Here is a 50,790-nt window from a genome sequence, read left to right on the forward strand (position 1 = left end):
GTTCGGCGAAGTTCGGGCCGGTGACCGCCCCGATGGTGGTGGCCCAGACCACCAGCGACAGGTGCCGGGCCGAGTGTCCCGGCGGGGACAGGTCGGTCGCGGAGTAGCGGGAGGACAGGTTGGCCGCGCTGGCCGCGCCGAACAGCACCAGCCCCGCCAGCAGCAGGAGCCAGGAGTGCACGGTCACCGCGAGCAGCGAGACCAGGCAGCCGGCCAGGGCGCACCCGTAGGCCAGGGTGAGCCCGGCCCGCCGTCCCCCGCGCCCGGACGACCTGGCGGTGGGCAGCGCCAGCAGCGCGGCGCCCAGCACGGTCGCGGTGCCGGCCAGCCCGCTCAGCGCCGTGGAGCCGGAGAGCCGCTCCACGGTCACCGAGCTGAACGTGGCCCCCACGGCGACGCCGATGCCGCCGCTGATCTGGCCGACGGACAGCACCGTGAGCGTCCGCCGCTGCACGGAGGCGACCCGCGCCCTGTCGCCGGGGGATATGTCGGTGTCTGCGTCATTTGTGATCACGAGTGAAGTCTGTCATCACCCGCGACCACGTCACGAGGGCTTTTCGGACGGTCAGCCGGCCGGGGTGAAGGTGGCGAAGAACGTCTCCAGGGACCCCGCGCTCTTCTCCCAGTCCAGGTCCTGCGTCCTGAACGTGATCTGGTAGGCGGTCCGGCCGTCCACGGTGACGTGGCGGGTCAGCCCGTGCATGGGGACCCCGTCGGGCCGGACGTAGGTGTACTCCCAGTCCGCGGCCTTCCAGCCGCGGTAGTCGACCGCCGCCACGCCGACCTCGGTGTACTCGTCGAGGTCCTTCCTGCTGGCCCGGCCGAGCGCGGTCACCGGGTCGGCGACCGGCACCTCGACGACGGTGATGCTCCGGCCGCCGCGCCTGGGCCCGGAGAAGACGGCCGCTCCGTCGCCGCCCGTCCTGACCGTCCAGCCCTCGGGCACCGCCCCGGAGACGCCGCCCGCGCTCAGCCGCTCGAACCCGCCGGGGACCTCCGCGGCCGCCCGCAGGGGCGAGGGCGCGGCCGGGACCGAGGCGGACGTGACGGCCCCCGTGCCGGTGGCGTCGGAGTCGTTCCCGGTGAGGAAGACGAGCAGCCCGGCGACCACGATGGCCAGCACGCCGCCCACGCCGAGCATGAGCAGGCGCAGGTCGGGGCCGCCCGGGGAGCGGGCGTCGCCCCCCGGTGACCGTCCGCCGGCCCGGGTGCCGCCGCGGAACGGTGAGGTGGACCGGGAGTCCTGGGCGGACCGTGCCGCCCGGCCGCCCTCCGGCACGCCGGGGGCGGACCGCCGCGACCCCTCGCGAGCGGGCGCGGCCGGGCCGGGTCCGTCCGCGGGACCGCGCGGTGAGGTGGTGGACGGGCGGCCGTGCAGGTCGCCGGGGAACACGGGCGACGCGGTGAACGGGTCGACCGGGAACGGGGACGACGTGGCGAACGGGTCGTCCGGGAACGCCCGCGGCGCGGACGGGCCCTCGTCCGGCACGGTCGCCGGGGCGCGCAGCGCGTCGTAGCCGCGCAGGTGGCCGCCGGACAGGCTGACGAACCCGGTGTCACCCGCCCGCGGGACGGCGGGCGGGTCGGCGGAGGGCGTCCCGAAGGAGACGGCGCCCTGCTCGTAGGGCACCCGGATCGGGCCGGAGGGCGTCTCGATGATCCTGGACGGCATCGGCCCCGGCGGCACGTCCAGCGGGGGCATCAGGTGCATCGGCATGGAGTCGCCGGGGAGCGGCATCGACGAGGGCGCCGACGAGGGCACCGGGCTGGGCGTGAGCGTGGTGGTGGAACCGTGGCTGCGCAGCACCCGCTCCAGCAGCTCCGCGACCTGCGCGGCGGTCATCCGCTCGGCGGGGTCCTTGCGCAGCAGGCCCTCGATGACGGTGATCAGGGCACCGGCCCGCTGGGGGCGGCCGGGCTCCTGGGTGAGGATCGCGCCGAGCACCGCCATCGCGTCCGGCCCCTCGTAGGGGGGCCGGCCCTCGACGGCCGCGTAGAGCGTGGCGCCGAAGGACCACAGGTCGGAGGCCTGCGTGATCGGCCGGCCCGACAGCCGCTCCGGCGGGACGTAGGCGGGCGAGCCCATCATCAGGCCGGTCTGGGTGATGGCGACGTCGCCCTCGATCGCGGCGATGCCGAAGTCGGTGAGCACCACCCGGTCGGAGGTCAGCAGCACGTTGCCCGGCTTGACGTCGCGGTGCATGATCCCGGCGGCGTGGGCGTGCCGGAGCGCGTCGAGCACCCGCACGCCGATCTCGGCGGCCTGGATCACCGGCAGCGGCCCGCTCTGCCGTACGGCCTGCTCCAGCGACCAGGCGCGGACCAGCTCCATCACGATCCAGGGGCGGCCGTCCTCCTCGACGACGTCGTGCACGGTGACGATGCCGGGGTGGCTGAGCCGCGCCGCCGAGCGGGCCTCGCGGAGCATCCGCCGGTGCGCGCCCTGCTTGCCCGCGTGGTCCAGCCCGAAGGGGAGGATCAGTTCCTTGACCGCGACGTCCCGATCGAGCAGCACGTCGTGCGCGTGCCACACCACGCCCATCCCGCCCCGGCCCACCGGCGACACCAGGCGGTAGCGCCTGCCCACCAGCCTGCCCTGGCCCTCGGACGCCGCTCCGGGGGAGCCGCCGCCCTCGGGTCCGTTGGGGGATCTCCCGAGCAAGCGATCGGTCATAGTACCCCGTTCCCCATAACCAGCCTTTTCGTGAGGGTGGACACGATAGCGGGATGTCATTCCGTTATGGAAGTTTGACATGACGAATGGCATGAAGTGATGTATGTCGGTTATCCGTGTCCTGTGGATCACCGACCGTGAGCCCGCCTCGACGTCGCCGCATGCTATCGGCGGGCGCCCGCCTTGTCAGCCGCGCCTTTCGCGCCCTTGACCCGGCTCGCCCGATCAGCCCGTCCTGCCCGATCCGTCCGGCCCGCCTGGCTGTGGGGAGTTCCTGGACCCGCCCGTCCCCGCGCTCCTAGCCCTGCCCGTCCCCGGGCTCGGCCGCGGGGTCCCGGACCTGCCCGTCCCCGGGTTCGGCGGCGCGGGCCAGCGCGTACAGCGCGGCGGTGAAGGCCGAGGCGGGCGGGCTGACCAGCCCCGCGCCGACCTGGCCGGTCCCCGCCACCCGCCCGGCGATACCGGTGTTCACGGTGGGCAGCAGCCCGGTCCTGGCGACCAGCGTGACGTCCACGCCGACCGGCGTGCCCCGGAAGCCCAGCCCGGGGATCTGGTACGCCGGATGCTCGGCCAGGGTGATCTCGTACATGGACCGGGTGGCCGCGGTCGCGTCCGACACGTCGCCGCCGACGAACCTGACGATCGCCGGGGCCGCGGCCATCGCGAAACCGCCCAGGCCCGCCGTCTCGGTGATCGTGGAGTCGCCGATGTCGGGGTTGGCGTCGTCCGGCCCGTACGCGCCGAGGTAGAGACCGTCCGGCACGCCCGCGGGGCCGGTGAACCAGCGGTCCCCCAGCCCGGAGACCTGGACCCCGAAGTCGGTGCCGTTGCGGGCCATCGCGACGACCATCGTGGAGCCGGGGACGTCCCTGGCGGCGTCGGCGGCGACCTTGCACGCGGCCATGCCCGGGTTGAGGAAGAAGTGGTCGTTGCCGTTGATGAACCGCAGCACCTCGGCGGCGCGGCCGGGGGCGGCCTCCACCACCTCGGGGGCCAGCTCGCGCACCAGCAGCGAGGTGGCGGCGCGGTTGCGGTTGTGCAGCTCGTCGCCCATCTGCAGGGCCTGCGCGGCCAGCGACCGCAGGTCCAGCGGGCCACTGCGCTCCAGGGTCGCCTGGAGCACCGGGCCGAGCACCTCGGCCATCCAGCGCAACCGCTCCAGCACCTCGGGGCCGTACGCGCCGTAGCGCAGCACCTTGCCCAGCCCCTCGTTGAGCGAGCAGTAGGCGGTGCCTCCGTGCTCGGCGTCCCGTACCTCGAACATCCACATCGACGGGGTGACCACGCCCGCCATCGGGCCGACGGCCCGGTGGTGGTGGCAGGAGTCCAGCCGGGCCCGGCCCGCGGCCAGCCGTTCCCCGGCCTCCTCGGCGTCGGCGGCCAGCCCCTCCAGCAGCATGGCCCCGATCAGCGCGCCGCGCAGCGGGCCCGAGGCGCGCTCCCACTCGATCGGCGGCCCGGCGTGCAGGAACGTGCCCTCGGGCAGGTCGAGCACCTCGCGGGCGGGCCGCACGCCGACGAGCTGCGGCCGTGCCGAGACCAGGCGGCCCACGGCCGTCGCGTTGGCGCGCTCCCTGCGCGGGTCGGCCAGCACCCGGGCCAGGTCGGCCTCGGTGCCGGGCATCGGCGGGCGCCAGTCCACCCGGGTGCGGGGGACGGCCTGCGCGTCGAGCGCCTCGCCGAGCAGGTCGGTCCCGACCGTGATCACTTCCGGCTCGCCGGAGAGCATGGGCAGCGTCATGGGCGGCCTCCTGAACGGGTGACGGCGGCGGTGCCGGTGCTGTCTGTGTCTGTGTCGGTGGCGGTGGCGGCGCCCGCGAGTTCCGCGGCGTGCCGGGCGGCCCGGGCGTTGGAGGTGAACACCGCCGCGCCCGCCGCGTTCAGCGCCTCGGCCTGGGCGTTGAGCCCCTGCGGGTCGCCCTCGGAGCCGACCAGCGCGACGACCACCGCGACGCCCCGGGCGACGGCCCCGGCGATCGCGGGCGCCAGCCGGGCCGAGGGGTCGGGGTCGGCGCCGTGGCCGAGGACCACGTCGAGCAGGGCCACGCCACCGGCCGGCACCGCGGCCAGAGCCTCCAGCCGGAGCGCCGGGTCGATCATCGGGTGCGCGCGGCCGACCGTGTAGGCGTCGTCGCCGAAGTCGGTGAACTCCCCGCTCCCCGCGATCAGCCGGGCCTCCACGCAGAGCGTCCCGCCCGAGTAGATCCCCCGCGGCCCGCCCGCGCCCTCCGCGCCGCCTCCGGACGGGCCCGCGGTCCCCGGGGCGCCGTCACCGGGCCCGCCCGCGCCTTCCGCGCGGCCGCCGGACGGGCCCGCGATCTCCGGGGCGCCGTCACCGGACGGACCCTCGGACGGGAAGGACGGGTCCACGGGCCGGAAAGGGAAGGGCGCGGGCCAGTACGGCCAGTCGGGGACCGGGACGCCGAGGGCGCGCAGCGCGGCCTCGGCCGCCGAGGTCAGGTCGGCCCGGCCCGCCTCCACGGGACCGAGCAGGGCGTTCACCACGGGCGTGCGGAGCCCGGCGACGGCCTCGCCGACGACCCGCGCCACCTCCGGAGCCGGAGGCTTGGAGATCAGCACGATCAGCTCGGTCGCGGGGTCGGCGTCCAGCGCCTCCAGGGCGCGCAGCGTGGACAGGGCCCCCACCTCCGCCGACAGGTCGCGTCCGCCCACGCCCAGCACGTGCGAGACGCCCACGCCCGCGATGTCGAGCAGGCAGGTCACCTGCTGGGCGCCCGTCCCCGAGGCCGCCACCACCCCGACCGGGCCGGGCCGCAGCACGTTCGCGAAGCCGAGACCGGCGCCGCCGATCACCGCGGTGCCGCAGTCGGGACCCATGACCAGCACGCCGCGCTCGGCGGCCCGCCGCTTGAGCAGCACCTCCTGGCCGACCGGCACGTTGTCACTGAAGATCATCACGGACAGGCCCGCCTCGATCGCGTCCAGCGCCTCGGCGAACGCGTGCGGGCCGGGCACCGAGACCAGCGCCAGGGTGGCGGCGCGCCCGCGGGCCGCGGCGCGGACGGTGCGCGGCGGGTGCTCCACGGCGGCTCCACCGGCGGCGGGCGCGGAGAGCCCGTCCAGCAGCCCGTCCAGCGCGGCGACGGCGCCCTCCAGGGCGTCCGCCTCGCCGCGCAGCGCGATCAGCAGGTCACCCGGACCGGCCGGGCCCGACGGGCCGGGCGGCGGCGGGGCGAACCCCAGGTCGGCGGCGATGCCCAGGTTGAGCCCGGTGGCCATGGCGACCACCGCCACCTCCACCCCCGGCAGGTCCGCCGCCGCCCGGCTGACCCGCATCAGGCTCACCGAGTCGTGATAGACGCCCGTCCGTATCCGGACCACATCGGTGCTCAACTGACCCCGCCTTCCAGATCGATCACCGCCGCGAGCCCGATGCGCAGCCCCCACGCCAGGTCCGCGCCGGAGGTGTGCCCCAGCCGGAGCAGCCGGTGCAGGGCCGGCTCCAGGGACTGCCGTCCCGCCAGTCCCCGCAGCACGGCCAGCACCTCGCCGCTGGCCTCACCCCGCGCGGCGCACTGCAGCAGCGACGCCGAGATGGGGGTGGTCCTGCCGCGCACGTCGAAGGTGACCGCCGCGGCCAGCCAGTCGGCCAGCCACACGGCCCGTCCCGCCCCCGCCGCCCCGCCCAGGTGGCGCAGCGCGACCAGCAGCCCGGCGAGCACGTCGTCCCCGCTCGGGGTGAGGCCGGGTCCCAGGCCGACCAGCTGCTCGGCGGCCGTCACGCTCTTCAGCAGCGAGCCCTCGGCGCACCCCTGGGCCAGCAGAGCGGCCGCGCCGTTGCCCTCCAGGCCGGGGCGCCGCGCCGACCGCTCGCACAGCCCGGTGAGCGCGGGCAGCGAGCGGGCCAGCCGCTCCACCGGCACCGGGCCGAGCGGCGGGGCCGGATCCCACCAGCGGTGGGCCCTCAGGCTGAGCCGTCCCAGATCGATCGAGCCGTCGCCGACGCACGCCTCGTCGCCCACCGCGACCCCCGGCATCGGCCCGGTGATCACCATGGCGTTGGGCAGGCGGGTGGCCTGCCCGGTCACCACCGCGATGACCTGCGGCTCCAGCTCCGTCCGTACCTCAAGGTAGACGCCGGCGGGGAAGGCCGCCAGCACCCGCGCCGGGCTGCGGGGCGCCTCCAGCATCCGGCGCAGCGTCGTGCTGGCCGCGCCGGTCGCGTGCGTGCGGACGTGCACGCGCTGCGCCCGGGGACGCGTTCCAACGGTCATGAGCGCTCCTTCGCCGGCCCCGTGAGTATGGATGGGCGTGCATGGGTACGGAGGTGCTCGCGGCTGTTCGCCCCGTCACGGATCTCCCCCGTCCATTGAAGCCGACCGTAGGGCCGGTGCAGGGGAGGCCGTACGGAGAAAGATGCCAACAGTCCGCCCAAAGGTTGGCTCTTCCTGACAGACGGGTCCATAAGTCACAATCACCTCATGGAACCTCCCGTGCGGCCGGCGAGTACCGGAACGATCATTCACGGCGTCGCCGTCGGCGAGGTCCTCGGAGTGTCGACGCTGGCCGGTGCACGGCTGATCGCGGGGGAGCGGGGGCTGGACCGCGTCGTGCAGCGGCTCAACGTGATGGAGGTGCCCGACGTCCTGGCCTGGGTCAAGCCGCACGAGCTGCTGCTGACCACCGGCTACCCGCTGCGCAACACCCCGCAGTCGCTGGGCCGGCTGGTGGCCGACCTGGACGAGCGGGGCCTGGCCGCGCTGGCCGTCAAGCTCGGCCGCTACCTCGACGAGCTTCCCGAGGAGATGGTCGAGCAGGCCGACCGGCTGGGATTCCCGCTGATCCAGCTCCCCGACGACGTCGGCTTCGACGACATCCTCAACCAGGTCCTCACCGACATCCTCAACCGCCAGGCCGCCGCCCTGGCCAGGGCCGAGGAGGCGCACCGGGCACTGGTCCAGGTGGTGCTCGCCGGGGGCGGGCTGCGCGAGGTCACCGCCGAGGTGGCCGGGCTGCTGGACGTGGGCGTGGCCGTCCTGGACGGGACCGGCCACGTGCTGGCCGCCGCCGGGCCCGCCGAGCACGTGACAGTGCTGCGCGCCGTCCCCGAGGGACGCCACACCTCCGTACCGGTCGTGGCGGGCGGGCACCACCACGGCAGGATCGTCGCCTGCGGCCCGGTCGGGTCCATCGCCGAGAGCGACGTCGGCATTCTGGAACGTGCCGCCACGGTCGCCGCCCTGGTGGTGACCCGGCAGGAGGCGGTCAACGCCGTCGAGAGCAAGTACCGCGCCGACTTCCTGCGCGACGTGCTCACCGGCAGGGCGGGCGGCTCCGACCGGGTGGCCTCCCGGGCGCGGGCCTTCGGCTGGGACCTGCAGCGCCCGGTCACCGTGCTGGTGGCCGAGCTCGACCCCGAGGGCGACGAGCGCGTCGCCCAGGACCGCCTGGTCACCTGCTGGACCGGGGCGATGCGCCGCCACGACGCGCGCGGCGCGGTGGCGGGCTTCTCGCACGAGGTGGTCACCATCGTGGACGCGGGCGTCGACGCCGGACGCCTGGCCAAGGACGCCGCAGCCGCCTTCGCCGAGTCCCTGCCCGCCACCTTCTCCACCGGCGCCAGCCGCACCGCCGTCGGGGCCGAGGCGCTGCCGGAGGCGTACGGGCAGGCGCTCAAGGCGGCGCGGGTGGGCCGCCAGCTGCACGGCCACGGCGCGGTCGCCCACTTCGACCAGCTCGGCGTCTACCGGCTGCTCTCCCTGGTCAGCGACACCGCTGAGCTGCACGCCTTCGTCCGGGAGACCCTGGGCCCGCTCGCCTCCGACGACGACGCCGAGAACTCCGACCTGCGCCGCACGTTGCAGGTGCTGCTGGAGACCAACCTCAACGTGGCCGAGACCGCGCGCAGGCTGCACTTCCACTACAACACGCTGCGCTACCGGATCGGCAAGCTGGAACGCATGCTCGGCGGGTTCACCGAGGACGCCCACCTGCGGCTGAACCTGACCCTGGCGTTGCACGTCCTGCGGATGCGCGGGATCTGACGGGATCTAAGCTGTTCGGCGTGAACGAGACCTTCGCCCTGGAGACCGAGTACATCCCGCTGTGCGACCTGCTGAAGTACTGCGGCGTCACCGAGACCGGCGGTCAGGCCAAGCACTTCATCGCCGACGGCAACGTGCTGGTGGACGGTGAGGTGGAGCTCCGCAAGACCTGCAAGATCCGCGGCGGCCAGGTGGTGAGCGGCGACGGCTTCGAGATCCGGGTGGTGGGTGCGGGGGGCTGAACCCGTCCCTCACCGGCCCCGGCGGCCGGTGTGCGCGAGCCGTCCACTGGTCGGCCGCTCAGATTTGGCAGATCATGACGGTGTACGGGTATGACGTCGGTCCTAATGTGCCCGCAACGGTTGTGAGGGAATCGCCGGAGGATGCCCGCGGGGGCGGTCGCCGACCGACGGCCCGGTGAAAGGTGAGGCTCGATGGTTGTTCCACGTTGGACCAGGCACGGCGACGGCAGGACGCTGGCCCCCGGAGAGGTGGTCGGTCCCTCCGAGCGGCTGTCGTGGCCGCGGATGGTGGGCTTCGGGGCGCAGCACGTCGTCGCGATGTTCGGTGCCACGTTCGTCTTCCCCCTGGTGATGGGGCTCGACCCCAACGTCGCCATCATGTTCTCCGGCATCGGAACGATCATGTTCCTGCTCATCGTGAAGGGGAAGGTCCCCAGCTACCTGGGCACCAGCGCCTCCTTCGTGGGCGGCGTGCTCGCCATCCGGGGGCTCTTCGGCGGTGACACCCCCGCCTCCGACGCGATCGTCACCGGCGCCATCCTGGTCGCCGGCCTGGTCCTCGCGCTGGTGGGCCTGGCCGTGCACTTCCTGGGCGTACAGGTGATCAACCGGGTCTTCCCGCCGGTCGTCACCGGCGCCGTCGTCATGCTGATCGGCTTCGGCCTGGCGTACGTGGTCGCCGACGTGTACTGGCCGCAGGACCAGTGGATCGCGCTGATCACGATGGTGGTGACGTTCGTCCTCATCGTGGCCTTCAGGGGCTTCATCGGCCGGATCGGCATCCTGCTCGGCCTGATCGCCGGCTTCCTGCTCTCCTGGGTGGCCGACCGGCTCTTCGGGAACATCACCGCCTTCAACGCGGGCACCGGCGCGGTCGACACCCACCCGCGGGTGAACTTCGACGCGGTGGCCTCGGCCGACTGGATCGGCCTGCCGAACATGCACTTCCCCGACGTCAGGTTCTCCGCCGTGCTGCTGGTGCTGCCGGCCGTGATCGCGCTGGTCGCCGAGAACGTCGGCCACGTCAAGGCCGTCGGCGAGATGACCGGCACCGACGTCGACCCGTACATGGGCCGGGCGATCATCGCCGACGGCGCCGCCACCGCGGTCGCCAGCGGCTTCGGCGGCTCGCCGACCACCACCTACGCCGAGAACATCGGCGTCATGGCCGCCACCCGCGTGTACTCCACGGCCGCGTACTACATCGCCGCGGTCATCGCGATCCTGTTCGGCCTCTGCCCCAAGTTCGGCGCGCTGGTCGCGGCCACCCCCGGCGGCGTGCTCGGCGGCATCACCGTCATCCTGTACGGCATGATCGGCCTGCTCGGCGCCAGGATCTGGATCGAGAACCGGGTCGACTTCTCCGACCCGGTCAACCTCGTCCCGGTCGGGGCGGGCATCATCCTCGCCATCGGCCCGGTCAAGCACATGATCGGCTCGAACTTCACGCTGGAGGGCATCGCCCTCGGCACCATCGTGGTGGTGGCCGGCTACCACCTGCTCCGGGTCATCGCGGGCCGCGGCACGGGTGCCGGAGGCACCGCCGGCCCGGGCGCGTCCGAGCCGCGACGAGAGGCCACCGGGTGAAACCAGCCCCCTTCGAGTACCACGCCCCCCGCTCCCTCGACGAGGCGCTGCAGACCCTCGCCGACGCCGGAGAGGGGGGCAAGGTGCTCGCCGGAGGACAGAGCCTCATCCCGCTGCTGAACATGCGGCTGGCCGCCCCGGCGCACCTGGTCGACATCAACCGGCTGGACGCCCTGGCGGCCGTCGACGTCGAGGCCGGCGGCGTCCGGGTCGGCGCCCTGGCCCGGCACGCCCAGGTGGAGCGCTCCGCCCCGGTCGCCGCCGCCCAGCCCCTGCTGCGCCGGGCACTGCGCCTGGTGGCCCACCCGGTGATCCGCAACCGGGGCACCGTGGTCGGCAGCCTGGCCCACGCCGACCCCGCCGCCGAGCTGCCCGCCGTGCTCACGCTGCTGGGCGGGTCGGTACGCCTGGCCCGGACCGGCGCCGTCCGGGACGTGCCCGCCGCCACCTTCTTCACCGGCCCCCTGGAGTCGGCGATCCAGCCGGGCGAGCTGGCCGTCTCCGCGTTCTTCCCGGCACCGCCCCCGCGCTCGGGCACCGCGTTCCACGAGCTCGCCCGCAGGCACGGCGACTACGCGCTGGCCGGCATCGCGGCCCTGGTCGTCCTGGACGACGAGGGCCGGATCGCCTCGGCCACGGTCGCGGGCGTGAGCCTGGGCCCGGTCCCCGTCCTGCTCGACGTCACAGAGGCCCTCGGCGGGAAGCCCGCCGACTCCGCGGACTGGGCCTCGGCGGCCCGCGCCGTACGGGACGGCATCGACCCGGAGGCCGACATCCACGCGACCGCCGACTACCGGCGCCACCTCGCCGGGGTCCTCGCCGAGCGGGCACTGCGAGACGCCGCCAGGGAGGCCGCGGATGCATGAGATCACGCTGACCGTCAACGGGACCGTCCGGCAGGCCAGGGTCCCGGCCCGGCGGCTGCTGTCGGACTGCCTGCGCCACGACCTGGGCCTGACCGGCACCCACGTCGGCTGCGAGCACGGCGTCTGCGGCTGCTGCACGGTACTGCTGGACGGCGAACCCGTCCGCTCCTGCCTGACGTTCGCGGTCACCGTGGACGGCCATGAGATCACCACCGTGGAGGGCCTCGCCGCGCCGGACGGCACGCTCTCGCCGGTGCAGCGGGCCTTCGCCGAGTGCCACGGCCTGCAGTGCGGGTTCTGCACCCCCGGGTTCCTGTGCACGGTGACCGCGCTGCTGCGGGAGAACCCGGCGCCCACCCGGCAGGAGGTGGTGGAGGGCGTCTCCGGCAACCTCTGCCGGTGCACGGGCTACCAGAACATCGTCGCCTCCGTCCACCGGGCCGCCGAGATCATGGCCGAGGAGTCCTCGACGTCCGAGCGGATCGAGCGGATCGAGCGGACCGGGGAGAACGAGGGGCGGGTGCGGCGGTCGTGACCACGAAACTGTTCGGCGAGCCGGTCAGGCGGCGCGAGGACCCCCGGCTGCTGACCGGCCAGGGCCGCTACGTCGACGACCTGGGCGCGGGATCGCTGGAGGCGGCCTTCGTCCGCTCCCCGTACGCGCACGCCCGGATCCGCGACATCGACGTCTCGGCCGCCGTCGAGATCGAAGGGCTGGTGGCGATCTACACCTGGGAGGACCTGCCCGGCGCGCTCGCCCAGCCGCTCCCGCTGCTCATCCCGCATCCGGCGCTGACCCACGGCCGCACCGCGTACCCGCTGGCCCGGGAGATCGTCAGGCACGTCGGCGAGCCCGTCGTGATGGTCGTCGCCCGCGACCGCTACCTCGCCGAGGACGCCTGCGCGCTCATCGAGGTCGACTACGAGGTCCTCGCGCCGGTGGTCGGCGTGGAGGAGGCGATCCGCTCCGACCTGCTCGTCCACGCCGACGTGCCCGGCAACGTCGGCGCCCACCTGGTGCAGGAGGTGCCCTCGGCGGACGGCCTGGGCGCGCGCCAGGCGATCGACGCCGCCCCGCACACGCTCTCCTTCCGGCTCGACATCGAGCGCAGCGCCTCCATGCCGCTGGAGGGACGCGGCGTGCACGCCCGCTGGGACGCCGACGACCGCTCGCTGCGCGTCCACTCCAGCACCCAGACCTCCACCAGCGTCCGGATGGCCATCGCCGCCAAGCTCGGCCTGCCGCTGCCCAAGGTCGAGGTCGTCGCCCCCGACGTGGGCGGCGGCTTCGGCGTGAAGATCATGCACCCCTGGCCCGAGGAGGTCCTCGTGCCGTGGGCGGCGATCACCCTCGGCCACGAGGTCAAGTGGACCGAGGACCGGCGCGAGCACTTCGTCTCCTCGGCCCACGAACGCGCCCAGGTGCAGACCGTCCGGGTCGGCTTCGACGACCAGGGACGCGTCCTGGGCCTGGACGTGGAGATCCTGCACGACCACGGCGCCTACACGCCGTACGGGATCATCGTGCCGATCATCACCGCCACCCAGCTCCTGGGCCCCTACCGGATCGGCGCCTACCGGGTCGAGTTCTCCTCGGTCTACACCAACACCGTGCAGGTCACCCCGTACCGGGGGGCGGGCCGCCCGCAGGCGGTCTTCTGCATGGAGCGGACCATGGACCACATCGCCGAGTACCTGGGCGCCGACCGCACCGCGGTGCGCGCCGCCAACTTCATCCAGCCCGACGAGTTCCCCTACGACCAGGGCCTGATCTTCCAGGACGGCCGCCCGCTCATCTACGACAGCGGCGACTACCCCGAGTCGCTGCGGATGCTCAAGGAACTGATCGGCTGGGACGCCTTCGGCGAGCTCAAGGCCCGCGCCGCCGCCGAGGGCCGCACCATCGGGATCGGCATCGGCTGCTACGTCGAGGGCACCGGCGTCGGTCCGTACGAGGGCGGCCACGTCCAGATCACCTCCGACGGCCGGGTGCACGTCTCCACCGGCCTGACCTCCCAGGGCCAGGGCCACGAGACCGTGTTCGCGCAGATCGCCGCCACCGAGCTGGGCGTGCCGATGGAACGCGTCTCGGTCGTCACCGGCGACACCCGCAGGTTCGGGTACGCGGTCGGCACGTTCGCCTCCCGGGCCGCGGTGATGAGCGGCAACGCGATCGCGCTGGCCTGCCGCAAGGTCAGGGAGAAGGCGCTGCGGATCGCCGCCGACGCGCTGGAGGCCGACCCCCGCGACCTGGAGATCGTCGACGGCGAGGTGCGGGTGGCCGGGTCCCCGGGCGCGGCGATCCCGCTGTCGACCGTGGCGGTGCTGTCGAACCCGCTGCGCTACGCCTTCGACGAGGAGGCCGCCAGGGCCACCCAGTTCGCGGGCGCGTCGTCGTTCGACCGGCCGCCGGTGGCCGAGGGGGAGGAGCCGGGGCTGGAGGGCCGCGACTACTACTCGCCGATCCGCTCCACGTTCGCCTCCGGCATGCACGCGGCCGTCGTGGAGACCGACCCGCTGACCGCGGAGATCCGCATCCTGCGCTACGCGGTCGTGCACGACTGCGGCAACCTGATCAACCCGATGATCGTCGAGGGCCAGATCCACGGCGGCGTCGCCCAGGGGGTCGGCGGCGCCCTGTACGAGAAGATGGTCTACGACGGCCACGGCCAGCTGCTGAACGCCTCCTTCATGGACTTCCTGATGCCCTACGCCACCGAGGTGCCCGTCGTCGAGACCGCGCACCTGGAGACCCCGTCGCCGCTCAACCCCCTGGGCATCAAGGGCGCGGGGGAGGCCGGGGTCATCCCGGTCTCCGCGGTGATCGCCTCGGCGATCGAGGACGCGGAGGGGATCAGGATCGACCGGATGCCGATCTCCCCGTCGGACCTGTTCGCCCTGCGCGGTACCGCTTCCGGCTGATCCGCGAACCCGGCCGGGGCAGGGACGCACCGGGCCTCCACTCCCGGGTGATGTCCCGCATGGGGGGACGTTCGTCTCTCTTTTGTGGTTCGGCACAATCGCCGGTATGAATCCGCGTCTTGACGACACGAGGCACCGCGCCCGATGGCCCGGTTACGCCGCCGCCGTGTGGGGTTTCGTGTTCGCCGTCCCGAGCTTCTACTGGGCCATGGGCGGTACGGCCGGTGTCGAGTCCACCATCTCGCCACAGCTGGTCGAACTGGCGCGGCGGCAGGACCCCGGCATGCTCGCGGTGCTGTGGGTGACCGGCGTGCTCAAGGTCGTCGGCGGCATGCTGGGCCTGGCGCTGGCACGCCGCCGCCCGTGGGGGCCCGGAATGAACCGCCTCCTGCAGCTGATGGCGTGGGGTGCGGGGGTGCTGCTGGCCTGGCACGGAGCGCAGTTCATCGTGCAGGGACTGCTCGTCCAGGCCGGCCTCGTCGAGATCCCCCCGGCGGCGCTGCCCATCCTCCGCTGGTACACCTACCTGTGGGGACCGTGGTTCGTGGCCGGCGGGGTCGCCTTCATGCTCGCCGCGCGCGCCCACCTGCGGACGGTGGCCGACCGCCGGTACCCCCAGATGGCGGGGGTGGCCGGCGGGCTCGGCGCGCTGGTCCTCTCCGTGGTGGCGCTGATGGCGGGAATCGGGTGAACCGCTCGGGACCGCCGCCGGTCCGCCCTTCGCCGACCACGGACGGCGACCCCGGGTGCCGAAGGGGCTCACCCCAGGAGGAGGGCCGTCAGCTCGGCCGGATCGCCGACCGTCACCCCGGGAGGGCCCAAGGACGGCCGCCCAGCGCGGCGAGCGCGCCGGGCACCTCCTGGTAGGTCCGCAGCCGCTCCCACCGCGCCTGCATGTACGTCTCGTACACCTCCCGGGCAAGCCCCGCGTCGGAGATCCCGCACTCGGCGACGGCCCGCCGGAAGGAGGCGAGGCGGATGCTCTCCATGGTCCGCCCCCGGAACTCCTCCCGCCCGGAGACGTGGTCGCGGACCTCGCGGAGCCAGCCGGCGGTCACCGGCCCGCCGGGACGGAAGGCGCCCGCCTCGCGGAGGAGGCGGGCCGCGTCCTCCAGGGCCTGCCGCATCGCGGAGTCGAAGTCCCACGGCGTGCCGTCACCGTCGAACGAGAGAGCGCCGTAGGAACGCCGCACCCCGGCTCTTGACGTCATGGGGCGACTCCATCACGGAAAAGGAGGCGCGTGCCGGGAACCTCCGGGCGCGTGTCGTCCGCAGCCGTCCGTGACGCGCTCTCCGGGGCGGTTCCCCGTGCGGAGGGTCGCCGATCGTCACCGGCGGTGATGTGACACGGTGGGATACGTCTCATGGAACGCCCGCGCCCGCCTGGTGGCGAGGGCGCCGCGCAGAACAGGAGAGACCATGTCGAAGCCGCCGCTTCCCGAGGAAGCAGTCGCCATGCTCAAGAAGCCGAACCCCGCCGTCATCACGACGCTGCGTTCCGACGGCCAGCCCGTGTCCACGGCCACCTGGTACCTCTGGGACGACGGCCGGATCCTGGTCAACATGGACGGGGCCCGCAAGCGGCTGGACCACATCCGCAACGACCCCCGGGTCACCCTGACCGTGCTCGCGGAGGGGGACTGGTACACGCACGTCAGCATCATCGGGCACGTCGCCGAGACGCGTGACGACGAGGGGCTGACCGACATCGACCGGCTGGCCCGGCACTACCTCGGGGACGCCTACCCGCGCCGGGACCGCGAGCGGGTCAGCGCCTGGATCGAGATCGACCGCTGGCACGGCTGGGGCAGCCTCAAGGACAACGACCAGGTCGGCTGACGTCCGTACCCCCCTCGGTGGACGGGAGACCCGGGCGGGTGCCGGGCGAGAAGGGAATCTACATTGTAAAGGGGCCGGGTCGGTACGATGAATGACAATCGCAACCGCGCTCGTTCTCCCCTCACCGGAAATCGTGAAACCGTCTCCACCGGACGTGGGACCGTCTCTGCGGAAAGCGAAAAAGGAGGCCGCGGAAAGGCCGGAATCAGGGTGGGGGAATGGCGTCGAAGGCGCCGTTGACAGCCTGCCGGCATCTCACGATCATGGAAGGATCGTTCGAGGCTCCGCGCCGGGTGCCTTTCTCCTTTTCCCAGAGGACGTGAGATCTCGTGGACGACGAAAAGGCGCCCGCCGCCTCCCTCGACCCGGCGGTGCTGGGCATCGACCCGGACGTTCCCAGCGTCGCCCGGATCTACGACTACTACCTCGGAGGCAGGGAGAACTTTCCCAGCGACCGTGCGAAGGCGGAGGAGATGATACGTCTGGCTCCCGGCGCGGTGGAGGCCGCACGGGAGAATCGCGCCTTTCTGGGCCGGGTCGTGCACACTTTGGCCGCGGAGGGCGTACGGCAGTTCATCGACATCGGAGCCGGTCTGCCCACCCAGGAGAACGTGCACCAGATCGTCCAGCGGATCGACCCCGACAGCCGCACCGTCTACGTCGACTTCGATCCCGCCGTTCTGGTCCACGCCCGGGCGCTTCTGACGGAGGCGGACAACGCCGTCGTCGTCGAGGGGGACGCGCGGCACCCGGCGGCCGTCTTCGGCGATCCGGCACTGAGGGCGCACATCGACCTGACGCGGCCGGTCGCGGTGTTGCTGATCGCCCTGACGCATTTCCTGTCCGACGAGCACGCCGACGCCCTCGTCGGCCACGTGCGCCGAGCGGTGCCCTCCGGCAGCTACCTGGCGATCACCCAGATGTTCCCCGGCGACCATCCTCCCGAGTACGTCAAGGAGGCCGCGGCCGTCTACTCCGGCACCAACACCGGAGGCGTGGTGGGGCGCGGCCGCGCGCACATCGCGTCCTGGTTCGACGGCATGGAGCTGCTGGAGCCGGGGGTCGCCCGGGTCGAGTCCTGGCGTCCTCCGGCGCGGGAGGGCGGGCCGGCCGGGGAGGCCGACGAGGGGGCGCCGGGCATCCTCGGAGCCGTCGGACGGATCCCCTGACCCGTCCCCGCGGAAGCGGCCGGGCACCTCGCACGGCCCCCTGCAGAGACCCGGCCTTTCTGCAAAGACCCGGGCCCCCTGCAAAGACCCGGACCCCCTACCAAAGAGACGCCCGCCGTATCCGTCGGACGATGTGAGGACGCCCGCCGGTGATCCAGGGTGGGCGTCATGTCACGGCCGGACTCGGCCGCCCACCCGGGCGGCACCTGGAGAACCCCCGCCCTCGTCCACCACAACGCCTGGTTCCCGGGGCGGCTCGTCGGGGGAGCGGCGCTCGTCCTGGCGCCCCCGGTGTGGTCCGCCGGGCTGCTCCTGCGCCACCTGGCGCCGGAGTCGGCGGGCTTCACGCCCGCGCAGGTGGAGGAGTTCGGCAGGCGGCCGTTCGCCGCGCCCGCGCAGCTGGCCGCGTACGCGGAGAGTCCCGCGGTGGTCACGGCCGGGTACGCGTGTTTCCTCCTGGGCGTCATCCTGCTCTGTCCCGCCGTCGTCACGCTCGCCCGGATCGTCGCCGCGAGGTCCCCGCGATCCGCCATGGTGGGCGGCACGCTGATGGTCGGCGGTCTCCTCGCGCGCGTGTACTGGGCGGGGGTCGACCAGACCGCCTTCCGGCTCGCCGGCCGGCTGGGCCTCGAACCGGTGACCGCGGCCGTGATGGACACCTACGTGGACATCTCCTACGGGCCGTGGGCGATCGTCGCCGCGGCGGCCCTGGGCCTGTACGCCGGGACGCTCGTGCTGGCCGTCGGGGCCTTCCGGTCGGGCACGTTCGGCACGGGGCGTCTCCTGCTGTTCCTGTGGCCGGGGACCTTGTGGACCGGCGTGCTCAAGGAGAGCTCGTTCCCCGACGCCGTCGCGGCGGGCGCGCTGTGCCTGGTGCTGGTGCCGCTCGGGGTCCGGGTGCTGCGCGACGCCGTCCCCGAGCTGCGGGCCGAGCCGCTGCCCGACCCCGGCCGCAGGCCGCTGCGGCCGTTGAGCTGGTGAGCCGGTGGGCCGCGCGTACCGGCCACCGCTGTCTAGGCTGACCGGGTGAGAGCCGAGGGGGTACGCGATCGCCTGACGGCGGCGGCGCTTCCCGTCGCCGCCTTCTGCGCAGCCTTCGTGCCGGACCCGAGGCCGTACGCCTTCTTCGACCTCGCGTCGGTGCCCGCGTACCTTCAGGGCGTGGTGGTCGGCCTGGTGGCCGCCGCCACGGCGTGGGCGTCACCGCGACGGCACGGGCCGCTGCTGCTCGTGGTGGCCGTCGACTCGGTGGTGCGCTCGCCGGGGTTCCTGCTGTCGGTGGCGTCCTACGTCGTGGCGACCACGTGGCGGCGTCCCTCGCACCTGGCGTTCTTCGCGGTGGCCGCGAGCCTCCTGGCGGCGCTGCCCAGGCCCGGCGCCGACCTCCTCTCCTCCCTGGGCGGCGCGCCGCTGTTCGTCTGGTTCCCGCTGGCGATCGGGCTGTGGACGGGGGCGCGCCGCCAGGTGGTGGCCGGGCTGCGTGAGCGGGCCGAACGGCTGGAGCGGGAGCAGGCCGCCCGCGCGGCACGGGCCCGCGCGCAGGAACGCGCCCGTATCGCGCGGGACATGCACGACGTGGTGGCGCACCGGGTGTCGCTCATGGTCCTGCGGGCGGGAGCGCTGGAGATCGGCGCCGCGGACGCGAGGACGGCGGCGGAGGCGGAACTCATCCGGGTCACGGGCAAGGAGGCCCTCGAACAGCTGCGGGCGGTGCTCGGCGTCCTCACCGACGTTCCCCGGTGCCGGGCGGAGAGCGGTGAGGAGGTCCTCGGGCCCCGGCCGACGCCGGCCGACCTCGACCGGTTGCTCGACCTGTCGAGATCCGCCGGAGTCCCGGTGGAACGGCGCGACGAGGGGACGGTACGGGAGGTGCCCGTCATCGTGCAGCACGCGGTCCACCGGGTGGTGCAGGAGGCACTCACCAACGTCCACAAGCACGCGGGCACGGCCGCCACCCGGGTCGTGCTGCGCTACCTGCCCTCGGCGCTGGAGGTCACCGTCGCGAACTCCGCGCCGGTGGACGGCGCGCGGGCCATGCCGGGCAGCGGGCTCGGCCTGATCGGCCTGCGGGAGCGCGTCGAACTGCTCGGCGGCGGGTTCACCGCCGGGCGGGAGGCGGACGGGGGATTCCGCGTGTCCGCGAGGTTGCCGACGTGATCCGGGTGCTCGTCGCCGACGACGAGGCCCTGGTACGGACCGGGCTGCGCATGATCCTGGAGGTCGCCGGCGACATCGAGGTGGTCGCCGAGGCGCAGGACGGGACCGAGGCGGTGGCCGCGGTCGCGCGCCACCGGCCGGACGTCGTGCTCATGGACGTGCGGATGCCCGGCATGGACGGGGTGGCCGCGCTCAGGGAGATCAACCGGTCTCCCGGCCCGCCGAGGGTGGTGATGCTCACCACCTTCGACCACGACGAGTACGTCCACGCCGCCCTGCGCGCCAGGGCCGCGGGGTTCCTGCTGAAGGACACCGCGCCGCGCGACCTGATCGCCGCCGTCCGTGCGGTGGCCGGTGGCGGCGCCATGCTCGCGCCCACGGTGACCAGGCGGATGATCGACGCCTTCGCCGGGCGGCGGGCACCGGACGTCCACGCCGCCCGCGAGCGGCTGGCCGTCCTCACCGGCCGCGAACGGCAGGTCGTCCGGGCGGTGGCCCGGGGGCTGGCCAACGCCGAGGTCGCCCGCGAGCTCGCGATGAGCGAGATCACGGTCAAGGCCCACGTCAGCCGCTCCCTCGCCAAACTCGGGCTGGTCAACCGGGTGCAGATCGCCCTCCTGGTCCGCGACGCCGATCAGGACCCGTTCTGAGACCGGACGTCTCGGGCGGGCACGTCACACGCGGCCCGCGGGACGTGCCCGTCCGGGGGCCGTCAGGCGGGGGTCGTGGCGACGTAGACGGTGTTGGCCGACTCGCCGCCCGTCAGGGGGTTGGGGAAGGTGACGACGTGCGCGCGTGAGGTCGCGAAGACCTCGGCGAGCACGGCCTCGAACCCCTCCTCCGGAGGGTCGTCCGACCACAGGGCGAAGACGCCGCCCGGGGCCAGGTGCCCGGTGAGCCGGCGCAGGCCCGCCGGGGTGTAGAGGGCGGCGTGGCTCGGATGCAGCACGTTGCGCGGGGTGTGGTCGATGTCCACCAGGACGGCGTGGAAGCGCCGTCCCGGCGTTTCGGGGTCCAGACCGGCGTCTGTGGAGACCATCGCGAAGAAGTCACCGCGGACCAGGCGGCAGCGAGGGTCGGCCATCAGCCGGGCGCCGACCGGCAGCAGTTCCCGCTCGTGCCACTCGATCACCTCGCCGAGCGTGTCCAGCACGACGAGCGAGCGCACCCGGGCGTCCTCCAGCACGGCCTGGGCGGTGTACCCGAGCCCGAGCCCGCCCACCGCGACGTCGAGGCCGGTCCCCTCCAGCGCGGCCAGCCCGAGCCGGGCGAGCTCGATCTCGGCCACCGTGAACAGGCTCGACATGAGGAAGTCGTCGTCGAGCTTGATCTCGTAGACGTCGACGCCCAGCGAGGGCTCGCGCCTGCGCCGCAGGCTGATGTCACCGATCGGCGTCGGACGCCAGTCGAGCTCCTCGAAACGCGCGCTCATCGCATCCGTCCGTTTTCGTCGTGGTCGATCTGGTACGTGCCGGGTGGTGGCCCGGCTCCGCGCCCGTCCGGTGCGGGCAGGACCGCTCCGGGGACCCGTCATGGAGAGCATCTCGCACTTCACCGGCCCCGCGGACCACCCCGGGGTCTCATGGCAGGCCGCTCAGGCCGCCGACCCCGCCGCCCGGCCCGAAGGCCCGCCGCCCGGCTCAGTGCCGGGGGGAGCGGCGCGGCCTGGAGGGGCCGCCGTCAGGAACACGGTCCGGGACACCGTCCGGGGTGCCGTGGGGAGCGTCGTCCGGGACGCCGTCCGGGACGTCGTCGGGGGCCAGCTCCTGGACGATCCGGCAGGAGCCGTTCGCCGGGTCCAGGGCGTCGGTCCCGGCGGCCAGCCTGCGCAGCAGCTCCCGGAACACCGGCCGGTCGGCCGCCTCCAGCGGGGACAGGACGTGCTCCTCGGCGTGCTCCAGCCCGGTCTGCGCGTCGGCCCAGACCGCCCTGCCCCGCTCGGTGGCCACGACGCGCTTGTTGCGCCGGTCGGCGGGGTCGGGGCGGCGCTCGACCAGACCGGCCTTCTCCAGGTCGTCGAGCAGGTACGTCATGACGGTCCTGTCGACGCCGAGCCGCTGGGCGAGCGCCCCCTGGCCGCCGGGCAGGCCCTGGGTCGCCGCGGCGAGCACCTGGTAGCCACGAGGGCCGCCGGGGAGGTGGTCGACCAGCGCGTTCACCGTCCTGACGTAGGAGCGGAAGACCACCCCGAGCGTCCAGCCCAGGTCACCGTCCAGGGCCTCTGCGGTCTCCGCGCCGGGACGCGGGGTCACGGACGGGCCGGGTGTGGCGGGCATGGCGGGCACACGGCCAGGCTAGCAGAATCCACGGTTCCAGAGACCTTCTGTTTGACAATTCATCTGCTTTACATACGATCTGTCGCACGACGTGTCGCGATCCGCGCACCCGGGACGACGTACCAGGAGAGACATGGCCGACCACGGGCACGAGCTGTTGTTCGGGACCTTCCTGACGCCGGTGGCCGCGGAGGCCGACAGGGTCGTCGCGCTCGCCCTTCTCACCGAGCAGGTCGGCCTGGACCTGGTGACCGTGCAGGACCACCCGTACCAGGCGCGCTTCCTCGACACCTGGACGCTGCTGTCGGTCATCGCCGCGCGCACCTCCACGGTGCGGGTGTCGCCGAACGTGGCGAACCTGCCCCTGCGCCCGCCCGCGGTGCTGGCCCGCAGCGTCGCGACCCTGGACATCCTCAGCGGCGGACGCGTCGAGCTCGGGCTCGGCGCGGGGGCCTTCTGGGACGGCATCGCCGCCCTGGGCGGCCCCAGGCTGACCGCGGCCGAGGGGGTCGGCGCGCTGGAGGAGGGCATCCGGGTCATCCGCGCCCTCTGGGCGGAGGGGGGAGCGTCCGTACGGATCGACGGCCGTCACCACCGCGTGCACGGCGCCCATCCCGGCCCGGCGCCCGCCCACGACGTCGGGATCTGGCTGGGGGCCTACAAGCGCCGGATGCTCGGCATCACCGGCAGGCTCGCGGACGGCTGGCTGCCCAGCAGCGCCTACGCCGCCCCGGAGACCCTCGCGGACATGAACGCGATCATCGACGAGGCCGCGCTGGCCGCGGGACGCTCGCCCGCGGACGTGCGGCGCCTGTACAACATCTCCGGCGGCTTCAGCGGTTCCGGCAGCACCTTCCTGCGGGGACCCGCGGACGTCTGGGCCGAGCAGCTCGCCGAGCTCACCCTGGAGGAGGGGACGAGCGTCTACATCCTGGCGAGCGACGACCCCGACGACATCCGGCGCTTCGCCGCCGAGGTCGTCCCGGCCGTACGCGAGCTCGTGGAGGCCGAACGCGCCCTCGCCGGCTCGTCCGGGGCGGCCGGGCCCGAGAGGGCCGGGTCCGAAGGGGCCGGGGGAGAGGTGTCCGGTGCCGGGAAGGCCGGGAATGCGGGGAAGGCCGAAAACCGGGGGAGTGCGATCCCCGCGCTGGGGGTCACGCCGACCCCGGACGACGGTGTCCGGCTCGCCGACGTCCAGGTCTGGGACGAGTCCACCCGCCCCACCGGCCCCGCCCCCGACCCGGACCGCACGTACACCCCTCGCGAGCGGGCGGCCGGGCGCCACCTCGTCGACGTCCACGACCACCTGCGGCGGGAGCTCGCCGAGGTCCGGCGGCTCGTCGAGCAGGTCACCGACGGTTCCATGGACCCCGGCGCCGCGCGCTCGCACATCAACACGATGACGATGCGGCAGAACAACTGGACGGTCGGCACCTACTGCGAGTCCTACTGCCGCGTCGTCACCACCCACCACACGATCGAGGACCAGAGCCTCTTCCCGGGCCTGCGCCGCGCCGACGCCAGGCTGGTGCCCGTCATCGACCGCCTGGAGCAGGAGCACCACGCCATCCACGACGTCCTGGAGGGAGTGGACCGGGCGCTGGTCGCCTTCGTCGCGGGCCCGGACGGCCGGGCGGCCCTGCGGTCGGCCATGGACCTGCTGACCGACACGCTCCTGTCCCACCTGTCCTACGAGGAGAGGGAGCTCGTCGAGCCGCTCGCCCGGCTCGGCATCCTCTGAGACGGCCGGAGCGGGCGACCGGGCCGGTCAGGACACCTCGGCGGTCAGCCGCTTGCGGAAGACCCAGTACGACCACGCCTGGTAGCCCAGCACGAACGGCAGCGCGATCAGCCCGATCCAGGTCAGCACGCCCAGCGTGTACGGGCCCGAGGCGGCCTCGGCCACGGTGAGGCCCGGCAGCGGGGCCGGCCACAGGGCCCCGAACAGCGCGGCGGAGCCCAGCGCGATCGAGGAGGCGGTGGCGGCGAAGGCCCAGCCGTCCCGGCCGCGCCAGGTCAGCGCGACCCCGGCGGCCAGGGCCGCCATCGCGACGAGCGCGGCGCCCCACAGCCACGAGGCGGGCTCCGGCGCGGCGCCCTCCGTCCCCGCGACGGGGATGTTCGACAGCGCGACCACCGCGGCGGGCAGCGCGACCGCGGCGGCGACCACGGCGGCGCGCCGGGCGCGGGAGCGGACCGGGCCCGAGGTCTTCAGGGCGACGAACACCGCGCCGTGCAGCAGGCAGAGCGAGAGCGAGAACACCCCGCCGACCATTGCGGCCGTCGCGCTGCCCCGCAGCAGGTCGGCGAAGACGGCGCCCCACAGGAAGGCCGGGAGCGCGCTGCCCACCAGCACGCCCAGGTCGCACCAGGCGCGGTCGGAGGCGTGGCGGACCTTGCCGCGCCACTCCAGCCCGACGCCGCGCACGATCAGCCCGCTCAGGATCAGCAGGATCGGCAGGTAGAACGAGCTGAGCATCCCGGCGTACCAGGCGGGGAAGGCGGCGAACATGGCGCCGACCGCGGTGATCAGCCAGACCTCGTTGCCGTCCCAGACCGGGCCGATGGTGCCCAGGACCTGCTTGCGCTCGGCCTCGTTCCCGGCCAGTACCGGCACCAGCATGCCCACGCCGAAGTCGAAGCCCTCCAGCACGAAGTAACCGGTCCACAGGAACGCGATGACCGCGAACCAGAAGGTGGTGAGTTCCATGTCGTCACCCGTCGTTCTCAGTACATCAGGGTCGGCTGGAGCCGGGCGTCCACGGGCGCGTCGTCGCCGCCGGAGGGCGGGTCGAGCGCGGGGACGGGGACGTCCGGGGCGGCGGGTTCGGGACCCGCCTTGACGTGCCGGACGAGCAGGACGGCCTCGGCCAGCGCGAGGGCGCCGTACAGGGCGGTGAAGACCGCCAGCGAGATCGCCACCTCGGTGAGGCTGACGCCCGGGGAGACACTCGCGGCGGTGAGCAGCTCGCCCTGGACGGTCCACGGCTGGCGGCCGATCTCGCTGAGCAGCCAGCCGGCGATCATCGCGATCGTGGGCAGCGGCAGCGCGAGCACGCAGGCGCGGGCGAACCAGGCGGGGACCCGGCGGGGCGGGCGGGGGTCGCGGCGGCGTCCCCGGGTCAGCCAGAGGCCGAGCACCGACAGGCCCACCGCGGACAGGCCGAACACGATCATCACGCGGAAGGACCAGAAGATCGTCGGCAGGTCGGGCCGGTAGTCGGCGGGGCCGAACCGCTCCTCGAACCGGGCCTGGAGGTCGTCGGTGCCCTGCACCACGGCGTTCGGGTCGTTGGTGGCCAGGAAGCTGAGCAGCAGGGGCACCTCCACGCCGGGGACGATGGAGAACGGCGCTCCGGCGGTGTCCTGCCGCAGCCCCTCGGCCGCGGCGAGCTTCATCGGCTGCTGCTCGTACAGGAGCTTGGCCGACATGTCGCCGCTCCCGGCGACCAGGGCGCCGGCGATCGCCGTCATCACCAGCGCGGCCCGCATCGGGGTCCGCCAGATGCTCGTGCCGTCACCGGAGGCGCGGTGCGGCGCGGCGCCGGAGCGCCGGTCGCGCCACCGGCCCCGTCCGGCCCGGTCCTGTGCCGTCCGGGCGCCGGCCGTCGCGTGCCGTTCCTCGCGCCGCTCCCGCAGCAGGTGGTGGCCGCAGACCGCGAGGACGAAGCCGCCCGCGACCACGAAGGCCGCCGCGATCACGTGCGGTACCTGGGCGAGCGCGGTGGAGTTGGTGAGCACCGCCCACAGGTCGGTCATCCGGGCCCTGCCGTCGACCACCTCGTAGCCGACCGGGTGCTTCATCCAGGCGTTGGCGGCGAGGATGAAGTACGCCGACAGGTTGGAGCCGATGACCGCGGCCCAGATGGTGGCCAGGTGGACGCCCCGGGGCAGCCTGTCCCAGCCGAAGATCCACAGGCCGATGAAGGTCGACTCCAGGAAGAACGCGAGCAGGGCCTCCAGGGCCAGCGGGGCGCCGAAGACGTCGCCGACGAAGATCGAGTACTCGCTCCAGTTCATGCCGAACTGGAACTCCTGCACGATGCCGGTCACCACGCCCATCGCGAAGTTGATCAGGAAGAGCTTCCCGAAGAACTTGGTGAGCCGCAGGTAGTGCTCCTTGCCCGTGCGGTACCAGGCCGTCTGCAGCCCGGCCACGAAGACGCCCAGGCCGATCGTCAGGGGTACGAACAGAAAGTGGTACACGGTGGTCACCCCGAACTGCCACCGGGCCAGGTCTAGTGCGTCCATCTTCCCCTCGCGGGTCTGAAGCTCTACAACCGGTAGTGCTACTTCTAGTAGTACTACGACTTGTAGAGCAATGGCGCGGGATGGCGCCGCGAGCTGCTGCGATCTTCGTCACACGGCCCGGACCGGGACCGCACTTCCCGGACGGGCCGAGATCGCCCCCCTTGCCCGCGGCGCCGGTCCTCCCCTGTCACCCGGGGTTCCCCGCCCTCGCGTCCCCGGTGGGACGGCCGTCCCACCGGGTGCGGCGCCCCTGCGTCACCCCGTGCGGGCGACGGCTCCATGGTGGGGCAGGCGGCCCGGCCGGGGCGTCCCTCTCCGGGGGGATCCCCGGGTACGCCGGTCGGCGGACCCGCGCGCGGGCCCCGCCGCCGGGGCCGTCGCGGGAGACCGGCCCCTCCGATGGGGTGTAAACGCCTCGCAAGCACCTCGAAAGCGGCTGTAAGCGGCGATACGGGGGCCTGCAAGTACCGGCCCATAGAAATGAGTCACTCCAGGGGGAAATCGGCAAAAGCCGGTTCGGGGAGGCAAGAGGAGAAACCATGATCAAGAAGCTGTCCACCGCCCTGCTCGCCACCGCCGCCCTCGGCGCCGTCGCGCTCGCCGCACCGGCCACCGCGCACGCCGCCACCGCGGCCGCGCCCGTGGCCGCGCCGGCCGCCGCGACCGCCCAGTCCGGCTACGACTACAGCGAGAACTGGGGGCACTACTTCTCGTCCAACCACCGCGCCAAGAGCCGCGGCTGGATCGGCGTCGAGTGGGACCACCACCAGAAGTGGAACCGGGTGGACGTCAAGGGCAAGCTGTACGACCTCGACCACCGCACGTACAAGCAGGGCGGCAAGTGCGCGTACGTGAAGTTCGCGGTCCACCACTTCGGGGACAAGGGCCACCAGTGGTACGACGGCAAGTCCTACCGCTACTGCGGCGCGGGCGGCGCCAAGCACTTCGCCTTCGGCAAGCACAAGGTCGACAGTGTCCGCGTCAAGGTCTGCCAGATCGGCCTGCGCTCCTCCCACCCCACCCGCTGCGGTGACTGGGAGTACATCTACACCGCCGAGAGCGAGTGACCACGGGTTCCCGGACGGCCCGTCCCCCTCGCGGGGGGCGGGCCGTCCGTCCGTGTCCGGGCCGCCCGCTCACACCGGTCCGACCGTGTCCGGGCCGGGCCGTCCTGACCTGTCCGTCCGGGCCGGTCCGCTCGTGACCCGGCCCGCTCGTGACCCGGTCCGCCGGTGAGCCGGCGCGCTACCGGCCGGCGTCCGTGTGCCCGGTCCGGCGGAGCGCGGCCCGCAGGTAGGCGTGCAGGTCGCCGAGCTCGAAGCCCCGACGTTCGATCTTGGCGACCAGGGTCGCGAAGTCGCGCGCCAGGTTCGGGCGGAAGTGCAGCAGCAGCACGTCACCGGGGCGGAGCCGCTTGTCGGGCACCTGGTAGGCGATCTTCCCGCCCGGCTGCACGGTCGCGGTCCACAGCAGGAGCGCGTCGATGCCGCACGCCTTGGCGGCCCGCCGGGTCACGGTGTCGTGGTTGCCGAACGGCGGGCGGAACAGGGTGGGCACGGTGCCGGTGTGCCTGCGGATCGACCGGGAGGCGCCGCAGATCTCGGCCCTCTGCCCCCGGTAGCCGAGCAGCGGCAGGTTCGGATGGGTCAGCGTGTGGTTCTCGATCGTCGCTCCGGCGTCGCGCAGGTCGCGCACGTACCCCCAGTCGCCCGTACCGGGGAACCTGCCGCCCCGGGCGGCCGGGTCGGCCGCGCCCCTGCCCTCGACGGCGTCGCGGGTGACGAAGGCCGTCACCGGGATGCGCCGGTCGCGGACCTGGGCCAGGAAACCGGGGTCCTGCTCCCAGCCGTCGTCGATGGTCAGGAAGACGACCTTCCTGCGGGTGGGGATGGAGCTGATCACCGGGGGCAGGCCGTCGCCGGGACGGGGGATCCTGCCGACCTCGCCGGGCCGGGGTGGCACCCCTACCGGCCCGGACGGTCCCGCCCGGCCGGGCGACGCCGAAGGGGTCGCGAGGGCGTCCCGGGAGGAGCCCGGCACCGGGACGGGGGTGCCCGCGGCCCCGGACCCGCCGTCCGATCCGGTCGCGCATCCGGCGCCCGCCACCAGGGCCGTGATCACCACGGCCGTTCTGATCGTCCGGTACGTCCCCGATGTCATGGGCGACCATCCTGCCAGCCACCGGTGGCCCTGTCGGCCGGATGCCGGAGAGGACGACATGAACCGCCCCGCCAGGACCCCTTGATCGCAATAGTCATAGGGGTAGGGTCAGCACTACCACGAGCCGGGGTGAGAGCGGGGGTCCGCCGGCAGGGTGACCGCGAGATCCTGGAAAGGTCGTCCTGTTCGGCTGACGCCGACCCGTGGCGCTGCCGGCTGATCCGATCATGTCGAGCCATCCGGCCCACCAGAGGAGAAGCGTGACCAACTCAACCGCGATCGACGACGCGGATCTTCCCGTCGTCCCCGGAACCGGTGAACGAGGCAGCGATTTCGCCCGGCTGTCCCGCCGGATCGCCCAGGCGGGGCTGCTGGACCGCCGTCCCGGCTACTACGCCGTACGGCTGACCCTGGTCACGGCGGCCTTCGTCGGTGGCTGGGCGGCCTTCTTCGCCCTCGGGGACTCCTGGTACCAGATGCTGGTCGCCGTCTTCCTCGCCGTGGTGTTCGCCCAGATCGGGCTCGTCGCCCACGACCTGGCCCACCGCCAGGTCTTCCGCTCCCGCCGCTCCAGCGAGATCGCCGGGCTGGTGGCCGGGAACCTCGCCATCGGCATGAGCTACGGCTGGTGGATGGAGAAGCACACCCGCCACCACGCCAACCCCAACCACGAGGACCACGATCCCGACGTCGCCCCCGACTTCCTGATCTGGTCGCACGAGCAGGCCGCCGAGAGCAAGGGGCTGCCCAGGTTCCTGGGCAAGTGGCAGGCGTTCCTGTTCTTCCCGCTGCTCACCCTCGAAGGGTTCAACCTGCACGTCTCCAGCGTCCGCGCGCTGCTGCGGCCGGGGACCAGGCACCGCGCCGTGGAGTCGTCGCTCCTGGCCGTGCACGCCGTCCTGTACCTGGGCGCGCTGTTCGCGGTGCTCTCGCCGGGCAAGGCCGTCGTCTTCCTGCTGCTGCACCAGGCGGTCTTCGGCGTCTACCTGGGCTGCACCTTCGCGCCCAACCACAAGGGCATGCCGATGTTCAGGGGCGAGGACAAGCTCGACTTCCTCCGGCGCCAGGTGCTCACCTCGCGCAACGTGCGGGGCGGCCACGTCCTGGACGTCGTGCTCGGCGGGCTCAACTACCAGATCGAGCACCACCTGTTCCCCAGCATGCCGATGCCCAACCTGCGCCGCGCGCAGCCGATCGTCAAGGCGTACTGCGAGGAGCTGGGCGTGGACTACCTGGAGTCCGGGGTGATCAGCTCGTACGCGCAGGCGCTTCGCCACCTGTACGACGTGGGAGAGTCGCTGCGGGCCCGCAGCACCCCCGTCCCCGGCTGACCCGGCATCGAAAGCCGGTGACCGGCGGGACCGGTGGTGGCCGGTGGTGGCCGGTGGTGGCACTGACAACGGCGGGGTGGCCCGGCGGGCAGATGTTGCTGTTATCCGACCGGCCGCCGATTGCCTAGGGTGCTGGGTGTGAAGCTCGCAGGCAGTGCCGTGCTCGGCATCGACAGAGACCGCGTGTGGTCAGCGCTCCAGGACCCGGCCGTGCTCGTACGCACGATCCCCGGTTGCGAGCGCCTGGAGGAGACGGCGCCGGACACCTACCAGATGACCGTCACCGCCGGGGTGGCCTCCATCAAGGGCGTCTACCAGGGGGAGGTGGCCCTCTCCGAACCACGGCCCCCCGAGCGGTTCGTGCTCAGGGCCAGGGGCCAGGGCGCCCCGGGCACCGTGGAGGCCACCGTGGAGGTCCGTCTCAGCGAGGCCGAGGGCGGCACCCGGATCGACTACGACGCCGAGGCCGTGATCGGGGGCATGATCGGCGGTGTCGGGCAGCGCATGCTCGGCTCCGTCGCCAAGAAGACGGCCGGGGACTTCTTCTCGGCCGTGGAGAGGCACCTCGTGACCGAGCAGGCCCCCGTCCCCGTCCCCGTCCCCGCCGGGACCGGCCCGGCCCCGGTGGACGCCACGCCGTCCGGGACCTCCGCCGAGCCGGGATCCCCGTCCGTCCGGACCGCCGTCCCGGCCGCGCAGGTCTTCGAACGCCCGGCCGAACGCCCGGCCGACCGGCCCAGGGCCGCGGTACCCCCGTGGTCGCTGCTGGCCGCGTTCGGCATGGGCGCGGGCGTCGCGCTCGGCAGCGCGGTGATCGGCTGGCTGCTGGGCCGTACCGGCGGCAGGCGGTAGCACCGGGCCGGTCCCGGGCCGCGTCGGCGGCGGGGTCTTCTCACCGGGTGGGGCCGCGCCCGCGGTGGCGCTCGCGCCCAAGGATCTCCCGGCGTACGGTGTCGGTATGCGTGAGGCACGTGCGGAGGATGCAAGGGCCGAGGCCAGACGACTGATCCGGGACCTGCTGGGCGAGGAGCGGCCGGAGGCGGCCCCGCTGCTGCGTCAGGCGGGGGAGGCGCTGGGCGCCGACCGCGTCGCGCGCGCGGTCGAGCTGGCCCGTGGCGCCCCCCTCACCCGCAGGTCCACCGAGCTCGCCGCGCTGGCCGCGCTCCTGGTCGGCACGCGCGAACTCGGCGAGGGATGGTGGCGGCGCGAGCGCGGTGGCAAGCTGCCCGCGCCCGACGAGGTGCTCCAGACCTCCACCGCCGTCGACCCGTGGACCGACCTGACCGTCCTGGAGATGCTCGCCGCCTGGATCGCCGACGACGCGGCCGACCGGGCGTGGGGACGCGCGACCGCCGTCACCGACCTCAACTCCTGGCAGGCCGAGGACCGGGTCGAGCTGCCCGCCGACGCGCGCCCCGGCACGCGGATCGTGGTCTCCTTCGACGCGGGCGGCAGGCTCGACGCGGTGGTCGTGGAGCGTCCGGACGGCGGGCTCGGCTCCGACCTGGACTTCGACTCCCTGCGCTACTCCCGCCCCGCCGAGGCCCAGTGGAGCTGGGGGGTGGCGGCCGGGCTCGGACCGCACCGGCTCGACGAGCGTCCCGACCCCTACGAGCAGCCGGTCGACGACGAGGCCGCCGCGGCCCTGCACGCCTGGGCCCTGCGCCACGGCGCCTCGGCCGTGCAGGCGGGCGAGGCGTGGCGGACCCGGGGCGACGTCATCGCCGCCATCGAGCGGATCGACTGGATGTGGCGCAGCGGTGAGTGGTTCGCCTGGTGGAGGGGCGTGTCCGCGCTGATCGACGGGGAGCCCGAGCAGCTGGCCGCGCGCCTCGCCGAGATCGCCGACGCTCCCTAGCTCCTCGCTCCCCGGCTCCCTCGCTCCCTGGCTTTTCGCCACGGTGAGACGACCGGGCTCAGGTGCGTTGCGGTGGTCCGCCGGAGGAGGACGTCCCGTCGTCACCCGTCCCGGGTCCGAACCGGCGCCGGTAGGCCGACGGGGTGATGCCGGTCGTACGGCGCATCAGCGCGCGGAGGTTCGCGGCGGTGCCGAGACCGCTGCGCCGCGCGACCATCTCGAAGCGGGACTCGCCCCGCTCGATCAACCGGCATGCCAGGGCGAGCCGTTCCCCGGTGAGCCACGTCAACGGCGTCGTGCCCAGCTGTGCCCGGAAGCGGCGGTGCAGCGTCGCAGGGCTGATCGCCGCACGCGCCGCGAGGCCGGAGACCGTGAGCGGCGAGTCCAGCCGTTCCTGGGCCCAGGCCAGGACGGGGGCCAGGGACTCGTCCGGCAGGTCGGGTACGGGGCGCTCCACGAACTGGCGCTGGCCACCGTCCCGGTGCGCCGCGAAGACCAGGCGCCGGCTCACGGAGTTGGCCACCTCCGCCCCGTGGTCGCGGCGGACGAGGTGCAGTCCGAGGTCGAGGGCGGCAGCGCTCCCCGCCGCGGTGAGAATGTCACCGTCGTCCACGAACAACACGTCCGATTCGAGCCGGACCGAGGGGAAGCGGGCCCGGAAGGCGGCCGCCCACTGCCAGTGCGCGGTGGCGCGGCGTCCGTCGAGGACCCCGGCCTCCGCGAGCGTGAAGGCACCGCTGCAGAAGCCGACCAGGCGCGCACCGCGCGCGTGCGCCCGTCTGACGGCGTCGAGCACGGCCCCGCGGCGGGGCACCTCGACGTCGGGGCGGTTGGGGACGATCAGGGTGTCCGCGGCGTCGGCCGCCTCCAGATCGCCGACCCCCGTGAGCGTGAAGAATCCGTCCCGCATCAGGGTGCTCGGCTCGGGGGAGCAGAGCCTGAAGTCGTAGAGATCACGGCCGATCTCGGGCCTGCGGAGGCCGAAGACCTCGGTCGCGCAGCCGAGCTCGAAGGGGTTCGAGTTCTCGTCCACGATCACGACGACCCGATGGACGTCCGCCGCGCGGCCCGGGTGCGAGGATTCTTTCGCCATGTGCGATTCATAGCACTCACGCCGACCGGGCGGGACGGCGAAGGATGGGCTCGTGAGCAACGAACCGATCCTTCTCGGCGATGCCCTGGCCTCCTTCGACGCACTGTGGAGCCCCCGCATCGTCACGCGCGTCAACGACTACGACGTCCGCATCGCCAAGGCCGAGGGCGAGCACGTCTGGCACGTCCACGACGACACCGACGAGTTCTTCCTCGTCCTCGACGGGGAGCTGCGCATCTCCCTGCGCGAACCCGCCGGGGAGCGCACGGTCCTGCTCCCGCGGGGCGCGGTCTTCGCCGTCCCCCGAGGCACGGAGCACCGGCCGTACGCTCCGTCCGGCGCCGCCGTCCTGATGTTCGAGCCCACCGGGACACCGTCCACGGGCGATCGCCATGACGAGATCCCGGACCACGTGGACTCGACGGTCGGGCACGCGCTCGGGACCTGAGCCGCGGGTCCCGGGCGGGTCCCGGGGGGATCCGTGGCGAGTGAACCGGGGACACGGGGACACGGGGACACGGTACGTGTGTCGTTTGCACCTGTCAGACGCGGGTGTGATGCTGTGCCCATGCGGAACCCTCATGATCGGCGGACGCGGTCCGGGAGTCCTGCCCCCGGCAAGGCGGGGCCCGCGCTGTTCGCGCTGATCCGCCACTGGTCGCGGCGCTGGCCCCAGCAGATCGCCGGTAACGGCGCCGAGAGCGGACACGTCTCGCGCGTCGTGGTCGTCGACATCATCGGCGGCACCGGTGACATCGGTGACATCGCCGGGGACGTCGGAGGGGACGCCGGCACCGGGGGAGTGGACGCGACCGGCGGGGGCGGCAGGGCCGGGCAGGCCGACGAGAGCGGCCGGGCCGACGAGAGGGGCCGGGCCGACGAGAGCGGCCAGGGCGACGAGGGGGAGCGGGCCGGGGGGAGCGGCCGGTCCGATCGGGTCGCGCGCGTCGGGGTGCGGGACGTCGCCGAGGCGCTCGGGGTGGACCGCTCCGTGGCCAGCCGCATGGTCGCCGACGCGGTGGCCGCGGGCCTGGTGCGGCGCGGCACCCTGGAGGGGGACGCCCGCCACGCCGACCTCGTGCTGACCGCGTCCGGCCGCGAGCTGCTGGCCGCCGCCCGCCGCTGGCAGGACGAGGCGTTCGACACCTTCACCGAGGACTGGTCCGCCGAGGAACGGGAGATCTTCGCCACGCTCCTCGTCCGTTTCGTCGCGCGGGCCACCGCGACCACCCGGTGACCCGGGACGGGTGACGTCCCGGCGACGGCCCGGCGGCGGTGATCGGACGACGGTGACGACCGTCCGGTCGCGGACCGTGTTAAAAGATCTCCCCTCCGCCCGGCACCCCCGGGAACCCCGTCCCGCACGGCGATCGCGTCCCCTGGGCGGTCCTCGTCACAGGGCCGCCCCCACCCGCCCCCGGTAATCCACGTCACCGGGGGAAGGTCTCCCAAGGACACCGGTACCGAGCGGAGGAACGGCGGCACCGGACGGACGGCGGCACACGCCGGGGACCGGCGGATCCGGCCCGCAGGAGCACGCGACAGGAGTTCCTCACGATGCGCCAGATCCGAATCCGCAAGCGTTCACGGCGTCCCGCCCGGGTCACGCTGGATCTGCGGACCCCGTCGGGGCGGCCGATGCCCTACTGAACCGGGGGCGCTCCCGAGCCCCGTACGCTCCGGCCCGTGGTCCCACGCTCCCCGGAATCCCGCCGGTCCCTGGAAGACACCGGGCCCCGAGAGGTGTCGCCTACGAGGCGGGGACCTCCTCCGAGTCGGAGACCCGAGGGGAGGCGCCGACCGGCAGGCCGAGATCGCCGGAGCGGTGGTGGCGTCGGCACAGGACCTGGTAGCGGATCTGGTCCGTGCCGGTGTCGCCGATGACGACCTGCTCGCCGGTACGGGCCATCCTCCCCCCGACCACCCGGGCGTTCAGGTGGCCCGGACGCCCGCACCAGCACAGGACCTCGACCTGGAGACGGTTGATCTCGTCGGCGAGCTCGAACAGCCGCTGGGCCGCGGGGAACATCTGCGAGCGGAAGTCGGAGGCCAGCCCGAAGGCGTACACGTCGACCCCGTGGTGGTCGGTGAGGTCGGCGAGCTGCTCGATCTGGTCGACCGTGTAGAAGCACGCCTCGTCGCAGATGACGTAGTCGATGGGCTCGTGCGCCCGTACCAGGGCCACCAGGTCGAGGTCGTCGACGACCTCGACGGCGTCGCTGCCCAGGCCGATCCGGCTGGTGATCTTGGGACCGCCCGAGCGGTCGTGCTTGGTCAGCACCAGGCCGCGTCTGCCCTGGCGTCCGTGGTTGTAGTTCATCTGCAGGGCCAGCGTGGACTTGCCGCAGTCCATCGGGCCGAAGTAGAAGCGCAGCACCCCGTCCCGTGAAACGGCGGGAACGGCGGAGAGGGCGGACGGTTCGGTCACGGGGGGCCAGCCTAGTACCCGGTCGCGGACCCCGCCCTCCCGGTGGGCGGCCGGTTCAGAGCTCGCCGCTCTCGATCGCCTCCTTCAGCCCGGCCTGCGTCCGCTGGTGGGAGGAGACGCCGTTCGTCACCGTGAAGTCGATGAGCAGGACGCTCGCCTCGAAGACGAGGTGCTCGGTGACGCGGGTCCGCCCCTGGCCCAGATCCTCGAAGACGATCTTCTGGTGCGTGACGACGTTCGGCAGGGTCCAGGTGTCGGTCTCGTAGAACAGCGCGTCGCGGTGGAGGCGCTGCTGGGCGTGCGTCTCGGAGGTGACGGGCACCCCGGCCACCGGGACGTCCTCGACGGCGGTGAAGTCGACGAGGCGGACGCCGTTCTCGGTGCGGTCCCGGTGGGTGATGACCCGCCGCAGGAACGGATGGATGCCGAGGTGGTTCTCGATGTCGGAGTAGACGTCGAACACGTGCTGCACCGGGGCGTCGATCTCGATGGAGATGTCGCGTTCGGCGCGGCTCCGGCCGGTCACCGGGAGCGGGGCGGTCAGGCACTCGTAGAACCGGTAGGTGTCCCACGCGACCTGCCACCGGGCGGCGACCAGCGGATCGGACTCGGCCCGTGCGGGCGCCGGGAGGAGGGCCAGGAGAAGGAGCAGGGCGACCGGCAGCGAGGCCGCGAGGCGTCGGGGGAACGTCGTCACGGGGGACCTCCGGGGAGGGGACGGAAGAGGTGAACATTCTTCTATCCCGCCCCGGCCGCGGTCCGGTACCGCGGTCCCGAATCGTGATCTCGACGTTTCCGGGGGCACCCGCGAACGGGCGGGACGTTACCCGAGGAGACCGGGGGGCATATGCGGCCCTTCGGGCGGATGATGCCCTGCTGGGGAGGCTCTTGGCGGGTGCGGCCCGACTTGGCGTGACGATGAAAAGCGTGGGAGATTCCTTTTGGCCTATCGAAAAGTGGGAGAACCTGTGACGACCACCAACAACTCCGCCCCGCCCGTCGGCAAGACCCCGGCCACCGTGATCCCGGGCCCCTCCGGGACGGAGACCACGGAGATACCCGCGGCGCTCGCGGTGATGATGACCGAGGACGAGGCCGTCGCCGCGCAGGCCGAGGCGGCGCGCTGGCGGTACGGGTTCTACGTCGTCGTCATGGGGCTCCTGGTCATCCTGGTCGGCTTCGTGGTGATCGCGTTCCGCAACGGGGACACGGCCGCGCCGTTCGCCGGGCTGGTCGGGGTCTCCGGAGCCATCATCGGCGCCTACTTCGGCGTCCAGGTCGGCCAGTCCGGCAAGGACCGGGTCGAGGCCGAGCTGCGCCGTACGAACGAGATGGCCATCCGGCTGGCCGCGAAGGTGCACGCGCACGACGCCGACGCGGTGATCAACACCACGATGGGTCCCCGCCGCCGTTAGAACTCTTGACAGAGTGACTCGTTGGAGTTGCCCCGGTTCGGTGGACACAGAGGCTGCCGCCACCTGGCCGGCCGAGCGGTCTCCACGCCGGCACGGCGCGACGATCTCGGTCCTGAACGCGCGGGTGAACGAGCGACGAGGACGCGGTTTCTTCTTCCCCATGCTCCCCGTCATGGACATCCTTCCGGGGACGGTCCCCTGATCTCGGATGTCCGTCGAACCGGATCAGGCCCACTCCCCGCGTCAACCTCTCCGGATCCCGCGTCGAAGCTCGGTCAGGGTATGGCGTGGGCGCCGATGACCGCGAGCAGCTGCAACTTCTCATGGCTCTCGCTGCCCGGCTCGGCCGTGTAGACGAGGAGACGATGGGACTGGTCCGGGTCGAGGAGTGTCTGACAGTTGAGTTCGAGCATCCCGACCTCGGGATGTGCGAAGCGCTTGAGCCGAGTGGGGCGGATGCCCACCTCGTGACTGTCCCAGAGGTCGCGGAACTCTTCGCTCTGCTCGCGGAGCAAGGCGGCCAGCTGCTCCGCCTTCGAGTCCGGACCGCGCAGCGCGGCAACCTCTCGCAGCCCGGCGGCGTAAACGCGAGAGAGGAACAATCGCTCCTCGGGCGGATACGCCGCTCCGGCCGTGGGATCGGTGAACCACCGGTACCCGAGGCTGCGTTCCGGGCCGGTGAACCGCGTGGCGTCACCGGTGAGCGCGATCGCCGTTCTGGTCTGCCGGAGGGTCTCGCCGAGCTCGGTGACGATCTCGGCCGGCGTGTCGTGGAGGCGGTCGAGGATGCGCAGGAGACCCGGACCGACGTGATCGCTGGTCGCTCCGCGGGAGGGCGGGTTGTGGCCGGACAGCCGGAACACGTAATCGCGTTCATCCAGTGACAGATGCAGACCCTGCGCGATCGACGCGATCATCTGCTCCGACGGTTGCGGCCCTGTCCCTCGTTCCAGACGGGCGTAGTAGTCGGTCGACATGTGGCAGAGCGCGGCGACCTCCTCACGCCGCAGCCCGTCGGTCCTCCTTCGTGGTCCGCGTGACAGCCCGACGTCCTCCGGCTGCAGTGACTCCCGTCTGCGTCGGAGGAACGTCGCCAGTCTTGCGCGATCGATCATCGTGTTCCCCTCGCCCATGCTCGTGTGTTCGGTTCGTGTCGTTTCTACTCTCCTGATGGCGCGACAGCCACGACCTGTCGGTCCGCCCCTCACCACCCTGCTTCCTCCTGGTCAGGGAACCAGGCATGGATCGGCGATCAGTGGATGAGGCAGCCCTGAATCCGCCGGCGACAAGACGGCAGTCTGGTTCTCACACGCCGACCCGTGGCTGATCGCCACCTGACCAAGGAACCCACATGGCGCGCACAACGGACATGACGATCCCCGACTTGACCGGCAAGCTCGCCGTCGTCACGGGCGCGAGCGATGGAATCGGGCAGGTGATCGCCGCCCGCCTCGCCCGGGCGGGCGCCGAGGTGATCATGCCCGTGCGCACCCCTGCGAAGGGAGAGAGTGCCGCGGCCCGCATCCGCTCGCAAGTGCCGGGCGCGACGGTCACGACTCGAGCCCTCGACCTGTCGTCGCTGGACTCCGTCGCCGCGCTGGCCGATCGGCTCAACAGCGAAGATCGCGCGATCGACATCCTCGTGAACAACGCGGGCGTGATGACACCCCCGAATCACCAAACGACGAAGGACGGGTTCGAACTGCAGTTCGGCACCAACCACCTCGGCCACTTCGCGCTCACCCTGGGCCTGCTGCCACTGCTGAAGGCAGGTGGAGCGCGGGTCACGCATCAGACGAGCATCGCGGCCAGAAGCGGTGAGATCAACTGGGCCGACCTCAACTGGGAGACCGGCTACGACGTCATGAAGGCCTACAGCCAGTCCAAGATCGCGGTGGCGCTGTTCGCCCGCGAACTCGACGCCCGCAGCCGGGCCGCCGGCTGGGGCATCTCCAGCAACTTCTCCCACCCGGGTGTCTCGCCCACCAACCTGCTCGCCGCGCAGCCGGGCATGGGCAGGGAAAAGGAGACGGGCGGGCGACGCATGATCCGCGTCCTGTCGCGGTTCGGCATCACCGGGACCGTGGCCGGCGCCGCGCTCCCCGCGGTGATGGCCGCGACCGACCCCGCGTCGCGAGGGGACCAGTTCTACGGTCCGAAACGCACGATGGGCGGACCGCCGGTTCTGCTGAAGCAGCCGTGGCCGACGATGCGGAGCATGGACGACGCGCGCAAGCTCTGGGAGGAATCCGAGCGGTTGGCCGGCGTGCGGTTCACCGCCTGACCCCCACAGGGCGGATCGCCGGCAGTACTCCGGGTGCTGCCGGCGATCCGTCCGGGCGGTCGCCCAGTCCCGCAGAGCGGGTTCGCGGACACCGCTCGAGAGAGCGACAAAGCCCTGACGGGTTCTCGTCGGGGCTTTCCGAAGCCGCCGGCCCTTCTTCACACTCCGTCCAGCGACCGATCATGCTCCCCCGACGCGGGCAGCCTCATCCCGTCAAGAGTTCCTGTCGCGGCGCGGCCCGTCCGCCGCCTGTCGCCGCGCATGCCTCCCGTCAACACTGCCAAGGATCGGGCGAAGCTTCGGCAGGGTCCGCCGATTTGCCGGATCGCCTGAACTGGGTAGACACGGGGGCATGCGCAGCGTCCGTATCGGGGTCGACACCGGAGGCACGTTCACCGACGTGGTCGCGGTGGACGAGCAGACCGGTGAGATCACCACGACCAAGACCCCCTCCACCCCCGCCAACCCGGCCGACGGGTTCATGGAGGGGGTGCGCAAGGTCCTGCGGAAGGCGGCCGGGACCGGAGGGGAGACGGACCTGTCGGCCGTGTCGGCCGTCGTGCACGGCACCACGGTCGCCACGAACCAGCTCCTCGAGGACCGCATCGCCGACCTGGGCTTCGTGACCACCGAGGGCTTCGAGTTCATCCTGGAGATCGCCCGCCAGAGTGTGCCGGACGGTTACGGCAACTCCTACTTCTGGGTGAAGCCGCCCCGTATCGTCCCGGTGCACCGGGTCAGGACCGTCGGCGGGCGGCTGGACCACACCGGGGCCGAGGTGCGGCCGTTCGACGAGGAGCAGGCCGCCGAGACGGCCCGGTGGTTCCGCGACCGGGGCATCACCGCGATCGGCGTCTGCTTCCTGCACTCCTACGCCAACCCCGCCCACGAGCAGCGCATGCGGGAGGTCCTGGAGAAGGAGCATCCGGACGCGGTGATCTCGATCTCCTCCGACGTGCTGCGCGAGTACCGCGAGTACGAGCGGTCGGTCACCACGCTGGTCGACGCCGCGGTCAAGCCGACCATGCGCCGCTACATCGCCAACCTGGCCGAACGCCTGGAGGCGGCGAGCCGCTCCCCGCGGGCGGGGGCCGCGGACGCCCCCGGAGGCGGCGCCGGGAACCCCGAGGACCCCGAGGCCACCGGGAACACCGGGGGCACCGGGGACGCGAAGGGCGCGGGGGACGCCGTGGGGGGTCGCGCCCGAGGGCCCGGGGGCATGCCCTTCTCGATCATGAAGAGCAACGGCGGCGTGCTGTCCGCCGCCGAGGTCGTGCATCAGCCGATCACCACCGTGCTGTCCGGGCCGGCCGCGGGCGCGCTCGGCGCCGCGCTGATCGCCGGTACCGCCGGGCACCCCTCGGTGATCACCCTTGACGGCGGCGGCACCTCCACCGACGTCGCCGTGGTCGTCGACGGGGAGCCGTCGCTGACCACCGAGGGCAACGTCGGCCGCTACCCCTGCAAGATCCCGATGATCGACATCGTCACGGTCGGCGCCGGGGGCGGCTCCGTCGCGTGGATCTCCCCCGAGGGCACTCTGAAGGTGGGTCCCAGGTCGGCGGGGGCCGACCCCGGCCCGCTCTGCTACGGCCGCGGCGGCACCGAGGTCACCGTCACCGACGCGCACGTCTTCCTCGGCCGCGTCCCGCCGCACCTGCTCGGCGGGGAGATCCCGCTCGACGCCGACGCCGCCCGCGAGGGGATCGAGGCGCTGGCCGCCACGATCGGGCTGACCCCCGAACGGGCCGCCGCGGGCGTGCTGGAGATCAGCGCGTTCAACCAGTCGAACGCCATCCGCCAGATCACCGTCAAGCGCGGCCTGGACGTGCGCGACTTCCCCATGGTCGCCTTCGGCGGCTCCGGGCCGCTGCTGGTGTGCAGGCTCATCGACATCCTCGGCCTGCCGTCGGTGATCGTCCCCCCGGACCCGGGCAACGTCTCGGCGTTCGGGCTGCTCACCGTGGACGTCAAGAACGACTACGTGCGCACCTTCGTCACCCGCGACCTCTCCCTGGAGACCGCCGCGGAGATCTTCGGCGAGCTGGAGGGCCGGGCCGCCTCGGCCCTGGACCGCGAGGGCTTCCCCGCCACCGAGCACGTCTACGCCCGCAGCGCCGACCTGCGCTACTACGGCCAGGCCTACGAGGTCAGGGTGCCCGCCCCGGCAGGTCCGCTGGACGAGGCATGGCGGGCCGAGGTGCTGGAGCGCTTCCACACCGAGCACCGCAAGCTCTACGGGTACGGCTACCGCGACGACCCCCGCCACGGGGTGGAATGGGTCAACCTCCGCGTCTCGGGCATCGGCCCGATCACCCGTCCCACCCTCGGCCGCAGGCCGGACGGCTCGGGGCGTCCCGAGCCGGTGGCCTTCCGCGAGGTCTTCTACGACGAGTGGGGCCCGGCCCCGGTCCATCGCCGTTCCGGACTGCCGGCCGGGGTGCGGATCGCCGGACCGGCGGTCATCGAGGAGTACGGCTCCACCCTGCCCCTGCACCCCGGCTTCACCGCGACCACCGATGCGTTCGGGAACCTGGAGGTGCGTCGTGCGGCCGACCCGGCACGGTGAGATCCGGCCCGGCACGGTGAGACGGCGCGACACGGTGAGACGGCCCGGCAGACCGGGCAGGCCCGGCACGGCGAGGTCGTGCGGACGGCCCGGCACGGCACGGCACGGCACGGCACGGCACGGCGAGAAGGGAACCACGCAGATGAAGGACACCGAGGGCGTGACAGCCACGGCCGACCCGGTCCTGGTCGAGATCGTCGAGGGGACGCTCGCCTCGGTGGAGATGGAGGTCGAGACGGCCATCGCCCGTACCGCCCGCTCGCCCATGATCCGCGACGCGCACGACTTCCGCGCCGGCATCCACGACGTACGGCTGCGCAAGCTGACCGGCAGGTCCTACTCGGCGCTGGTCCAGCCGATCGTCAGGGACTTCCCGGTGGGCGAGATGAACCCCGGTGACGTGTTCTTCCACAACGACGTCTACCTGTCCGAGGGCGGCATCGGGCACCTGCCGGACCTGTGCGTGACCGTGCCGGTCTTCCACGACGGCGAGGTGGTCGCGTTCGTGCAGGCGTTCGGCCACCACGACGACATCGGAGGGGCGGTGCCCGGCTCCATGCCGAGCAACGCGCGCAGCGTGTTCGAGGAAGGGCTGATGGTCCCGCCCATCAAGCTCTGGGACCGGGGCGTGCCCAACCGGGCGGCCCTCACGATCATGACCAGGAACTCCCGGATGCCCGACTCGCTCGCGGGCGACCTGGACGCCGAGTGCTCGGCCTGCCTGATGGGCGCGCGCCGGCTGGCGGAGCTGTTCGACCGGTACGGGCGCGAGGCGGTCGAGGCGTGCTTCGACGCGATCATCTCCAACACCACCGAGACGTTCCGCAGGGAGCTGCTGGCCAAGATCCCCGAGGGCACCCACGTCTGGGAGGACTACGCCGAGCACGACGGCGTCGACCCGCCCCGGCTGCACACCCAGCGGATGACCCTCACCGTCGACCACTCGGCCCCGGCGCCGCTGGTCATCGACTTCACCGGCACCTCGCCGCAGGCCAAGGGCCCGATCAACCACGCGGGCGACTACGCCGACGGGGTGTTCCTGAAGAAGTGGCTGGCCCCGATCCTGCGCAACCTGGCCGACACCCCCGAGCGGATGGCCGAGCTGGACGTCAACGAGGGGGTCGTGCCGCTCATCGAGATGCGCTTCCCCGGCAAGGGCACCCTGCTCACCCCGGTCTTCCCCGCGCCCACCAACGCCCGCACGTTCGTGATCCTGCGCCTGCTGGGCGTGCTGGCCGGGGTGCTGGCCAAGGCGACCGGCGGACGGATGCCCGCCGACCAGGAGACGATCCGCTACACCGGCGTGTACGGCGAGGGACTGGACGGCACCCCATACCTGATGCGCGAGGTGCTCGGCGGCGGTTCCGGCGGCCGGTGGTACGCCGACGGGGAGGACACCATCCACGTCGTGCCCGACTCGCGCAACATCCCGGTGGAGTTCGCCGAGTCCCGCTGGCCGTTCCGGGTGGAGCGGCTGGGCCTGGCCCGCGACTCCGGAGGCCCGGGCCTCTACCGGGGCGGCCTGGGGTACGACAAGCACCTGCGGATGCTCCGCGACGCCTCGTTCATGTCCATCGCCGACCGCTCGATTCTGTCCTGCTGGGGCGTCAACGGCGGCCGGGCCGGAAGCCCCTTCGTGGTGGAGATCGAGGGCAGGCCGATGGAGGGGCTGGTGGACGACTCACCGGTCCGCGCGGGAGAGGTCATCCGGGTCCGTACCACGGGCGGGGGCGGCTGGGGATCCCCGCTGGACCGGGATCCCGCCCTGGTGGCCGCCGACGTCCGGGACGGCAAGGTGTCGCCCGAGGGCGCCCGCGACGACTACGGCGTCGTCCTGACCGGGCCCGGTGACGACCCCCGGGTGGACGCCGGGGCCACCGAGGCCCGCCGCGCCGGGCTCCGCGAGCTCCGCGGGCTCCGCGGGCTCCGCGGACCAGACGCCCTCCCGGAGGCGGGCCGGCCCTTCTTCGACCGGGGGCCGGGCTTCCCGTCACTGTCGGGAGGACTGCCGCACGCCGAGGTGGACCTCCTGTGACGTCTCCGCCGGCGCCCCGGACGCGGCCGGGACGGTGAAGATCCGGTCCAGGTGGTAGTCGACGGTACGGCGGACCTCGGCCACGGTACGCCGCCCGTGGAGCACGTCCATGCCCAGCCCGGAGACCCCGCCCACCAGGAGGTCGGCCTCGTGGCGCGGGTCGAGCCCCGGCGCGGCCTTCCCCTCCCGCTGCGCCCGCCCGACGATGCCGGCGACGAGGTCCTCGAGGGGCTGGCCACCGTGCAGGAAGACCGCGGCCAGCGCGGGGTCGGTGAGGCTGCGGACGTAGTACGCGAGGAGCACCCGCAGGGTCGTCCGGCTCCGGTCGTCCAGCGGCAGGAACTCCGTCAGGATCACCCACAGCAGGGCCCGGAGGTCGGAGGGGTCGGGCACGGCCTCGATCCGCGCCCGGGCACGGCGCTCACCGTCCCGGTGCAGCAGCCGGAGCGCGGTGACGAGCAGCTGGTGCTTGCCGTCGAAGTGGTACTGCACCACGCGCAGGGAGACCCCGGCCTCGGCGGCGATCTCCCGCATGCTCGCCGCCTCCAGGCCGCGCTCGGCGGCGATGCGCCAGAGCGCCTCGACGATCTCCAGGCGCCTGGACGGCCGCCCGGCCGGTGGGTCGGGCTCGGCCGCGGGGGGCGGGTTCTTCCGCCGCCGGTAGGCCCGTGCCTGGCAGGCACGGGAGCAGTAGACCGGGGGCCGTCCGCGCGTCGCTGCGGGCAGCGGGGCCCGGCAGACCCGGCAGGACGATCCGCTTTCGTCACGCACCGGCCCAGTCTATTGCCGATGATCCGTGATGGAAGGCTGAAGGATGGCCCTCACCAGCCTGTTTCCGGTGGTCACGATTGATACTGCCGTAACCCCGGCCCGTGCGGCGCGTCGTGATCCCGGGGGAGCCGGCCGGGGTCGCCGCCCCGCGCAGGCCCGCCGACGCCGTCGCGGGCCGTCGCGGGCAGGTGCAAGCCGTCGCGGGTCGGTGCGGGTCGGTGCGGGTCGGTGCGGCCGTCCGCGGGAGGTCATCGAGGAGTCTCCGGGCCCCGTCCCGGCCGGGTCTCCGGAAACGTCCAGGGGGGTGGCCGGCCCCGCCGTTGTGCGATCGGTGCGCGAAGGTGCTACGCTGAACTCAGTTGCGGTTGTGGTACCCATGAAACTTTGTGTGCACCTGACGGATAACCCTTCAGGTGCATTTTGTTTTCCCGGTCATCTCCGGATGGGCTCATCGCGGCGACGCAGGATTCGCGAGGTGCGGGTTCTGATTTTGCCACCTATCGAAGGAGATCGAGATGGCAACGGGAACTGTGAAGTGGTTCAACGCTGAAAAGGGCTTCGGCTTCATCGAGCAGGACGGCGGCGGCGCCGACGTCTTCGCTCACTACTCCAACATCGCGGCGCAGGGCTACCGTGAGCTCCAGGAAGGCCAGAAGGTCTCCTTCGACGTCACGCAGGGCCAGAAGGGCCCGCAGGCCGAGAACATCGTTCCCGCCTGACGTAGCAGCACGCACGATCACGGGCCGGGGTCCGCACCTTCATGGTGCGGGCCCCGGCCTGCTTTGCGTCTCCCCGCGTGTCCCCGGGCGCGGCCCCGCGTCTTCCCGCATGTCCTCGGATGCGCGCCCCCGCGTCCCGCCGCGACCCTCGTGTCTTCCCGCATCCCCGCGTTCCCGTGTCTTCCCGGGTCCTCGTGTCTCCCCGGTATTTTCCGCGTCCCCGCGTCTTCCCGGCACGCGACCCGTGAGCCTCCGTGTGCCCTCACGTCGTCCTCACGTCGTCCTCGCGGTGCCCCGTGTGCGGCCCCGCGTCCCCCCGCATGCGGCCCCGTGTCAGGTTTCCGAGTCAGATTCCCTGCGTCCGTACGCCGTGGTCCCGTGGCCGGCCGGGGTGAAAAATCCTGATCTCACCCCCGGGCGCCCACGGGGTGGTGTCATGAGGGATCATGGGGTTCCCGCGTCCGGGCACCGTGCCGGGTGGTCTCATGACAGGCGGCCGGGGAACGGTGGATTCCTTCCGGCCGGGCCCGGCAACCACGTACCGGAGGTTGATCTTGCAGGGAGCACTCGGCGACATCGTCGTCCTCGACCTCTCCCGCGCGCTCGCGGGCCCGCACGCCGCGCAGATGCTCGGCGACCTGGGAGCCCGGGTGATCAAGGTGGAGCATCCCGGGGGAGGGGACGAGTCGCGAGGCTGGGGCCCCCCGTTCGTGGGCCCCGACGGCGACATCTCCACCTACTTCCTGGCGGCCAACCGCAACAAGCGGTCGATCGCCGTCGACCTCAAGTCCGCCGAGGGCAGGACGCTCATCGAGCGCCTGGTACGGCAGAGCGACGTCCTGGTGGAGAACTTCCGCACCGGCGTCCTGGACCGGCTGGGCTTCTCCATGGAGCGGCTGCACGAGCTCAACCCCCGCCTGGTCATCCTGTCGATCACCGGCTTCGGCCACGACGGCCCCGAGGGCGGCAGGCCCGGCTACGACCAGATCGCGCAGGGCGAGGCCGGGCTGATGAGCCTCACCGGCCCCTCGCCCGACGAGCCGTACCGGGTGGGCGCCTCGATCGCGGACCTGCTCGGCGGCATCCACGGCGCGTACGGGGTGGTCGCCGCGCTCTACGAGCGTGAGCGGACCGGGCGGGGCAAGGTGGTGCGGACCTCGCTGCTGGCCGCGGTGACCGGGGTGCACTCCTACCACGGCACGGCCTGGACGGTCGGCGGCAAGGTGCCCGGGGCGGGCGGCAACCACCACGCCTCCATCGCCCCGTACGGGGCCTTCCGCTGCGCGGACGGCATGATCCAGATCGCGGCGGCCAACGACGCGCAGTGGCGCAAGGTCGCCGCCCTGCTGGACATCGACCCCGACATCCCGAAATATGCGGTCAACAGGGAACGATTCGCGCATCGGGACGAGCTGATCGCCGACATGGAGAAGGCGCTCGCCGCGCACGACAGGGCGCACTGGCTGGCCGCGCTCGGCGAGGCCGGGGTGCCCGCCGGGGCCATCAGGTCCATCGACGAGGTCTACGCCTGGGACCAGACCCGCTCGCAGGGCCTGGTCGTCGAGGTGGACCACCCCGTGCTCGGCGTCATCGAGCTGCCCGGTCCGCCGCTGCGCTTCGACGGCGACCCGCCCGTGCGCCACACCGCCCCGCCCGCGCTCGGCGAGCACGGTGACGAGGTCCTCGCGTGGCTGGAGGAGCGCGAGCGATGAGGCGACCGCGGACCCCCGGGCACCGTCCCCGGGCATCGTCGCGCACGCGTCCCGCCGCGTCCCCGCGGGGAGCGCGGGCATGACCCCGGCGCGGCCCGACGCGCGCACGCTGATCGACACCTTCCTCGACCCGGGTACGTGGTCGTCGTGGGACACCCCGCCCGCCGACCCGGCGCCCCCCGGGTCGGACTACGCCAGGGAGCTGGCCACGACCCGGGCCAGGACGGGGTACGACGAGTCGGTGATCTCGGGGGAGGGGCTGCTCGACGGCCGCCGGGTGGCGGTGGTCGCGTGCGAGTTCTCCTTCCTGGCCGGTTCGATCGGGGTGGCCGCGGCCGAGCGGCTCACCGCCGCGATCGAGCGCGCCACCGCCGAGCGGCTCCCGCTGCTGGCCGCGCCCGCCTCCGGGGGGACCCGGATGCAGGAGGGGGCGATGGCCTTCGTGCAGATGGTGAAGATCACCGCCGCGGTGGCCGCGCACCGCGCCGCGGGCCTGCCGTACGTGGTCTACCTGCGTCATCCGACCACCGGCGGCGTCTTCGCCTCCTGGGGCTCGCTCGGGCACGTCACCGCGGCCGAGCCGGGCGCGCTGATCGGCTTCCTCGGCCCGAGGGTGTTCGAGTCGCTGCACGGTTACCCCTTCCCCGAGGGCGTCCAGGTCTCGGAGAACCTCTTCGCGCACGGGCTGGTCGACGCGGTCGTGTCGGCCGAGGACGCCCGGAGGGTCGCCGTACGGGCGCTCGCCGTGCTCTGTGCCCCCCGCCGGGGACTGGAGCCGGGGCCCGAGCCCGGCGGGCCGATCCCGCCGATCCAGGCGTGGGACGCGATCGGCCGCTCCCGGCGCGACGACCGCCCCGGCGTACGGGCGCTGCTCAAGCTCGGCGCCCGCGAGGTGACCCCGCTCAACGGCACCGGTGTGGGCGAGAACGACCCGGGACTGATCCTCGCGCTGGCCCGGTTCGGCCGGGCTCCGGCGATCGTGCTCGGCCAGGACCGCAGGCGCCAGCGGATCGACGCCCCCCTCGGCCCGGCCGGGCTGCGGGTGGCCAGGCGCGGCATGCGGCTCGCCTCCGAGCTGGGACTGCCGCTGGTCACCGTGATCGACACCGCCGGGGCCGCGCTCTCCAAGGCGGCCGAGGAGGGCGGCCTGGCCGCCGAGATCGCCCGCTCCGTGGCCGACCTGGTGATGCTCGACGCGCCCACGGTCTGCCTGCTGCTGGGGGAGGGCGCGGGCGGTGCCGCCCTGGCGCTGCTCGCCGCCGACCGGGTGCTCTGCGCCCAGCACGGCTGGCTCTCGCCGCTCTCCCCGGAGGGCGCCTCGGCGCTGCTGTACCGGAGCGTCGACTTCGCCCCGGAGATCGCCGCCGCCCAGGGGGTGATCTCCACCGACCTGCGAAGGGACGGTCTCGTCGACCGGATCATCCCGGAGTCGCCGGACGCCGCCTACGAGCCGGAGGCGTTCTGCCGCCGAGTCTCGCGCGTGCTGGAGTACGAGATCGCCGGGCTGCTCGCCCAGGAGCCCGAGGACCGCCTCGCCGCCCGGCTGGCCCGTTACCGCGCCCTCGGCCTCGGTTTCACCGGAGGGAACGGCTAGTGCTGTGACCGTAAACGTTCGCCGGGTTGAGGATCACGCGGCGGGCGGAAGAGTGCGTCCGCCGAAGCGGATGCCCTTTTCGCTGCGGACGCGGGGCGTTCACTGTATTGGGCGGCCAGAAGGGTGGGGTGGCGGGTGGAGCGCACCCGCAGGTTCGAGCCGTCGGCATAGGCAGCTCATGGTGAGGCTGGGGTTGATCGACAAAAGAACGACCGGTGGCGGTAGCGGTGTTCGCCTCGCTACCGCCACCGGTCGTTGGGATACTGCGTTCCGACGCTATGTCTGGCTGAGCGCTGCCCGGCGGTGGGGGGGGCGGGCGGCGCCACTGGTCACTCGGTCGGTTCGAGGACCGTGACGACGTGGCTGGCCTGCGCCGGTCCGATCCGGTCGTCGCCAGCCCAGTGCGCGGTGTAGGTGTACTCGCCCGCATTCGGTATGTCGGCGAACCTGTACGACGCACGGGTGTCGATCCCTACCGGCCACTGCACGGTTTCACCGTCATCGCCGCTGCGGGTGCGCCTGACGGTGAGCCAGCCGCTGCGCGGCGCGGTGGCGCCCGCCACCTGAACCTGGCCGCTGAACACGAGCCTCGTACCGGCGACCGCGCTCGTGGGCCCGGTCAGCGTGAGCGTGGTCGCGTATCTGACCGCTGTGGTCAGGGAGGCCCTGCTCCAGCGGTGGCTCTCGTCGCCTTTCCAGAGCACGGTGTAGGTGTACTTTCCGCCGATCGGTGGCGTGTCGGTGACGGTGAAGGTTCCGTCCGCCGCGGTGGTCACGCTGGGTAGTTCCGTGCTGGTTCCATCGGGCAGAGTGCGGGTCACGGTCAGTGGTTGCGCGCCCGGTACGGTTCCGTCGTCGAATGCCAGCCGTCCCGCCAGGGTGAGCGGTTGCTGTGCGGTCGCGCCGGGCCCGACCGCCAGCGTCAATGTGGAGGCCGGCAGGTTCACGTCTTGGAGCCGCCACAGGTGGAGGTGGTCCGAATCCGTCTTCAGCAGGCTGAAGACATCGCGGCCGGAGAAGACGGCGCTCCCGTCGACTATCTCACCTTCCGGGGGGCTGGCAGCATAGATCTCCGCACCCGAGGCCGTGTTGTACAGCGCCATCTCACCGACGGAGAACTGATTGCGCCCGCCCGCGACGTAGGCGCCGTCCGGGCTGACAGCGACGGTTGCCGGGTATCCCTCAGCCTCGGGACCTTTTTCGTAACTGTGCACCCGGGCCAAGGTCATGGCGTCCCACATCTCGAAGGCGTCCGGAAGCATGAACGCCGAGATCACGTGCGAGCCGTCCGGGGTGACGGCGACATCGTTCAACCGCCCGTGGACGTAGGTGTGCCCGTCGATCTCACCGCGGAAGACGGGAGCGGCACCGCTTACGTCGTAGACGAACAGGTCAGCCGGACTGCCGCCCCCTTCGCCGACCACCAGCGTGTTCCCCGCCGCCGCGAGGTACGGGCCCGACTTCAGAGGAACCTCGAACGGTGCCGGCTCCGGCGTCGTTACCGACAGATCGAGACGGAGAGCGCCGGACGTACCGCCGCAGCCGCCATAACCGACCCACAACCGTTCTCCGGTGAGCGCCAAGCTAGATGGGCATCCGTAGGCGGTGAGGTCGATGCGCCGGGTGACCTCCAGCGTGGAGGTGTCGATCTCGGCCACCTCTCCCGAGCCCGTCAGCGCGGCGTACAGGCGGGTACCGTTGGGTGTCATGGCCAGGCCGTGCGCGCCGGACAGGCCGGTGACGGTGCCCTCGACCTCGCCGGTGGTGTCCGCGATGACGATGCGATCGTCGATCGAAACGGCGACCTTGTTGCCTCCGACGACCAGGTCGGTGAGGTAGGAGAAGGCGCCGAGATCGGTCACGGAGTCCTCGGCCGAGGCTGCGGGGACTGGGGCGATGAGGAGGCCGGCCGTCAGGGTTAGGACGCCGGCTAGCGCGCCCGTCCATGGTAGAGCGGGTCTACGAGGTTTCGCGGGTAAGAAGCGCACGTGAAGCTCCGCTCGTAAGAGGTCAGGATGAGCCCAAACCTCTTGATCAAGCCAGAAAGGCACATCCGAAGTCAAGATCGATTATGAGCGGTCACCGATGACAAGGCCGTATGCGTCCTCCACCGTGTCGACTTCTGAGAGTTCCTTGAGGGCAAGGCCGCAATCGGGTACGCCGGTGTTGCAGGGGACAGTGGTCGCGGTTGACATGGTTCGGTGCTCCGGGCAAGACGAGGTGGACCTAGTGTCGTGACCGGAAACGTCGGCCGGTTTAGGTGGTCAGGCGGCAGCTGACAGTGGTCGGCCGCCCCAGCGGACGCGGGCGCGTTCACGGCGCTGGGCGGACAGGGCGTCGGGGTGGTGGCCATCTGGATGACGAGGACTTCCTCGTCGTCACTCAGCAGGCGGGGACGGCCTCCCGCCCACCGATGGTCCAGGCAGGCCAGCCCCATCTCATTGAACCGGTGAATCACATCGCGGACGATGTCCTCATCAGCGGCCACCAGGCGCGCGATCACCGGGACGGTGTTACCCCCGGCTGAGGCCGGCAGGATCATCACTCGCCGATACCGGACCGAACTGGTGCTGCCCCGGCGCAGGATCTGCTGCAACTTCTGACCTTCGGCGTTCATCAGTCTTCGTACTCCGACCGGTTCTCCCGCCGCGCCTCCTCGCGCCAGCCGGACGTGTACGACGCATCCAACCGACGCCGGCGGCTACACGCGAGACCGGCAAAGGTTTCCGGTCACAGCACTAGTGTGATGCGCCGCAAATTCAGAGGGTAAGTTGCTACCATTTTCGGGTGTCGCATCCTGGACCTTCTGCCGTGGTGATCTCGCTGTCTGAGG

General features: G+C 72.8%; 43 protein-coding genes and 1 pseudogene (1 of these 44 only partly in view). 26 read left to right on the forward strand and 18 right to left on the reverse strand.

All coding sequences use genetic code 11. From position 1 onward, the window contains the following. The 5 genes from ACIBCT_RS33100 to ACIBCT_RS33120 form a co-directional block, all read right to left on the reverse strand. Positions 1-514: the 5' end (the start) of an MFS transporter gene (locus ACIBCT_RS33100; protein ID WP_399195385.1), read on the reverse strand. Its footprint begins 950 nt before the window's first position; 514 of the gene's 1,464 nt are visible here — the first part of the coding sequence; its start codon is at positions 512-514; its stop codon lies beyond the left edge, outside the window. 51 nt (positions 515-565) lie between these two features. Then, on the reverse strand, positions 566-2,674 hold the full coding sequence (locus ACIBCT_RS33105; protein ID WP_399195388.1) for a protein kinase: 2,109 nt from the start codon (positions 2,672-2,674) through the stop codon (positions 566-568). 298 nt (positions 2,675-2,972) lie between these two features. Then, the gene (locus tag ACIBCT_RS33110; RefSeq protein ID WP_399195390.1) at positions 2,973-4,415 is read right to left on the reverse strand and encodes a DUF1116 domain-containing protein; all 1,443 of its coding nucleotides are present in this window, start codon (positions 4,413-4,415) and stop codon (positions 2,973-2,975) included. Next, positions 4,412-6,028 carry an FdrA family protein gene (locus ACIBCT_RS33115; RefSeq protein WP_399195392.1) on the reverse strand — a complete coding sequence of 539 codons (1,617 nt, stop codon included), beginning with the start codon at positions 6,026-6,028 and terminating at the stop codon, positions 4,412-4,414. Before ACIBCT_RS33115 ends, ACIBCT_RS33110 begins: the two co-directional genes overlap by 4 nt. After that, on the reverse strand, positions 6,025-6,909 hold the full coding sequence (locus ACIBCT_RS33120; RefSeq protein WP_399195394.1) for a DUF2877 domain-containing protein: 885 nt from the start codon (positions 6,907-6,909) through the stop codon (positions 6,025-6,027). The genes ACIBCT_RS33115 and ACIBCT_RS33120 overlap by 4 nt, the downstream gene beginning before the upstream one ends. 207 nt (positions 6,910-7,116) lie before the next feature. Here ACIBCT_RS33120 and ACIBCT_RS33125 point away from each other — a divergent pair, with 207 nt between their 5' ends. From ACIBCT_RS33125 to ACIBCT_RS33155, 7 genes are all read left to right on the forward strand, one after another. After that, positions 7,117-8,679 (forward strand): PucR family transcriptional regulator, encoded by a 1,563-nt coding sequence (locus ACIBCT_RS33125; RefSeq protein WP_399195396.1) that lies wholly within the window; start codon positions 7,117-7,119, stop codon positions 8,677-8,679. 20 nt (positions 8,680-8,699) lie between these two features. Then, positions 8,700-8,921 (forward strand): RNA-binding S4 domain-containing protein, encoded by a 222-nt coding sequence (locus ACIBCT_RS33130; RefSeq protein ID WP_362801138.1) that lies wholly within the window; start codon positions 8,700-8,702, stop codon positions 8,919-8,921. Between the two features lie 192 nt (positions 8,922-9,113). Then, positions 9,114-10,508 (forward strand): uracil-xanthine permease family protein, encoded by a 1,395-nt coding sequence (locus ACIBCT_RS33135; protein WP_399195399.1) that lies wholly within the window; start codon positions 9,114-9,116, stop codon positions 10,506-10,508. Further along, complete coding sequence (locus ACIBCT_RS33140) at positions 10,505-11,374, forward strand: FAD binding domain-containing protein (RefSeq protein WP_399195401.1); 870 nt, start codon at positions 10,505-10,507, stop codon at positions 11,372-11,374. Before ACIBCT_RS33135 ends, ACIBCT_RS33140 begins: the two co-directional genes overlap by 4 nt. Next, positions 11,367-11,909: a (2Fe-2S)-binding protein gene (locus ACIBCT_RS33145; RefSeq protein WP_399195403.1), complete on the forward strand. Its 543-nt coding sequence runs from the start codon at positions 11,367-11,369 to the stop codon at positions 11,907-11,909. The genes ACIBCT_RS33140 and ACIBCT_RS33145 overlap by 8 nt, the downstream gene beginning before the upstream one ends. Next, positions 11,906-14,296 carry an aerobic carbon-monoxide dehydrogenase large subunit gene (gene cutA, locus ACIBCT_RS33150; RefSeq protein WP_399195405.1) on the forward strand — a complete coding sequence of 797 codons (2,391 nt, stop codon included), beginning with the start codon at positions 11,906-11,908 and terminating at the stop codon, positions 14,294-14,296. Before ACIBCT_RS33145 ends, cutA begins: the two co-directional genes overlap by 4 nt. A 106-nt stretch (positions 14,297-14,402) precedes the next feature. Further along, entirely contained in the window at positions 14,403-14,987 is a 585-nt protein-coding gene (locus ACIBCT_RS33155) for a DUF3995 domain-containing protein (RefSeq protein ID WP_399195407.1), read from the forward strand. Positions 14,988-15,099: 112 nt separating this feature from the next. Here the strand turns inward: ACIBCT_RS33155 and ACIBCT_RS33160 are convergent, their stop codons facing one another. Then, positions 15,100-15,507 carry a hypothetical protein gene (locus tag ACIBCT_RS33160; RefSeq protein ID WP_399195411.1) on the reverse strand — a complete coding sequence of 136 codons (408 nt, stop codon included), beginning with the start codon at positions 15,505-15,507 and terminating at the stop codon, positions 15,100-15,102. 208 nt (positions 15,508-15,715) lie between these two features. On the opposite strand from ACIBCT_RS33160, the gene ACIBCT_RS33165 reads away from it, so the two are divergent. The 5 genes from ACIBCT_RS33165 (at position 15,716) to ACIBCT_RS33185 (ending at position 20,111) form a co-directional block, all read left to right on the forward strand. Further along, positions 15,716-16,135 (forward strand): PPOX class F420-dependent oxidoreductase, encoded by a 420-nt coding sequence (locus ACIBCT_RS33165; protein ID WP_399195413.1) that lies wholly within the window; start codon positions 15,716-15,718, stop codon positions 16,133-16,135. 329 nt (positions 16,136-16,464) lie between these two features. After that, complete coding sequence (locus tag ACIBCT_RS33170; protein WP_399195415.1) at positions 16,465-17,304, forward strand: SAM-dependent methyltransferase; 840 nt, start codon at positions 16,465-16,467, stop codon at positions 17,302-17,304. 168 nt (positions 17,305-17,472) lie between these two features. Beyond that, the gene (locus ACIBCT_RS33175; RefSeq protein ID WP_399195417.1) at positions 17,473-18,285 is read left to right on the forward strand and encodes a hypothetical protein; all 813 of its coding nucleotides are present in this window, start codon (positions 17,473-17,475) and stop codon (positions 18,283-18,285) included. A 45-nt stretch (positions 18,286-18,330) separates the two neighbouring features. Beyond that, entirely contained in the window at positions 18,331-19,461 is a 1,131-nt protein-coding gene (locus ACIBCT_RS33180; RefSeq protein ID WP_399195419.1) for a sensor histidine kinase, read from the forward strand. After that, positions 19,458-20,111, forward strand: a complete 654-nt coding sequence (locus ACIBCT_RS33185) for a response regulator (protein WP_399195421.1) — start codon at positions 19,458-19,460, stop codon at positions 20,109-20,111. Before ACIBCT_RS33180 ends, ACIBCT_RS33185 begins: the two co-directional genes overlap by 4 nt. Before the next feature lie 62 nt (positions 20,112-20,173). Here ACIBCT_RS33185 and ACIBCT_RS33190 read toward each other — a convergent pair whose 3' ends face one another. Together ACIBCT_RS33190 and ACIBCT_RS33195 are read right to left on the reverse strand one after the other, a co-directional pair. Further along, positions 20,174-20,893: a spermidine synthase gene (locus ACIBCT_RS33190; protein ID WP_399195423.1), complete on the reverse strand. Its 720-nt coding sequence runs from the start codon at positions 20,891-20,893 to the stop codon at positions 20,174-20,176. Between the two features lie 208 nt (positions 20,894-21,101). After that, positions 21,102-21,737, reverse strand: a complete 636-nt coding sequence (locus ACIBCT_RS33195; RefSeq protein WP_399195476.1) for a MarR family winged helix-turn-helix transcriptional regulator — start codon at positions 21,735-21,737, stop codon at positions 21,102-21,104. 133 nt (positions 21,738-21,870) lie between these two features. Between ACIBCT_RS33195 and ACIBCT_RS33200 the strand changes: the two genes are divergently transcribed. Next, positions 21,871-23,478, forward strand: coding sequence for an LLM class flavin-dependent oxidoreductase (locus ACIBCT_RS33200; protein WP_399195425.1), 1,608 nt, complete (start codon positions 21,871-21,873; stop codon positions 23,476-23,478). A 27-nt stretch (positions 23,479-23,505) separates the two neighbouring features. Here ACIBCT_RS33200 and cydB read toward each other — a convergent pair whose 3' ends face one another. Next, positions 23,506-24,447 (reverse strand): cytochrome d ubiquinol oxidase subunit II, encoded by a 942-nt coding sequence (gene cydB / locus ACIBCT_RS33205; protein WP_399195427.1) that lies wholly within the window; start codon positions 24,445-24,447, stop codon positions 23,506-23,508. A gap of 17 nt (positions 24,448-24,464) precedes the next feature. Continuing rightward, positions 24,465-25,988 carry a cytochrome ubiquinol oxidase subunit I gene (locus tag ACIBCT_RS33210; RefSeq protein WP_399195429.1) on the reverse strand — a complete coding sequence of 508 codons (1,524 nt, stop codon included), beginning with the start codon at positions 25,986-25,988 and terminating at the stop codon, positions 24,465-24,467. A 539-nt stretch (positions 25,989-26,527) separates the two neighbouring features. Between ACIBCT_RS33210 and ACIBCT_RS33215 the strand changes: the two genes are divergently transcribed. Then, positions 26,528-27,055: a hypothetical protein gene (locus ACIBCT_RS33215; protein WP_399195431.1), complete on the forward strand. Its 528-nt coding sequence runs from the start codon at positions 26,528-26,530 to the stop codon at positions 27,053-27,055. A 178-nt stretch (positions 27,056-27,233) separates the two neighbouring features. Here ACIBCT_RS33215 and ACIBCT_RS33220 read toward each other — a convergent pair whose 3' ends face one another. Next, the gene (locus ACIBCT_RS33220) at positions 27,234-28,148 is read right to left on the reverse strand and encodes a polysaccharide deacetylase family protein (protein WP_399195433.1); all 915 of its coding nucleotides are present in this window, start codon (positions 28,146-28,148) and stop codon (positions 27,234-27,236) included. A gap of 260 nt (positions 28,149-28,408) precedes the next feature. Here ACIBCT_RS33220 and ACIBCT_RS33225 point away from each other — a divergent pair, with 260 nt between their 5' ends. The 3 genes from ACIBCT_RS33225 (at position 28,409) to ACIBCT_RS33235 (ending at position 31,337) form a co-directional block, all read left to right on the forward strand. Further along, the gene (locus tag ACIBCT_RS33225; RefSeq protein WP_399195435.1) at positions 28,409-29,479 is read left to right on the forward strand and encodes a fatty acid desaturase family protein; all 1,071 of its coding nucleotides are present in this window, start codon (positions 28,409-28,411) and stop codon (positions 29,477-29,479) included. Positions 29,480-29,617: 138 nt separating this feature from the next. Continuing rightward, the gene (locus ACIBCT_RS33230) at positions 29,618-30,331 is read left to right on the forward strand and encodes a carbon monoxide dehydrogenase subunit G (RefSeq protein WP_399195437.1); all 714 of its coding nucleotides are present in this window, start codon (positions 29,618-29,620) and stop codon (positions 30,329-30,331) included. 106 nt (positions 30,332-30,437) lie between these two features. Continuing rightward, on the forward strand, positions 30,438-31,337 hold the full coding sequence (locus ACIBCT_RS33235; protein WP_399195439.1) for a hypothetical protein: 900 nt from the start codon (positions 30,438-30,440) through the stop codon (positions 31,335-31,337). A gap of 58 nt (positions 31,338-31,395) precedes the next feature. Here the strand turns inward: ACIBCT_RS33235 and ACIBCT_RS33240 are convergent, their stop codons facing one another. Further along, positions 31,396-32,430, reverse strand: a complete 1,035-nt coding sequence (locus tag ACIBCT_RS33240) for a GlxA family transcriptional regulator (RefSeq protein ID WP_399195441.1) — start codon at positions 32,428-32,430, stop codon at positions 31,396-31,398. Positions 32,431-32,482: 52 nt separating this feature from the next. Between ACIBCT_RS33240 and ACIBCT_RS33245 the strand changes: the two genes are divergently transcribed. Next, positions 32,483-32,878, forward strand: a complete 396-nt coding sequence (locus ACIBCT_RS33245; RefSeq protein WP_399195443.1) for a cupin domain-containing protein — start codon at positions 32,483-32,485, stop codon at positions 32,876-32,878. A 120-nt stretch (positions 32,879-32,998) separates the two neighbouring features. Then, entirely contained in the window at positions 32,999-33,667 is a 669-nt protein-coding gene (locus tag ACIBCT_RS33250) for a MarR family winged helix-turn-helix transcriptional regulator (protein ID WP_399195445.1), read from the forward strand. 513 nt (positions 33,668-34,180) lie between these two features. On the opposite strand, the gene ACIBCT_RS33255 is transcribed toward ACIBCT_RS33250, so the two are convergent. Together ACIBCT_RS33255 and ACIBCT_RS33260 are read right to left on the reverse strand one after the other, a co-directional pair. Continuing rightward, on the reverse strand, positions 34,181-34,858 hold the full coding sequence (locus ACIBCT_RS33255) for a thymidine kinase (RefSeq protein WP_399195447.1): 678 nt from the start codon (positions 34,856-34,858) through the stop codon (positions 34,181-34,183). A gap of 55 nt (positions 34,859-34,913) precedes the next feature. Then, the gene (locus tag ACIBCT_RS33260; RefSeq protein ID WP_399195449.1) at positions 34,914-35,555 is read right to left on the reverse strand and encodes an SRPBCC family protein; all 642 of its coding nucleotides are present in this window, start codon (positions 35,553-35,555) and stop codon (positions 34,914-34,916) included. Positions 35,556-35,826: 271 nt separating this feature from the next. Here ACIBCT_RS33260 and ACIBCT_RS33265 point away from each other — a divergent pair, with 271 nt between their 5' ends. Continuing rightward, the gene (locus ACIBCT_RS33265; RefSeq protein WP_399195451.1) at positions 35,827-36,273 is read left to right on the forward strand and encodes a hypothetical protein; all 447 of its coding nucleotides are present in this window, start codon (positions 35,827-35,829) and stop codon (positions 36,271-36,273) included. Between the two features lie 275 nt (positions 36,274-36,548). Here ACIBCT_RS33265 and ACIBCT_RS33270 read toward each other — a convergent pair whose 3' ends face one another. Beyond that, complete coding sequence (locus ACIBCT_RS33270; RefSeq protein WP_399195453.1) at positions 36,549-37,388, reverse strand: helix-turn-helix transcriptional regulator; 840 nt, start codon at positions 37,386-37,388, stop codon at positions 36,549-36,551. A 236-nt stretch (positions 37,389-37,624) separates the two neighbouring features. On the opposite strand from ACIBCT_RS33270, the gene ACIBCT_RS33275 reads away from it, so the two are divergent. The 3 genes from ACIBCT_RS33275 to ACIBCT_RS33285 all read left to right on the forward strand — a co-directional run bounded on the left by ACIBCT_RS33275 (position 37,625) and on the right by ACIBCT_RS33285 (position 43,161). After that, entirely contained in the window at positions 37,625-38,557 is a 933-nt protein-coding gene (locus ACIBCT_RS33275) for an SDR family oxidoreductase (protein WP_399195455.1), read from the forward strand. 352 nt (positions 38,558-38,909) lie between these two features. Then, a complete protein-coding gene (locus tag ACIBCT_RS33280) occupies positions 38,910-41,126 on the forward strand; it encodes a hydantoinase/oxoprolinase family protein (RefSeq protein ID WP_399195456.1) in 2,217 nt (738 codons plus the stop codon). Positions 41,127-41,268: 142 nt separating this feature from the next. Beyond that, entirely contained in the window at positions 41,269-43,161 is a 1,893-nt protein-coding gene (locus tag ACIBCT_RS33285; protein ID WP_399195457.1) for a hydantoinase B/oxoprolinase family protein, read from the forward strand. Here ACIBCT_RS33285 and ACIBCT_RS33290 read toward each other — a convergent pair. Then, positions 43,117-43,932 (reverse strand): TetR/AcrR family transcriptional regulator, encoded by an 816-nt coding sequence (locus ACIBCT_RS33290; protein WP_399195459.1) that lies wholly within the window; start codon positions 43,930-43,932, stop codon positions 43,117-43,119. The genes ACIBCT_RS33285 and ACIBCT_RS33290 overlap by 45 nt on opposite strands. Positions 43,933-44,447: 515 nt before the next feature. Between ACIBCT_RS33290 and ACIBCT_RS33295 the strand changes: the two genes are divergently transcribed. From ACIBCT_RS33295 to ACIBCT_RS33305, 3 genes are all read left to right on the forward strand, one after another. Beyond that, positions 44,448-44,651, forward strand: a complete 204-nt coding sequence (locus ACIBCT_RS33295) for a cold-shock protein (RefSeq protein ID WP_049562746.1) — start codon at positions 44,448-44,450, stop codon at positions 44,649-44,651. A 554-nt stretch (positions 44,652-45,205) separates the two neighbouring features. Next, positions 45,206-46,363: a CaiB/BaiF CoA transferase family protein gene (locus ACIBCT_RS33300; RefSeq protein WP_399195462.1), complete on the forward strand. Its 1,158-nt coding sequence runs from the start codon at positions 45,206-45,208 to the stop codon at positions 46,361-46,363. A 79-nt stretch (positions 46,364-46,442) separates the two neighbouring features. Next, complete coding sequence (locus ACIBCT_RS33305) at positions 46,443-47,957, forward strand: carboxyl transferase domain-containing protein (protein WP_399195464.1); 1,515 nt, start codon at positions 46,443-46,445, stop codon at positions 47,955-47,957. Between the two features lie 329 nt (positions 47,958-48,286). On the opposite strand, the gene ACIBCT_RS33310 is transcribed toward ACIBCT_RS33305, so the two are convergent. Beyond that, on the reverse strand, positions 48,287-49,819 hold the full coding sequence (locus ACIBCT_RS33310) for a YncE family protein (RefSeq protein WP_399195466.1): 1,533 nt from the start codon (positions 49,817-49,819) through the stop codon (positions 48,287-48,289). A 479-nt stretch (positions 49,820-50,298) separates the two neighbouring features. Continuing rightward, positions 50,299-50,574: pseudogene (locus ACIBCT_RS33315) on the reverse strand (transposase); the annotation flags it as partial. Between the last annotated feature and the right edge of the window lie 216 nt (positions 50,575-50,790).

Origin of the sequence: Streptosporangium sp. NPDC050855 (genome assembly GCF_044456585.1) — a bacterium.
Lineage (GTDB): Bacteria > Actinomycetota > Actinomycetes > Streptosporangiales > Streptosporangiaceae > Streptosporangium > Streptosporangium longisporum.

Bases quoted from the DNA above. Each gene is read 5' to 3' on its own strand.
- ACIBCT_RS33175 (WP_399195417.1), top strand. From the start codon at position 17,473: ATGTCACGGCCGGACTCGGCCGCCCACCCGGGCGGCACCTGGAGAACC.
- ACIBCT_RS33250 (WP_399195445.1), top strand. From the start codon at position 32,999: ATGCGGAACCCTCATGATCGGCGGACGCGGTCCGGGAGTCCTGCCCCC.
- ACIBCT_RS33240 (WP_399195441.1), bottom strand. From the start codon at position 32,430: ATGGCGAAAGAATCCTCGCACCCGGGCCGCGCGGCGGACGTCCATCGG.
- ACIBCT_RS33105 (WP_399195388.1), bottom strand. From the start codon at position 2,674: ATGACCGATCGCTTGCTCGGGAGATCCCCCAACGGACCCGAGGGCGGC.
- ACIBCT_RS33275 (WP_399195455.1), top strand. From the start codon at position 37,625: ATGGCGCGCACAACGGACATGACGATCCCCGACTTGACCGGCAAGCTC.
- ACIBCT_RS33120 (WP_399195394.1), bottom strand. From the start codon at position 6,909: ATGACCGTTGGAACGCGTCCCCGGGCGCAGCGCGTGCACGTCCGCACG.
- ACIBCT_RS33220 (WP_399195433.1), bottom strand. From the start codon at position 28,148: ATGACATCGGGGACGTACCGGACGATCAGAACGGCCGTGGTGATCACG.
- ACIBCT_RS33210 (WP_399195429.1), bottom strand. From the start codon at position 25,988: ATGGACGCACTAGACCTGGCCCGGTGGCAGTTCGGGGTGACCACCGTG.
- cydB (WP_399195427.1), bottom strand. From the start codon at position 24,447: ATGGAACTCACCACCTTCTGGTTCGCGGTCATCGCGTTCCTGTGGACC.
- ACIBCT_RS33215 (WP_399195431.1), top strand. From the start codon at position 26,528: ATGATCAAGAAGCTGTCCACCGCCCTGCTCGCCACCGCCGCCCTCGGC.
- ACIBCT_RS33155 (WP_399195407.1), top strand. From the start codon at position 14,403: ATGAATCCGCGTCTTGACGACACGAGGCACCGCGCCCGATGGCCCGGT.
- ACIBCT_RS33200 (WP_399195425.1), top strand. From the start codon at position 21,871: ATGGCCGACCACGGGCACGAGCTGTTGTTCGGGACCTTCCTGACGCCG.
- ACIBCT_RS33135 (WP_399195399.1), top strand. From the start codon at position 9,114: ATGGTTGTTCCACGTTGGACCAGGCACGGCGACGGCAGGACGCTGGCC.
- ACIBCT_RS33125 (WP_399195396.1), top strand. From the start codon at position 7,117: ATGGAACCTCCCGTGCGGCCGGCGAGTACCGGAACGATCATTCACGGC.
- ACIBCT_RS33285 (WP_399195457.1), top strand. From the start codon at position 41,269: ATGAAGGACACCGAGGGCGTGACAGCCACGGCCGACCCGGTCCTGGTC.
- ACIBCT_RS33165 (WP_399195413.1), top strand. From the start codon at position 15,716: ATGTCGAAGCCGCCGCTTCCCGAGGAAGCAGTCGCCATGCTCAAGAAG.
- ACIBCT_RS33160 (WP_399195411.1), bottom strand. From the start codon at position 15,507: ATGACGTCAAGAGCCGGGGTGCGGCGTTCCTACGGCGCTCTCTCGTTC.
- ACIBCT_RS33190 (WP_399195423.1), bottom strand. From the start codon at position 20,893: ATGAGCGCGCGTTTCGAGGAGCTCGACTGGCGTCCGACGCCGATCGGT.
- ACIBCT_RS33235 (WP_399195439.1), top strand. From the start codon at position 30,438: ATGCGTGAGGCACGTGCGGAGGATGCAAGGGCCGAGGCCAGACGACTG.
- ACIBCT_RS33295 (WP_049562746.1), top strand. From the start codon at position 44,448: ATGGCAACGGGAACTGTGAAGTGGTTCAACGCTGAAAAGGGCTTCGGC.
- ACIBCT_RS33145 (WP_399195403.1), top strand. From the start codon at position 11,367: ATGCATGAGATCACGCTGACCGTCAACGGGACCGTCCGGCAGGCCAGG.
- ACIBCT_RS33270 (WP_399195453.1), bottom strand. From the start codon at position 37,388: ATGATCGATCGCGCAAGACTGGCGACGTTCCTCCGACGCAGACGGGAG.
- ACIBCT_RS33280 (WP_399195456.1), top strand. From the start codon at position 38,910: ATGCGCAGCGTCCGTATCGGGGTCGACACCGGAGGCACGTTCACCGAC.
- ACIBCT_RS33195 (WP_399195476.1), bottom strand. From the start codon at position 21,737: ATGCCCGCCACACCCGGCCCGTCCGTGACCCCGCGTCCCGGCGCGGAG.
- ACIBCT_RS33305 (WP_399195464.1), top strand. From the start codon at position 46,443: ATGACCCCGGCGCGGCCCGACGCGCGCACGCTGATCGACACCTTCCTC.
- ACIBCT_RS33110 (WP_399195390.1), bottom strand. From the start codon at position 4,415: ATGACGCTGCCCATGCTCTCCGGCGAGCCGGAAGTGATCACGGTCGGG.